At 35.1% G+C, this 57671-nt stretch carries 60 protein-coding genes and 2 pseudogenes (2 of these 62 running past the window's edge); 29 read left to right on the top strand and 33 right to left on the bottom strand.

Annotation, left to right across the window (positions count from 1 at the left end; genetic code table 11):
* Together RQM59_RS01305 and RQM59_RS01300 are read left to right on the top strand one after the other, a co-directional pair.
* Positions 1 to 82 carry the 3' portion of a flavin reductase family protein gene (locus tag RQM59_RS01305; protein ID WP_349240249.1) on the top strand. Its footprint begins 779 nt before the window's first position, so only the last 82 of its 861 coding nucleotides appear in the window; its start codon lies beyond the left edge, outside the window; the stop codon is at positions 80 to 82.
* A 6-nt stretch (positions 83 to 88) separates the two neighbouring features.
* Positions 89 to 457: a DUF3127 domain-containing protein gene (locus RQM59_RS01300; RefSeq protein ID WP_349240248.1), complete on the top strand. Its 369-nt coding sequence runs from the start codon at positions 89 to 91 to the stop codon at positions 455 to 457.
* Between the two features lie 53 nt (positions 458 to 510).
* On the opposite strand, the gene RQM59_RS01295 is transcribed toward RQM59_RS01300, so the two are convergent.
* The 7 genes and pseudogenes from RQM59_RS01295 to pruA form a co-directional block, all read right to left on the bottom strand.
* Positions 511 to 747: a DUF1456 family protein gene (locus RQM59_RS01295; RefSeq protein ID WP_349240247.1), complete on the bottom strand. Its 237-nt coding sequence runs from the start codon at positions 745 to 747 to the stop codon at positions 511 to 513.
* Positions 748 to 751: 4 nt separating this feature from the next.
* A complete protein-coding gene (locus RQM59_RS01290; protein ID WP_349240246.1) occupies positions 752 to 1366 on the bottom strand; it encodes a YqaA family protein in 615 nt (204 codons plus the stop codon).
* A gap of 139 nt (positions 1367 to 1505) precedes the next feature.
* Entirely contained in the window at positions 1506 to 2189 is a 684-nt protein-coding gene (locus tag RQM59_RS14450; protein WP_489752640.1) for a T9SS type A sorting domain-containing protein, read from the bottom strand.
* 74 nt (positions 2190 to 2263) lie between these two features.
* Positions 2264 to 2375: pseudogene (locus RQM59_RS01285) on the bottom strand (thrombospondin type 3 repeat-containing protein); the annotation flags it as partial.
* A gap of 638 nt (positions 2376 to 3013) precedes the next feature.
* On the bottom strand, positions 3014 to 5524 hold the full coding sequence (locus RQM59_RS01280; protein ID WP_349240245.1) for a zinc-dependent metalloprotease: 2511 nt from the start codon (positions 5522 to 5524) through the stop codon (positions 3014 to 3016).
* Between the two features lie 124 nt (positions 5525 to 5648).
* Positions 5649 to 7841: a DUF5916 domain-containing protein gene (locus tag RQM59_RS01275; protein WP_349240244.1), complete on the bottom strand. Its 2193-nt coding sequence runs from the start codon at positions 7839 to 7841 to the stop codon at positions 5649 to 5651.
* A 116-nt stretch (positions 7842 to 7957) separates the two neighbouring features.
* A complete protein-coding gene (gene pruA, locus RQM59_RS01270; protein ID WP_349240243.1) occupies positions 7958 to 9583 on the bottom strand; it encodes an L-glutamate gamma-semialdehyde dehydrogenase in 1626 nt (541 codons plus the stop codon).
* A gap of 115 nt (positions 9584 to 9698) precedes the next feature.
* Between pruA and RQM59_RS01265 the strand changes: the two genes are divergently transcribed.
* A complete protein-coding gene (locus tag RQM59_RS01265) occupies positions 9699 to 10400 on the top strand; it encodes an NRDE family protein (protein ID WP_349240242.1) in 702 nt (233 codons plus the stop codon).
* Here RQM59_RS01265 and RQM59_RS01260 read toward each other — a convergent pair.
* From RQM59_RS01260 to RQM59_RS01250, 4 genes and pseudogenes are all read right to left on the bottom strand, one after another.
* Positions 10397 to 11233 (bottom strand): hypothetical protein, encoded by an 837-nt coding sequence (locus RQM59_RS01260; RefSeq protein ID WP_349240241.1) that lies wholly within the window; start codon positions 11231 to 11233, stop codon positions 10397 to 10399. The genes RQM59_RS01265 and RQM59_RS01260 overlap by 4 nt on opposite strands.
* Positions 11234 to 11257: 24 nt before the next feature.
* Positions 11258 to 11431, bottom strand: a pseudogene (locus RQM59_RS14420) (DUF3667 domain-containing protein); the annotation flags it as partial.
* 119 nt (positions 11432 to 11550) lie between these two features.
* The gene (apaG, locus tag RQM59_RS01255; protein WP_349240240.1) at positions 11551 to 11937 is read right to left on the bottom strand and encodes a Co2+/Mg2+ efflux protein ApaG; all 387 of its coding nucleotides are present in this window, start codon (positions 11935 to 11937) and stop codon (positions 11551 to 11553) included.
* Positions 11938 to 11986: 49 nt separating this feature from the next.
* Positions 11987 to 13219: a type IX secretion system plug protein gene (locus RQM59_RS01250; RefSeq protein ID WP_349240239.1), complete on the bottom strand. Its 1233-nt coding sequence runs from the start codon at positions 13217 to 13219 to the stop codon at positions 11987 to 11989.
* 194 nt (positions 13220 to 13413) lie between these two features.
* Between RQM59_RS01250 and RQM59_RS01245 the strand changes: the two genes are divergently transcribed.
* The 8 genes from RQM59_RS01245 (at position 13414) to RQM59_RS01210 (ending at position 20834) form a co-directional block, all read left to right on the top strand.
* Positions 13414 to 14763 carry a Na(+)-translocating NADH-quinone reductase subunit A gene (locus RQM59_RS01245; protein WP_349240238.1) on the top strand — a complete coding sequence of 450 codons (1350 nt, stop codon included), beginning with the start codon at positions 13414 to 13416 and terminating at the stop codon, positions 14761 to 14763.
* 11 nt (positions 14764 to 14774) lie between these two features.
* A complete protein-coding gene (locus RQM59_RS01240) occupies positions 14775 to 15986 on the top strand; it encodes an NADH:ubiquinone reductase (Na(+)-transporting) subunit B (RefSeq protein WP_349240237.1) in 1212 nt (403 codons plus the stop codon).
* 2 nt (positions 15987 to 15988) lie between these two features.
* Entirely contained in the window at positions 15989 to 16738 is a 750-nt protein-coding gene (locus tag RQM59_RS01235; RefSeq protein WP_349240236.1) for a Na(+)-translocating NADH-quinone reductase subunit C, read from the top strand.
* Position 16739: 1 nt separating this feature from the next.
* Entirely contained in the window at positions 16740 to 17402 is a 663-nt protein-coding gene (locus tag RQM59_RS01230; RefSeq protein ID WP_349240235.1) for an NADH:ubiquinone reductase (Na(+)-transporting) subunit D, read from the top strand.
* A gap of 6 nt (positions 17403 to 17408) precedes the next feature.
* Positions 17409 to 18170, top strand: a complete 762-nt coding sequence (gene nqrE / locus RQM59_RS01225) for an NADH:ubiquinone reductase (Na(+)-transporting) subunit E (RefSeq protein ID WP_349240234.1) — start codon at positions 17409 to 17411, stop codon at positions 18168 to 18170.
* Positions 18171 to 18174: 4 nt separating this feature from the next.
* On the top strand, positions 18175 to 19482 hold the full coding sequence (gene nqrF, locus RQM59_RS01220; RefSeq protein ID WP_349240782.1) for an NADH:ubiquinone reductase (Na(+)-transporting) subunit F: 1308 nt from the start codon (positions 18175 to 18177) through the stop codon (positions 19480 to 19482).
* An 86-nt stretch (positions 19483 to 19568) separates the two neighbouring features.
* Positions 19569 to 19841, top strand: a complete 273-nt coding sequence (locus RQM59_RS01215) for a hypothetical protein (protein ID WP_349240233.1) — start codon at positions 19569 to 19571, stop codon at positions 19839 to 19841.
* A gap of 438 nt (positions 19842 to 20279) precedes the next feature.
* Positions 20280 to 20834, top strand: a complete 555-nt coding sequence (locus RQM59_RS01210) for a helix-turn-helix transcriptional regulator (protein ID WP_349240232.1) — start codon at positions 20280 to 20282, stop codon at positions 20832 to 20834.
* 637 nt (positions 20835 to 21471) lie between these two features.
* On the opposite strand, the gene RQM59_RS01205 is transcribed toward RQM59_RS01210, so the two are convergent.
* Positions 21472 to 22650 (bottom strand): ankyrin repeat domain-containing protein, encoded by a 1179-nt coding sequence (locus tag RQM59_RS01205; RefSeq protein ID WP_349240231.1) that lies wholly within the window; start codon positions 22648 to 22650, stop codon positions 21472 to 21474.
* A 150-nt stretch (positions 22651 to 22800) separates the two neighbouring features.
* Between RQM59_RS01205 and RQM59_RS01200 the strand changes: the two genes are divergently transcribed.
* From RQM59_RS01200 to RQM59_RS01180, 5 genes are all read left to right on the top strand, one after another.
* Positions 22801 to 23667 carry an alpha/beta hydrolase gene (locus RQM59_RS01200; protein WP_349240230.1) on the top strand — a complete coding sequence of 289 codons (867 nt, stop codon included), beginning with the start codon at positions 22801 to 22803 and terminating at the stop codon, positions 23665 to 23667.
* Positions 23664 to 24473, top strand: coding sequence for an alpha/beta hydrolase (locus RQM59_RS01195; RefSeq protein ID WP_349240229.1), 810 nt, complete (start codon positions 23664 to 23666; stop codon positions 24471 to 24473). The genes RQM59_RS01200 and RQM59_RS01195 overlap by 4 nt, the downstream gene beginning before the upstream one ends.
* Before the next feature lie 119 nt (positions 24474 to 24592).
* A complete protein-coding gene (locus RQM59_RS01190) occupies positions 24593 to 25471 on the top strand; it encodes a DUF4846 domain-containing protein (protein WP_349240228.1) in 879 nt (292 codons plus the stop codon).
* Between the two features lie 28 nt (positions 25472 to 25499).
* Complete coding sequence (locus RQM59_RS01185) at positions 25500 to 26855, top strand: DEAD/DEAH box helicase (RefSeq protein ID WP_349240227.1); 1356 nt, start codon at positions 25500 to 25502, stop codon at positions 26853 to 26855.
* A gap of 1 nt (position 26856) precedes the next feature.
* Complete coding sequence (locus RQM59_RS01180) at positions 26857 to 27222, top strand: DUF8840 domain-containing protein (protein ID WP_349240226.1); 366 nt, start codon at positions 26857 to 26859, stop codon at positions 27220 to 27222.
* Between the two features lie 50 nt (positions 27223 to 27272).
* Here the strand turns inward: RQM59_RS01180 and RQM59_RS01175 are convergent, their stop codons facing one another.
* The gene (locus tag RQM59_RS01175; protein ID WP_349240225.1) at positions 27273 to 28118 is read right to left on the bottom strand and encodes an OmpA family protein; all 846 of its coding nucleotides are present in this window, start codon (positions 28116 to 28118) and stop codon (positions 27273 to 27275) included.
* A 129-nt stretch (positions 28119 to 28247) separates the two neighbouring features.
* Here RQM59_RS01175 and RQM59_RS01170 point away from each other — a divergent pair, with 129 nt between their 5' ends.
* On the top strand, positions 28248 to 29222 hold the full coding sequence (locus tag RQM59_RS01170; protein WP_349240224.1) for an FAD:protein FMN transferase: 975 nt from the start codon (positions 28248 to 28250) through the stop codon (positions 29220 to 29222).
* A gap of 5 nt (positions 29223 to 29227) precedes the next feature.
* Here the strand turns inward: RQM59_RS01170 and RQM59_RS01165 are convergent, their stop codons facing one another.
* The 7 genes from RQM59_RS01165 to gpmI all read right to left on the bottom strand — a co-directional run bounded on the left by RQM59_RS01165 (position 29228) and on the right by gpmI (position 34282).
* Positions 29228 to 29989, bottom strand: coding sequence for a class I SAM-dependent methyltransferase (locus tag RQM59_RS01165; protein ID WP_349240223.1), 762 nt, complete (start codon positions 29987 to 29989; stop codon positions 29228 to 29230).
* A 3-nt stretch (positions 29990 to 29992) separates the two neighbouring features.
* A complete protein-coding gene (locus tag RQM59_RS01160) occupies positions 29993 to 30313 on the bottom strand; it encodes a cupin domain-containing protein (RefSeq protein ID WP_349240222.1) in 321 nt (106 codons plus the stop codon).
* Complete coding sequence (map, locus tag RQM59_RS01155) at positions 30314 to 31132, bottom strand: type I methionyl aminopeptidase (protein ID WP_349240221.1); 819 nt, start codon at positions 31130 to 31132, stop codon at positions 30314 to 30316.
* Between the two features lie 57 nt (positions 31133 to 31189).
* Positions 31190 to 31594 carry a BT0820 family HAD-type phosphatase gene (locus tag RQM59_RS01150; protein WP_349240220.1) on the bottom strand — a complete coding sequence of 135 codons (405 nt, stop codon included), beginning with the start codon at positions 31592 to 31594 and terminating at the stop codon, positions 31190 to 31192.
* A 2-nt stretch (positions 31595 to 31596) separates the two neighbouring features.
* A complete protein-coding gene (locus RQM59_RS01145) occupies positions 31597 to 32121 on the bottom strand; it encodes a thioredoxin family protein (protein ID WP_349240219.1) in 525 nt (174 codons plus the stop codon).
* Positions 32122 to 32244: 123 nt separating this feature from the next.
* Positions 32245 to 32763, bottom strand: coding sequence for a thioredoxin family protein (locus RQM59_RS01140; RefSeq protein ID WP_349240218.1), 519 nt, complete (start codon positions 32761 to 32763; stop codon positions 32245 to 32247).
* A 1-nt stretch (position 32764) separates the two neighbouring features.
* Complete coding sequence (gene gpmI, locus RQM59_RS01135; protein ID WP_349240217.1) at positions 32765 to 34282, bottom strand: 2,3-bisphosphoglycerate-independent phosphoglycerate mutase; 1518 nt, start codon at positions 34280 to 34282, stop codon at positions 32765 to 32767.
* A gap of 222 nt (positions 34283 to 34504) precedes the next feature.
* Here gpmI and RQM59_RS01130 point away from each other — a divergent pair, with 222 nt between their 5' ends.
* The gene (locus tag RQM59_RS01130) at positions 34505 to 34891 is read left to right on the top strand and encodes an ankyrin repeat domain-containing protein (protein WP_349240216.1); all 387 of its coding nucleotides are present in this window, start codon (positions 34505 to 34507) and stop codon (positions 34889 to 34891) included.
* 57 nt (positions 34892 to 34948) lie between these two features.
* On the opposite strand, the gene RQM59_RS01125 is transcribed toward RQM59_RS01130, so the two are convergent.
* Positions 34949 to 35221, bottom strand: coding sequence for a hypothetical protein (locus tag RQM59_RS01125; protein ID WP_349240215.1), 273 nt, complete (start codon positions 35219 to 35221; stop codon positions 34949 to 34951).
* A 143-nt stretch (positions 35222 to 35364) separates the two neighbouring features.
* Here RQM59_RS01125 and RQM59_RS01120 point away from each other — a divergent pair, with 143 nt between their 5' ends.
* Positions 35365 to 35655, top strand: coding sequence for a rhodanese-like domain-containing protein (locus RQM59_RS01120; RefSeq protein ID WP_349240214.1), 291 nt, complete (start codon positions 35365 to 35367; stop codon positions 35653 to 35655).
* On the opposite strand, the gene RQM59_RS01115 is transcribed toward RQM59_RS01120, so the two are convergent.
* From RQM59_RS01115 to alaS, 9 genes are all read right to left on the bottom strand, one after another.
* Positions 35652 to 36044, bottom strand: a complete 393-nt coding sequence (locus RQM59_RS01115) for a hypothetical protein (protein ID WP_349240213.1) — start codon at positions 36042 to 36044, stop codon at positions 35652 to 35654. The genes RQM59_RS01120 and RQM59_RS01115 overlap by 4 nt on opposite strands.
* A gap of 39 nt (positions 36045 to 36083) precedes the next feature.
* A complete protein-coding gene (locus RQM59_RS01110; protein ID WP_349240212.1) occupies positions 36084 to 36737 on the bottom strand; it encodes a response regulator in 654 nt (217 codons plus the stop codon).
* 48 nt (positions 36738 to 36785) lie between these two features.
* The gene (locus RQM59_RS01105; RefSeq protein ID WP_349240211.1) at positions 36786 to 38624 is read right to left on the bottom strand and encodes a tetratricopeptide repeat-containing sensor histidine kinase; all 1839 of its coding nucleotides are present in this window, start codon (positions 38622 to 38624) and stop codon (positions 36786 to 36788) included.
* A gap of 19 nt (positions 38625 to 38643) precedes the next feature.
* Entirely contained in the window at positions 38644 to 40590 is a 1947-nt protein-coding gene (locus RQM59_RS01100) for an ATP-binding protein (protein WP_349240210.1), read from the bottom strand.
* A 326-nt stretch (positions 40591 to 40916) separates the two neighbouring features.
* Positions 40917 to 42230, bottom strand: coding sequence for a hypothetical protein (locus tag RQM59_RS01095; protein WP_349240209.1), 1314 nt, complete (start codon positions 42228 to 42230; stop codon positions 40917 to 40919).
* 103 nt (positions 42231 to 42333) lie between these two features.
* Positions 42334 to 42774, bottom strand: a complete 441-nt coding sequence (locus RQM59_RS01090; protein WP_349240208.1) for a hypothetical protein — start codon at positions 42772 to 42774, stop codon at positions 42334 to 42336.
* A 96-nt stretch (positions 42775 to 42870) separates the two neighbouring features.
* Positions 42871 to 43371, bottom strand: a complete 501-nt coding sequence (locus RQM59_RS01085; RefSeq protein ID WP_349240207.1) for a hypothetical protein — start codon at positions 43369 to 43371, stop codon at positions 42871 to 42873.
* 73 nt (positions 43372 to 43444) lie between these two features.
* Complete coding sequence (locus RQM59_RS01080) at positions 43445 to 44395, bottom strand: GSCFA domain-containing protein (RefSeq protein WP_349240206.1); 951 nt, start codon at positions 44393 to 44395, stop codon at positions 43445 to 43447.
* 4 nt (positions 44396 to 44399) lie between these two features.
* Positions 44400 to 47018 carry an alanine--tRNA ligase gene (alaS, locus tag RQM59_RS01075; protein ID WP_349240205.1) on the bottom strand — a complete coding sequence of 873 codons (2619 nt, stop codon included), beginning with the start codon at positions 47016 to 47018 and terminating at the stop codon, positions 44400 to 44402.
* 163 nt (positions 47019 to 47181) lie between these two features.
* Between alaS and RQM59_RS01070 the strand changes: the two genes are divergently transcribed.
* The 10 genes from RQM59_RS01070 to RQM59_RS01025 all read left to right on the top strand — a co-directional run bounded on the left by RQM59_RS01070 (position 47182) and on the right by RQM59_RS01025 (position 55773).
* Complete coding sequence (locus RQM59_RS01070; RefSeq protein ID WP_349240204.1) at positions 47182 to 48150, top strand: M23 family metallopeptidase; 969 nt, start codon at positions 47182 to 47184, stop codon at positions 48148 to 48150.
* 10 nt (positions 48151 to 48160) lie between these two features.
* Positions 48161 to 48490, top strand: a complete 330-nt coding sequence (locus RQM59_RS01065) for a MerR family transcriptional regulator (RefSeq protein WP_349240203.1) — start codon at positions 48161 to 48163, stop codon at positions 48488 to 48490.
* Positions 48491 to 48502: 12 nt separating this feature from the next.
* A complete protein-coding gene (locus tag RQM59_RS01060; protein WP_349240202.1) occupies positions 48503 to 50317 on the top strand; it encodes an acyl-CoA dehydrogenase family protein in 1815 nt (604 codons plus the stop codon).
* Positions 50317 to 51114 carry an SDR family NAD(P)-dependent oxidoreductase gene (locus RQM59_RS01055; RefSeq protein WP_349240201.1) on the top strand — a complete coding sequence of 266 codons (798 nt, stop codon included), beginning with the start codon at positions 50317 to 50319 and terminating at the stop codon, positions 51112 to 51114. The genes RQM59_RS01060 and RQM59_RS01055 overlap by 1 nt, the downstream gene beginning before the upstream one ends.
* 117 nt (positions 51115 to 51231) lie before the next feature.
* Positions 51232 to 52449, top strand: a complete 1218-nt coding sequence (locus tag RQM59_RS01050) for an acyl-CoA dehydrogenase family protein (RefSeq protein ID WP_349240200.1) — start codon at positions 51232 to 51234, stop codon at positions 52447 to 52449.
* 2 nt (positions 52450 to 52451) lie between these two features.
* Complete coding sequence (locus tag RQM59_RS01045) at positions 52452 to 53510, top strand: phosphotransferase family protein (RefSeq protein WP_349240199.1); 1059 nt, start codon at positions 52452 to 52454, stop codon at positions 53508 to 53510.
* Positions 53511 to 53512: 2 nt separating this feature from the next.
* On the top strand, positions 53513 to 53893 hold the full coding sequence (locus RQM59_RS01040) for a hypothetical protein (RefSeq protein WP_349240198.1): 381 nt from the start codon (positions 53513 to 53515) through the stop codon (positions 53891 to 53893).
* Positions 53894 to 53896: 3 nt separating this feature from the next.
* On the top strand, positions 53897 to 54652 hold the full coding sequence (locus RQM59_RS01035; protein ID WP_349240197.1) for an SDR family NAD(P)-dependent oxidoreductase: 756 nt from the start codon (positions 53897 to 53899) through the stop codon (positions 54650 to 54652).
* A 17-nt stretch (positions 54653 to 54669) separates the two neighbouring features.
* The gene (locus RQM59_RS01030; protein ID WP_349240196.1) at positions 54670 to 54912 is read left to right on the top strand and encodes a hypothetical protein; all 243 of its coding nucleotides are present in this window, start codon (positions 54670 to 54672) and stop codon (positions 54910 to 54912) included.
* Between the two features lie 9 nt (positions 54913 to 54921).
* Complete coding sequence (locus RQM59_RS01025) at positions 54922 to 55773, top strand: hypothetical protein (RefSeq protein ID WP_349240195.1); 852 nt, start codon at positions 54922 to 54924, stop codon at positions 55771 to 55773.
* A gap of 49 nt (positions 55774 to 55822) precedes the next feature.
* Here the strand turns inward: RQM59_RS01025 and RQM59_RS01020 are convergent, their stop codons facing one another.
* From RQM59_RS01020 to RQM59_RS01010, 3 genes are all read right to left on the bottom strand, one after another.
* Positions 55823 to 56164, bottom strand: coding sequence for a cupin domain-containing protein (locus RQM59_RS01020; protein ID WP_349240194.1), 342 nt, complete (start codon positions 56162 to 56164; stop codon positions 55823 to 55825).
* Between the two features lie 76 nt (positions 56165 to 56240).
* Positions 56241 to 56912 (bottom strand): ion channel, encoded by a 672-nt coding sequence (locus tag RQM59_RS01015; RefSeq protein ID WP_349240193.1) that lies wholly within the window; start codon positions 56910 to 56912, stop codon positions 56241 to 56243.
* A 9-nt stretch (positions 56913 to 56921) separates the two neighbouring features.
* A protein-coding gene (locus RQM59_RS01010) for a metallophosphoesterase (protein ID WP_349240192.1) crosses the window boundary here: on the bottom strand, positions 56922 to 57671 show its final stretch. Its footprint extends 2922 nt past the window's final position; only the last 750 of its 3672 coding nucleotides appear in the window; its start codon lies beyond the right edge, outside the window; the stop codon is at positions 56922 to 56924.

The following is a 57671-nucleotide window of genomic DNA, read 5'->3' as shown; positions in this document are numbered from 1 at the left end:
AGTAAAAAAACATACATTTGCACAAGAATATTTAAATAAAAACGATGTAGAAAGTGCTTGGAAAGTACTTTTGATTAAATAGATTTATATGGAAGTTATAGGTAAAGTTAAATTGATAGGAGAAACACAAACTTTTGGAAGTAATGGTTTCAGAAAAAGAGAATTAGTGGTAACTACAGATGAACAATACCCTCAAATGATTATGGTTGAGTTTGTTCAGGATAAAGTAGATCTTTTAAACAGTTATGCTGTTGGTCAAGATGTAAAAGTATCTATCAACTTAAGAGGTAGAGAATGGATTAACCCACAAGGAGAAGCAAAGTATTTTAATTCTATTCAAGGATGGAGAATTGAGAGTTTATCTCAAGCTGCTCCTGCTCAAGAATTACCTCCTTTAGATCAATTCGCTCCCGCTCCAGATCTATCAACAGACGAGCCAGACGATTTACCATTCTAGAATATAGAATACACATAAAATAAAAAAAGCCTCACAATTTTGTGAGGCTTTTTTTATTTCTTTTTTGGCATCGGTCCCCGGAGGTGGATGACTAGTCCATTTAAAAAATTTCGTAGCATTTGATCACCGCATTCCATATACTTTGGATGATTTTCATTTCTGAAAAAAGCACCTAACTCTGCTTTGGAAACTTTAAAATCTACCAATGCGCAGATTTTTACAATATCGTCATCACGCAATTTGTGAGCGACTCTTAATTTTTTAAAAATATCATTATTGGTTAATCCCATACTACTAACTTACAACTTTAAAAATTGCCCATGCATAGATTGCGAATCTCAAAAATCTAAATAAACCAAAAAGGACAACACCTTTAAACGGATATTTAATCATTCCTGCGGTCATACATGTAATAGAAAAAGGGATTGGAAGCATGGCTCCAACAATAATTAAAAAACCACCCCATTTTCGAGTGTTTTTAATCTGCTTCGCCATTTTTACCTCGAGATAATTTCTAAACCTATCGATCTTTAGCGAAGCTTTTCCAATATAATAAGAAAGCATCCCTCCTGTATAAGACAAAGTTGCCAGAATAGATAAGCTAACAACAGGGTCCGCTGTTTTTTTAGACCATCCAATGAATATTTCAGGTGGGATAAGCCCTAATATGGTTTCAGAAATAAAGAAAGTGATAAAAACACCAGTTCTCGAAAAAGACTCACTTAAAAGCTTTAGACCATCATCTATAGTGAAAACATATTTATTAAACAAAAACAATGCAACCACAATTAGGATAACTGGTATTGCGGCTTTTCTTAAGCTTTTTAAAATAAACTTATAGAATCCAGTATAGCTATAATACTGGTGTAGCAACTTTGCTCTAGATTTCTTTTGACTTTTTGTTTTCATTTCTTTTTAAAGCGAATGCAAAAATAAGAACAAAAACGCCTTTTTCATATATCTTATTGCAAGAATTAACGTTTTTTTATACAATAAGGAGCTGTTTATCAGACAGCTCCTTAAGTAGATTGCGATTGAAAGTATGTATTTAGTTGTCTATCAACACTTTTTTTACCTTTCCGTTCATTCTGATGATATATAAGCCGCTTGACATGCCATTTAGTACCTGCTTTTCTTCATTTTTATTAGTGACCATTATGTTTTTTATCTTTTTACCGTAAAAACTATATACTTCCAGAAGATAAGGTTTGTTAATGGATGTATTATTTCTGTCAAAACCTGGAAGATCTCCAGAAGGACCATCTCCCTTACCGATGGGGCCAATGCCACCACCACCTGGAGCGACTCCTGGAAGACTTGAGGTATTGGTAATGAATGTAAATGTTTCATTAACATTGTTATTTGTTTCTCCGCTGGTCGTCTCATTTACAATATTGTTCGGGTCAATCTCAACAAGGAAATAGTTGCCAGCAGTGTTGCCACTCAATGGTGTTCCTGATATTGAATTTCCGTTTTGATAATAGGTGAAGATTGTTTCACTGTTTGCATTAGGATCAATTGAAATTGTCTGTGTATTGCTAGATAATATGTGAGCATTGAAGATACTGGTTGTTGGAGAAAAGTACAACTTATAGCGAGAAGAACTAGCACACCCAGTCCCGACGTTTTTAAGAGTGATTTTAATATCATGCCAGGTGTCTTTTACAATAGTTAAAGGCTTGCTAGGGTTATTACTGGCTGTGAATTTAACATTGTTGGTGCCTGGCTCCAATAAGTCATTTCCAAACTGATCTTTGTATGTAATAACAATTTTGTCTAGAACTAGGTCTGGTAAGTTTGTAGTATTGTCACATGCGTCTCCAATACCGTCACAATCAGAATCGGCTTGACTTGGATTTGAGATGTTTGGACAGTTATCATTTAAATTAGATATCCCATCACCATCATCGTCCCCATCAACCATAATGTAATCGTACTGTTCTGAAAGTCCAGCATATTCAACAACCAAAATAAATTTTTTACCTATGTTGGTATTAAAAGTTGAGCCATTCCAGTTAAATGCAGTATTGACCCACATTGATTTAGTAGTATAAGTGCTAAAGTTTAGATTTTCGTCATCTTCTCTATTCCATTGGATTAAACCAACTAAGTTTTGATTGGACACGACTTCATAATAAACTTTTAGATCGATCTGATGATGGCCATGAGTAGCATAGGTATAATTTCCTTGAATTTCAAATTCGTAGTCAAAACGATCACCGAAAGTGAATTGACTATTAAGGGCAGAAGTCACCTTAAAATTTCTCACATCAATAGATTGAGCGAAGCTAATTGATGCGACTAAAAACAGTAGTAGTGTAACTTTTTTCATAAAAAAAGATTTTAATTAGTAAAATATTCAATTGAAGAAAAAGTGCAAAGTAGCGTGAGGAGCCATAGCGAAATTAGGGGTCAAACACGTAACAATTTTTTTAACTTTTCTTTTCGAAAATAAAGATAGATTTTTTTTAGACTGCTTAAGGTTAAGTTATGGTTAATAAAAAAGAGTTGTCCATTGGACAACTCTTTAACTAATATATAATGAAAATTATGGCCTTACTTAGGATCTAAAATATCATCAATTCTATCCACAGCATCTTGTAAATGATAACGTGTAATAGTGTTAGGTGACTTTGAAATAGCCGCTCTAATATCTCGCTTCAATCTTTTTAATTCACCTCTTACTACAGGCTTAATATCAGATTGACTAACATTTACACGAGTTTGCTTCACATAAGCTCCAAAATTTGGCGCTCTTCTTTGTGATTTTACATTCATTAAATAGCCCAAACGGTCTATATGTGCACGTTGTAAGTTTCTTCTATATGCATCAATTCTTCTTCCATTGTATAGTTCAGACCAAACTCCTCTTCGTAAATCTCCCATTAATGAAAGAATAGTATATGCTTTAGTACCATTCAATGTTTGATTTTCGATTAAACGAGCCAATCTTCCTAATTTTAAAATTCTGTTTAACGTGTTTACTTGTAAACCTCTAATGCGTTCTCCAGAACCAGAATATTGAACTTTATCAAAGATGTTCTTGTCAATTAACCATTTTGGCGTTGCAAATAATTCTTTATTAATGAATTTCATTGCATTTCTTTGATGCGTTTTGTCTACATGCGTATATACAGCACCATCTTGACCAACTGCTTTATAGTGTTCATAAACTCCGCCGATGTTAGACGAAACATGCCCCATATAACGATTGTACTGACCTAATAGTTGACCATACATTGTTCTTAATTCGTTGTATGTTTTTCCGTCTTCGGTAGTCCACTCTTCGAGGTTAGGCAAGATTCTTTTTAAATTCTTTATACCATAGGTACTTGCAGTAATAGCATTATCTCCTAAATCTTCTGTTTGAGAACTTGGATCAACAATGTTAATTACTTGTTGATGACCAAAACGATACATTGGATTATTTGCTTTCGAAGTAATCCAAGAATTTAAAGTTTCTTTCTCATCCTTAGCAGATTTATCTAAAATTGGACGATATCCCCATTCAATTGCGTACTTATCATACGGTCCAATATCTGGCATTAACGCTACACCTTTGTCCTCTGGTTGTGCTACGTAATTAAAACGAGCATAATCCATAATAGAAGGTGCCGTCCCATACTTTTTAGTAAAAGTAGCAGAACGTAAAGAGTCTACAGGATAAGCAACACTAGATCCCATATTGTGTGGTAGTCCTATTGTATGACCTACCTCATGAGCAGATACAAAACGAATCAATCTACCCATTACTTCATCTTTAAATGAATTTGAACGAGCATCTGGGTTAATAGCTGCAGTTTGAATAAAGAACCAATTATGTAATAAAGTCATTACATTGTGATACCAGTTGATATCTGATTCTAAAATCTCTCCAGACCTAGGATCACTTACGTGAGGCCCATTTGCATTAGGAATAGGAGAAGCTAAATAACGAACTACAGAATAACGAACATCTTCAGGAGACCAATCTGGGTCTTCTTCTTTTGTTGGTGGGTCTTTCGCTATAATAGCATTTTTGAAACCTGCTGCTTCAAACGCTTTTTGCCAATCTTCAATACCTTGTTTTAGATATTTACGCCATTTCATTGGAGTAGCTCTATCTATATAATATACAATAGGTTTTTTAGGTTCTACTAACTCTCCACGTCTAAATTTAGCCATGTCTTCGTCCTTTACCTCTAATCTCCAACGATCTAAATAGGTAACAGTTTTACTTTTTTGAGCATCCAAACCATAATCAGTTTGACCTCTCGCAAACCATCCAACACGCTCGTCAAAATAACGACGCTTCATAGGAACTTTAGGCAATAAGATCATAGAGTTGCTCATCTCAAGAGAAATAGATCCAACACTTCCGTTAGAAGGTGGTCTGTTTGCGAAATAAGTTTTTACATGACGTACTTCAATGTTTCGAGGATAACTGCTTACTCGTTCTATGTAAGAACGTGTTTTATCCATTCTAGAAATCTGAAAAGCTCTTCTTCTAGCTTGAGGGAAACCTAAAGGTTTTACATCTGTAGAAAATAAAGAAGTAGCATCAATAACAGTTGCTGTAGAATCCTTGCTGAATGCTTTTATAGGAAAAGCAAATAAGATTGGTTCAAAGTTTGAATTTACAACAGCTTTATGAACTGGTAATACAGTATCCGCTACCACAGTATGCGAAACAACTCTCAGTAGAATCTTTTTTCCTTTCTTTTGCCAACGTAAGACCTGAGTGTTGGTTTTTCCACCACCAAATCCTAGTCCGCTTGCAGTTTTGGCAATTCTAGTTACCATTAGCATTTCTCTTCCTAACAGAGAATCTGGAACTTCGAATAAATATTTACCATCTTTTGAATGTACTTTAAACAGACCATCATCTGTTTTCATATCTTTTGTTACCACCTTGCCGTAAGGTTGGATAGCACCTTTCTTTGGCTTTGGTTTTGGCTTTGGTTTAGCCACCTGAGTGGTCTTAGCGTTTTTCTTGTTTTTCTTTTTTCTACGCTGAGCATCAGCATCTAACGTAAGTCCAAAAACAAACAAAACTACTAACAATCGCGAAAATACTTTTTGTATCATAATTAAGTTATTTGTGTGATTTTGATTAAGTTTTCGAAGTTAGGTATTCTAATAATGAGCTTTTCTTAAAGAAATGTTAAAGAGATGCTCTTCTGTTGCATATTAAACCGATATGTGAATCGTGTTAGATATTAAACCAGTACGTGAATTTTAGGTTTATGGATCGGAATCTTGGGCTGAAAACATCAGTAGCATAATTATCATTATATACCAAGAAAAGGTCTGATAATGGAGCTACCCTCCATTGTAACCTTGTATTGATACTAAAGTTTTCTCTTTGCGTACTGTATTGTAAAAAAGTAGCCCAGAATATGTTCTTACTAAAGGTGAAATCCAACCTAGGCCCTACGAGCCAAATGGAAGCGTCAGGATAGGGCCCAGGAAGATCGATCTTATCATAGGTCAATTCAAAAGACCCTGTAAAATATGGCTGTAAACGTAAATTCACACTTGTAAAGAAAGAGTATTTATTTCCGTTAAAAAATGCTCCAACCGAAGATTCTAATCTATAAGATATCTTTTTTCGCTGATCTGATCTGAAAATAGCACTGAAGCTGGTATAATGGTAATTTTGATTTCCAGGAAGTGGGATGGCTCCATCAGTTCCTGTAGGGTCAAAATCCTCGTACAATCGCGTAAATTCGTTGAACATTTCTAGTGTTAGTTCAGAATTGTCTTTAAAGTTTGCATTCCAACCACTGATAATAATTTGGTCTGAGTTCTCATAGTTCAATTGAGGGCGCCAAATATAAATTGGGATCACGTAGAAACTGTGTCTTTGAATTTTACTACCCTTAGGCCAAAATTTTAGCTCAAACTCCGGATCTATTTTAAAGATATCTGTTCTTTGTATAAACCCGAGATCTGATCTAAATTTATCAGCAATAAAAATTCCATTTAAACTGATATTGAACCTTCTATTATTAAACCTTGTTCTAAACCCTGCAGAAAAATCATTCGATGTTACTCCAGGAGAGAATGATTTATGATAAAAATATTTTCCGCTCCAGGTGTTATCCTTTGAAGCCAAGGTGTAGTCAATTCCTAAAACTCTATTGTATTTGTCTTCAGAAGCCAGAAAGTCATAGTCTTTAGTAGCTTGTTTATTTATAAAAAGTAGACTTAGGTTAGACCTGCTGAACATCTTTTGTTGAAGCGAAATAACAGAATTGTTTACTGTAGGTATTTCATTAGCTATATCTTCATCGGTTTGCATACTTAAAATGCCTAATCTTAAATTGTTATTTACTTTTCCGCTTAGACGAACTCCCCCAATAATCCTATTTTCAATGGTGTTTCCATTAATATCTTCGGCAATTCCAATACGTCTTGAAAAGAAAGGATTTGCATCTCTACTGTTCCCAAAATCTCCGAAAAGATCGCTATTTTCAATAAAGAACTGTCTTCTTTCTGGCAGCCCGACTTCAAAACGCGTAAGATTTGTTACTTGTTGGTCTACTTCAACTTGAGAGAAGTCAGGGTTTACTGTTAGATCGAGGTTTAGGCTATTGGCAATGGTAAGTTTTGCATCACCTCCAAATTTGAAATCGCTCAATGTGCTTCCCGTTTCATAATCTTTTCCCAGAATAGTATTTACATAAGGGATAAGTGAGACTGGAGATTTTGATTTGCCTAAAGGCCTCTCAAAGACCATATCTCCCATATAGGCCAGATTAAATATAAATTGATTTTGAGGAATATTTACCCAAGTATTACGCTCATTGTCTTGCGTATCGAAATGATAACTGTTAAATCGCCATCGGGTTTCACCCTCACGGTACTTGAAGGCATACAACGGAATTTTCCATTCAAGAATATAGTGGTCATCATGTATTTTAGAATCACCGAACCATTTGGTATCCCAGGCACCATTAAAACCTCTTAATTCATTTCCTCCACCTGATAACAGGATTTCTCGTCTAACACCATAAGGATTCGACCCAAAAATAAAAGCGTTCGTGCCATCATTGAAGGTGTCAAACATCAATGTAATATTGTCGCTACCACCTGCTCTGAAATCTCTTCTAAGAGAAGGAATCACATAATCCTTTCCTTTGGCATGGACTTTAATCCCTACATAAAGGTTCTTGTCATCAAAAAGAAATCGTATTTCAGCTTGGCGTTTGGCCTGTGCTGTATCGGTTGGAAAATATTGGAAGAAATTAGTGGCTGGTTTTGCCAAACTCCATGCAGATTCATTTAGTACACCATCAATAGTAATTTCTTCATTAATATATTTTACAAATACTTCCTTTTTAGTCACTTGAGCAAAAGAAAAAGAAGTAATAAAAAATGCTAGAAAAAGAAGTTTTTTCATATACGAGGGCTAGAGTTTTGTCAAAAATACAACAAATAAAAAAAGGAGCTAAAAATAGATAGCTCCTTTAACAAAATTGATAAATGCGTTAAAATTTCAAATAGAAATTATGTGTATTATCCTAAGAACGGATATCTGTAATCCGTTGGTGTTACAAATGTTTCTTTAATTAATCTTGGAGAAACCCAACGCAACAAGTTTTGTGAAGAACCAGCCTTATCGTTAGTTCCTGACGCTCGAGCTCCACCAAATGGTTGTTGCCCAACTACTGCTCCTGTTGGTTTGTCATTAACATAGAAATTTCCAGCACAATTTTCTAAAGCTTTAGTAGCTTCGGCAACTGCATATCTGTCTGTTGAGAACACGGCACCAGTTAATGCATATTCAGATGTTTGATCGACTAACTGAAGAGTTTCTGACCAATCTTCATCATTATAAATGTATATGGTTACTACAGGTCCAAATAATTCAGTACACATTGTCGTGTATTTAGGATCTTTAGCTAAAATAACCGTAGGCTCAACAAAGTATCCTTTTGACTTATCATAGTTTCCTCCAGCAAATATCTCAGCATCATTGTCGTTTTTAGCTCCATCAATAAAAGAAGCTAATTTGTCAAAAGAACCTTCATGGATAACCGCTGTAATGAAGTTACTCATGTCTTCAGGAGATCCCATTTTGAAAGAAGCTATATCCTCTTTTAGGAAATTCAGCGTTTCTTCGGCCATAGATTTTGGAAGGTATACTCTAGAAGCAGCAGAACATTTTTGTCCTTGGAACTCAAAAGCACCTCTTGCAATACCCGTAGCTACCTGTTTAGGATTTGCTGATGGATGTGCAATAATGAAATCTTTACCACCTGTTTCTCCTACGATCTTTGGATAGGTCTTATAGTTGTGGATATTCTCTCCAATCTTTTTCCAGATCTCTTTAAATACATATGTAGAACCAGTGAAATGAATTCCTGCAAAATCAGGACTAGCCAATACAGTATCAGTAATCATTACTGGATCACCATATACTACATTGATAACGCCATCCGGCACTCCTGCTTCTTTAAATACATCCATGATCACTTTCGCAGAGAAAATTTGATGATCTGAAGGCTTCCAAACAACGGTGTTTCCCATCATGGCAGCACTAGCAGGCAAGTTCGCTGCAATGGCTGTAAAGTTAAAAGGAGTAATAGCATATACAAAACCTTCTAGAGGTCTGTACTCAACTCTGTTCCAAATACCTTCTGCAGAATCCGGTTGCTCTTCGTAAATTTGAGACATGAACTCTACATTGAAATTTAAGAAGTCGATTAACTCACAGGCTGCATCGATCTCTGCTTGATGAACCGTTTTTGATTGTGCAATCATCGTTGCCGCATTGATCTTAGCTCTGTAAGGTCCAGCAATTAGACTAGCGGCTTTTAAGAAAATGGCAGCTCTTTCTGTCCAAGGAATTTGAGACCAGTTTTTTCTTGCTTCTAAAGCTGCATCAATAGCATTTTCGGCATGACTTTTATCTCCTAAATGATATTGACCCACCACATGCTGGTGATCGTGAGGAGGAGTCATATTTCTGGTGTTTCCAGTTCTGATCTCTTGATCTCCAATGTACATTGGCACATCTACAGAACCATTAAAATATGCTTGGTATTGAGCTGAAACCGATGCTCTTTCTGGACTTCCAGGAGCATATGATTTTACAGGCTCGTTAACGGCAGTTGGTACGTGAAAAAAACCTTTTCCCATTTTTATCTAATTTTAAGTTGTAATCGTTTAATTTTGGTTGCGCAAAGTTACAACTTATTTGTCAGTTTTTTAGATAAGAACAGACTTGTGTTTTTAGACGTGATTTCAATTTACTATGTGTACAGTAACCTATATTCCAATAGATAACGAACGATTTATATTTACATCTAATAGAGACGAAAGCCCTATGCGTAAAACAATTCCTCCAATGAGTTATGTAGAAGGCGGGGTGAAGATGATATACCCAAAAGACCAGCTTGCAGGCGGCACATGGATTGGTGTCAGTGAAAAGGATAGATTGGTTTGTTTATTAAATGGTGGGTTTGAAAAGCATACACGCAATAGTTACTATCGAATGAGTAGGGGTGTTGTTGTTAAGAATATTTTGAGTGTTGATGATCCTGTAACCTATATTAAAGAATTTGATTTTGAGAATATAGAACCATTTACCATTGTTTTGGTAGACTGGAGTCAGAAATTAAAAGCATTTGAATTGGTTTGGGATGGAACGAATAAGCATTTCAACAAACTAGAGAATGCACCTAAAATATGGTCGTCTTCTACATTGTACGATGCGGCTATGAAAAAGGAGAGAATAGAATGGTTTGATGCGTGGTTAAAAGAACATTCTTTAGAACAGCAAGAGATCTTAAACTTTCATCAGGATACCCATAGGGGAACCGAAGGAACTTCGTTAAAAATGAAGAGACCTTTTGTAGAGACTGTAAGCATCACATCTATAAAAAAACAACAGAAAAGTATCGATCTAACGTACCTTGATTTTATAAATAAAAAAGAAACGTTTCTCGAAGTTTAGTAGATCATAAAAGTAACCATTGATAGAATGGCGAAACCTATCGATCCAAAGATTACAAATGCAAAATTCAAAATCAAGAATTTAAAGAAGGTTTTGAAGTATCCTTGCTTGTAAAATTTCTTCATCGCAATGAGCAAATAGATCAGGAAAAGTATAGAAAAGATCCAGGTAATACTATCTGTTTTTGCAAATAGGTTGAGTAAGAAGAAAATGGTGAGCAGAATAAAGAAAACGGTTTGTGTATGGAACACAAAAATAAGATGTTCAACATATGTAAATTTTCTGCGTATATATATAAATCTAAGAAAAAGTGTAAAGATTGGTAGAAATATAAAGATGGAGACAGAAGCATATGAAATGATCTCTTTTTGCAACTTCTTGTTTTCCTGGCTGGTATTAGTTAAAAAAGAATTGACCTTGTTCGCACGACTATATAAGAATCTGTTGGATAAAGTAACCGGAAGGTTTAAAGATGTCAAAGCAGAATCTACGCTTACTTTTGGATGCTCTTTTTGGTAATTTACCATTTTCGTCATCTTGTGATCAGGGCTTATAAAGTTAAAACTGCTATTTCTTTTAGGCTTTTTTGTTTTAGTTGTGTCTTTAACTGCTTGCGTCGTTGTATCCTTTTCTTTTAACCCTGGTATTACAGAAAGAATTTCTGCTCTATCTGTAGAATCAAGGTTTTTAAGCTGCTTGTCTAGTTGTGTCTTTGTTTTGTTGATGACCGAGTCTATCTTCTCTTTATTGTCGTTCTGAAGATTTACTATCGCAAAATCATTTTGCTTCTTTCCATTATTAAAATCACTGAATTCCTGATATCTGTCTACCAATCCAAGAATTAGAAAAAAGATGATCGATACCGTTAGATAAAACTGGAAAGGATTTGAATAACGAGCTCTTTTACCTTCTATAAAATCTCTTGAAACCTTCCCGGGCTTAGTGAGTAAAGGAAAAATGGTTTTCCAAAATTTAGCATCAAAAGAAACAAAACCGTTGAATACTTCGCCGACAAAACTTTTAAAAGTGATCTTTTTATTTTTGTTTTTCTGACCGCAATCTGGACAAAATTTTTCATGACCTGAAAAAGGGTGCCCACAATTGTAGCATTCAGGTTCTTTGTATTTGACGAGTTGTTTTTTTCTTCTAGTTAGTTTGATGATATAGGTGTTGTTAGTTGAAAGCTTGGAATAGTAACACGGAAAGTTTTTAAGGAATCAATATCCAGCATCGTAAAATGCCCTTTCATGGTGCCAATGCTAGATTGTAAAATACATCCAGATTTATAGGTATATACATCTCTAGGTTTTAAAATAGGTGTTTGCCCAACAACGCCTTCTCCCTGCACAACTTCTGTGGCATTTAAAGAATCAAAGATTTCCCAATACCTATCTGTTAATTGAACTGTGTCTTCAGATTTGTTCTCTATGGTAATATAATAACTAAAATTATGGAAGGTGTTTAAGTTTCTGGACAAGGCACCTTCGTACTTTGTTTTTACAGAAATTTTAATGCCCTTTGTTATTTGTTGAACCATATCAGCTAATGTAGCATATTTGTTTAAAAATCGCAAACCTAAAATCACACTATCGTTCACCGGTGAAATAAGAATTACCTACACCAATAACACGATCGTATAATCCTCCTATTTGTCTAAAATAAACAATGACAGTGTATTCATTTTCAGTAATGGAAAAATCACCTAGTACATCGCCATAAGAAACAGTGCCATTGTTGTCTTTTGTGGCATATGTGTAGTTGTAAAAGCCTTGCTTTAAAAGGAAATTGGCATTGTACGTGTTGCTTTGTACATCAAAAGACATTTTATTCTCAGGAGTAAGCTCAAAATTGTTAAATGCCCCTACAACATAGACATCTTTTTGATGAATTTTTTCAGACATGAGGTTGAAATGCATCATTGCGTAGTCTGCTTCGGTGTTATTGTCGGCACCTTCTATGGTTCGTATAACGAACTGTCCATTTATGTCAGGATTATAAGAATAAGAAGGGTTATCCTTTTTCTCAAAGGGAGCTAAGTAGTTGTGATATACTTCTTTTCGTTCCACCTTAACAATATTCATACTTTTATTCCTGATAATTTTATTGTCGAAATTCAAGAACTGATTTCCTCCCTTAAAATTACTTTTGTTGATGTATCTATAGATCAGTTGATTTTTTCTGAAAAATTGAGGTTTAAGGCCGTTAATAGCAGTATTCCAATTTTGGTTCTGAATCACAGAAACATGGACTTCTTGATCTGGGTTATTGATTCGAAGTGTTGGGTAGTTTACAGAAAATTGTACTGTTTGTTCTGTATTATATGCTTTGGTATTCCTGCTTCTTGATGTGGCAACGCCAACAACAGCTGTGTTTTCATATAGTACAAATCGTCTGGTAAGAACGACTTCATCGATATCGTTAAGAACAGACAGCACGTAGTTACCACTTTTGGTAATGATTGTATTTATATTCGGAACTTTTATGCTGTAATGCGTGTAATTTTGATAGGTGTTAAAAGCATTGTTTACATCCAAAATGATGTTTGATTGAAAACCATCAATATATTGATTTGAGAGAATCTTACTAGGTTTCCAATCGTGGGTCATATGCTCCACTTTATAGTAATATTCTTTTTGATCAGCATCCAGATCGTCGAAAGATAGCTCTAAAACGGTACCCAAAGGAACGATAGCAGAGAATTGATTTTCGGCAAGCGGTCGTAGTTGAATAGATTTAATATTTCCGTTGGGAACTTCCTGACTGAAAGAGCAAGGTGCACATAGCAACACAAATAAAAGTAAGATCAGCAGTTTTCTCATAAACATGGATACATCAAGGTTTTCATATCTTAAAACAAACCTACTAAAATAAAATTGTGTAAAAACAAACTTTCTATTTAGAATGATTATAAATAATTTTAAAAGGCTAATATAAAGTTCCTTTTGTTCTGGAAACACTGACAAAATAATTAAATTTGCATGATTTTTTTAGATAACTAAATTTCAGATTGACCATGTCAAAAGACATTCGTATCAAAAAAGGCTTAGATATTAAGCTGATTGGCGAAGCAGAACATACTACCACTGACATTTCTACAAGCGGAGTTTTTGCAATTAAGCCAGAAGATTTTCACGGAATTATTCCCAAAGTTATTGCTAAAGAAGGTACAGAAGTAAAAGCAGGTGAGGCACTATTTTTTTCTAAAAGTGATGAACGTATTTTATTTCCTAGCCCTGTTAGCGGTACAGTAACGGAGATTGTTCGCGGAGAAAGAAGAAGAGTTTTAGCAATGAAAATTGCAGCAGATGGAAAACAAGAGTACAAAGATTTTGGAAAACAAGATCCGTCAAAAATGTCTTCAGAAGAAATAAAAAAACATTTATTCGAATCGGGTTGTTGGCCTTTTATCAAACAGCGCCCATTCGATGTTGTAGCAAATCCAAACCAAACACCAAAGGCAATTTTTGTATCGGCATATGCTAGCGCTCCATTAGCAGCAGATTACGATTACGCTTTACAAGGAAAAGAGAATGAGATTCAAACAGCATTAACGGCAATTTCTAAGTTAACAGATGGAAAGTTGCATGTTTCTGTAGGAAAAAACTCGAATTCTATATTTTCTGGAATGAATGGTATTGAGCTACACAAAGTCTCGGGACCGCATCCTGTTGGAAATGTAAGTACACAGATTGCTCAGATCGACCCTATCAATAAGGGAGAAGTTGTTTGGGTTGTAACGCCACAAGATTTAGTAGTTATTGGAGAGCTGTTGTTAACTGGGAAGTTTAATATTACCAGAACAATTGCCTTGACAGGATCTAAATTTGAAAAACCTTCATATATCACAGCGGTTGCTGGAGCAACTATTAGCAACTTGGTAAAGGGTAACTTACAAAACGACAATACAAGAACCATTAGTGGCAACGTATTATCTGGAACACAAGTAGCTCAAGATGGTTTTTTAGGATACTATGACAATCAAATAATGGCAATCCCAGAAGGAGATGACTATGAATTCTTCGGTTGGAATAAGCCCATTTTTAATAAGATTTCAACATCTAGAGCTTTAACATTTTCTTGGTTAACTCCTAAGAAAAAGTATGATTTAAATACCAATACAAATGGAGAGCATAGAGCATTTGTAGTAACAGGTTCTTACGAACAAGTATTTCCATTAGATATTTACCCAATGCAATTGTTGAAGGCATGCATGTATCAAGATCTTGATGAAATGGAAGCATTAGGAGGTTACGAAGTAGCGCCTGAAGATTTTGCTCTAACCGAATTTATTTGTGTGTCAAAGCAGCCACATCAAAAAATTATTAGAGAAGGATTGGATTTAATGAAACAAGAATTAGGCTAAAATTTAAAAGGATGAGCTTAAAAAGTAAATTACATAATTTAAAAGAGAAGTACAAAGGTACTAAGATGGCTCCTGCATTTAATGCGATCCATACCTTTTTGTACTTACCAAATGAGGTTACTCATGGAGGAACTCATATTAAAGCAGCAGACGACTTAAAGCGTACGATGAACATCGTAATCATGTCTTTGATTCCTTGTTTGTTATTTGGAATGTTCAATGCAGGATATCAACATTATGCAGCCATAGATGCTGCTAAAGGAATTGCCACAGAGTTTTCTGTTATGGGTAGTTTCCTAACCTGGGATAACTTATGGATTGGTATTATTAAAGTATTACCACTCGTGGTTGTTTCCTATGGAGTAGGATTGTTAGTAGAGTTTATCTTTGCAGTAATTAAAGGCCATGAAGTAGAAGAAGGATACTTAGTAACCGGAATGTTGGTGCCTTTGATCGTGCCAGTAGATACGCCATTATGGATGTTAGCCGTAGCGGTTGTTTTTGGTGTAGTGATCGGGAAAGAAGTGTTTGGAGGAACAGGAATGAATATCTTAAATCCGGCTTTAACTATTAGAGCCTTTTTATTCTTTGCCTATCCAACTTGGATGAGTGGAGATAAAGTTTGGGTCTATGATGCCGTAAATAGAGTGGGAACACCTGATGCTATTTCTGGAGAAACCATTTTAGGCAGCTATGCTCAGAATCAAGAAATTGTATATTCAAATTGGGATAAATTCTTTGGATTCATTCCAGGATCTATAGGAGAGACGTCTACCTTTTTAATTTTGTTAGGAGCGGCCTTTTTAATTTTTACCAAGATTGGAAGTTGGAGAATTATCGTATCAACATTTGTTGGAGCAGCAGTAATGGGATTCATTTTCAATCAAGTTGTTGCAGCAGATATTATTACGGAGTCTAGTAAATTTTATGGGTTAATGAGTACAGTATGGTGGGAACACTTACTTATCGGAGGTTTAGCCTTTGGTGCGGTGTTTATGGCAACGGATCCAGTTACAGCATCACAAACCAATAGAGGAAAATGGATCTATGGTTTCTTAATCGGGTTTATATCGATTATGATCCGTGTGTTCAATCCAGCATATCCAGAAGGAGTATTCTTAGCCATTCTATTAATGAATGTCTTTGCTCCAACCATTGACCATTATGTGGTACAAGGAAATGTAAAGAGAAGAAAGAAACGTTTAAAAGCTAAAACTGCCTAATTATGTCTAAAAGAACAGATAGTAATATATATACAATATTTTTCGCGATAGTGATGGTATTGGTGGTAGGCTCTTTATTGGCATTTATGGCATCATCCTTAAAGCCAAATATTGACGAAAACAAAAGGATAGAAAAACAACAGAATATTCTGTATGCAATGGGTGTCAATGAAAATGAAGGAAACAGTGCTACTTTTATTTCTACAGATAAAGTAGGAGATGAGTTTGCGAAATACATCAAAAAGCAATTGGTGATCGAAGGTGATAAAGTTACCGAAGATGATCAGGCATATTTAATTGATGTAAAGAAAGAAAAAGCAAAAGCAAAGGATGGCGGAGTAAGAAGATTGCCATTATTTGTTGGAGAGAAAGATGGTAAAACATTTTATGTAGCACCGATTAGAGGAAAAGGTCTTTGGGATGCCATTTGGGGCTATGTAGCCATGGATGCTAATATGGTAGTTCAGGGAGCATATTTTGATCATAAAGGAGAAACTCCTGGTTTAGGGGCAAATATCAAGCAACGTTTCTTTATGGATGACTTTACAGGTGAACATTTATTAGATACTTCAGGGAACTTTCAAGGAATTAGAGTTGCCAAAGGAAACAATGACGCAATTAACACAGATAAGAAGGATCATGAAGTAGATGCAATAGCTGGAGCTACTATTACAGGTGATGGCGTTTCTGCGATGATCAAATCTGATTTAAGATTGTATGTACCTTATTTCAAAACTTTAAAAACGAATTAATATGGGACTTTTATCAAAAAAAGATACGAAATTAATCACCGACCCATTAGCAGATAATAACCCAATTACGATACAGGTATTAGGTATTTGTTCTGCTTTGGCAATTACAGCTGAGCTACAGGCGTCTATCGTAATGTCTATTTCGGTATTATTCGTTTTAGGTTTAGGAAACGTAGTGATCTCACTAATGAGAAACATCATTCCATCAAAAATTAGAATTATCGTACAGCTAATTGTAGTGGCAACCTTGGTAATTATTGTAGACCTAGTACTAAAAGCTTTTGCTTATGAACTAAGTAAAACATTATCTGTATTTGTCGGATTGATTATTACCAACTGTATCATCATGGGACGTTTTGAAGCATTTGCTTTAGGAAACGGACCATGGAGATCGTTCTTAGACGGAATTGGAAATGCACTAGGATATGCTGTGATATTGATCATTGTAGGATTCTTTAGAGAATTATTAGGATCAGGAACTTTACTGGGTATTCAAGTATTGGGAGACCCTATCGGAACTCCTGAGAGTGGACCAACGGGATTATACGCATTAGGTTATGAAAACAACGGATTTATGTTACTATCTCCAATGGCTTTAATTGTAGTTGGAATTATTATCTGGGTACAACGTAGTAAGAACAAAGCATTAATAGAAGAACACTAGAATATCATGGAACATATTGAATTATTTTTTAAATCGATTTTTATAGATAATATGGTATTTGCTACATTCTTAGGAATGTGTTCTTATCTGGCAGTATCTAAAAAAGTATCTACAGCAGTAGGTCTAGGAGCCGCAGTCATCTTTGTACTAGCGGTAACAGTACCTTTAAACTGGCTGTTAGATCAATATATATTAAAAGAAGGAGCATTGGTTTGGTTAGGGCCAGAATATGCAGAATATGACTTAAGTTTTTTATCATTTATCATGTTTATTGCAACCATTGCAACCATGGTACAATTGGTAGAAATCATCGTAGAGAAATTTTCTCCTTCGCTGTATAACTCGTTGGGTATTTTCTTACCACTAATTGCGGTAAACTGTGCTATCTTAGGAGGGTCTTTATTTATGCAATCTCGTGAGATCGCGACTCTAGGCTTGGCGCTAAATTATGGAGTTGGTTCAGGTATTGGATGGTTTTTGGCAATTTTAGCGATTGCGGCTATTCGCGAAAAGATTAGGTACTCAAGCGTGCCTCCTGCTTTAAGAGGGTTAGGGATCACATTTATCATTACTGGTTTAATGGCTATCGGATTTATGAGTTTTGGAGGAATGTTAACCGGTGGTGATGACGAGAAAAAAGAAGATAAAACAATTGTCACTTCGAGCGTAGTGGAGAAGTCAGAACCTGTAAAAGAAGATGCAAAAGATGTGGACGTAGCAGAAAAGAAAGAAGAAGTAGCAGAAATCACTAAAGAAATAGAAGAGTAAGATGATAGCATTAGCAGCAAGCACAACAGGAACTATTTTAGCAACCGTAGCAGCTTTTTTACTGATTACATTGTTATTGGTCGCATTACTATTATTTGTAAAACAAAAGCTTTCCCCTTCAGGACCCGTAACCATTACAATTAATGGGGAGAAAAAGGTGGAAGTAGCTTCAGGAAGTACGTTATTGACAACACTTGGAAACGAAAAGATCTTTTTACCATCGGCTTGTGGTGGTGGTGGATCTTGTGTTCAGTGTGAATGTCACGTAAATTCTGGAGGAGGAGAAGCATTACCTACGGAAACACCGCATTTTACACGTAAAGAACTAAAAGACGGAATTCGATTGGCATGTCAGGTAAAAGTAAAGCAAGACATGGATATTTCTATTCCAGAAGAAGTATTCGGAATTAAGAAATGGGAAGCTACCGTAGTGCGTAATTACAACGTGGCATCATTCATTAAAGAATTTGTAGTAGAGATTCCAGAAGATATGGGATATAAAGCTGGAGGATATATTCAGATTGAAATCCCAAACTGTGAAATCAAATATTCAGATATAGATATTACAGCACACCCTGAAGAGCATGATACACCAGATAAATTCCAGGCAGAATGGGATAAGTTCGGGTTATGGCCTTTAGTGATGAAAAATAATGATATAGTAGAGCGTGCGTATTCTATGGCTTCTTACCCTGCAGAAGGAAGAGAAATCATGTTAAATGTACGTATTGCAACACCGCCATGGGATCGTGCTAAAAACGGTTGGATGGATGTAAATCCAGGAGTAGCATCATCTTATATTTTTGCGCAAAAACCGGGAGATAAAGTAACCATCTCAGGACCTTATGGAGAGTTCTTTATTAATGAGTCGGATGCTGAGATGTTATATGTGGGTGGAGGAGCAGGTATGGCTCCAATGCGTTCGCACTTATATCACTTATTCAGAACCTTAAAAACAGGTAGAAAAGTAACCTACTGGTACGGAGGGCGTTCTAAAAGAGAACTATTCTATTTAGAGCATTTCTATCAATTAGAAAAAGACTTTCCAAACTTTAAATTTTACCTGGCATTATCTGAACCTTTAGAAGAAGATAATTGGAAAATTAAAGACGGAATCGACGGAGAAGGTGATGGATTCGTAGGATTTATTCACAACTGTGTAATCGATAACTATTTAAATCATCATGAGTCACCAGAAGATATTGAATTGTATTTCTGTGGACCTCCATTAATGAACAATGCTGTTCAGAAAATGGGTGAAGACTTTGGAATCCCAGATGAGAATATCAGATTTGATGACTTTGGAGGATAAAAAGTGAAGTGTCATTAAGTGGCAATATTTATAAGACATAAAAGCCGATACTAATAGTATCGGCTTTTATGTTTAGTTTTGTTTCAATGAAGCTTCTTTTTTGCTATATCTGTATTCTTTTTATGGGGATCATGCCAATAGCAGATGAAGGGGTATCCATAACGTCTAATATGAATGGGTTTAATCTTATAGGAAACCCATATCCATTATGTATTCCGGCAAGCCCGAAGATACAGCAACAGGGTTTTAGTAAAATTAAAGATAAGAGCTCTTATTCATTAATCTTTTTATGCACACTTGAAAACCCTTACCGTACTGTTTTTCCTTATTCAATATTTGTAAGCCCTTCTAATGATTAATTATATGGGCTTGTTTTATGGAAATTTGCTAAGCGATAAAATTTTAAAGCCAAGAATATGTGTCTTTATGACATAAACTAATGTGTTTAGGACTTTTTTTTCTCCAAATTAAACAATATACTTTCATTTGTATAAGTAAGAGCATAAGTGTATGTGTTAAGTGAACCATAATATAGAGTAAGCCCTCAATTACCAGACCTTGACACTACACTTTTTAAAACAAAAATGCACCGTAAAATCTTTTTACGGTTTGTGGTTAATAATTTTTCCGGGGGGTTAGTATTTTAACCACATACCGATACAGCAATGTATCGGTTTTTTTATGACTACGTGTCAGCACGTATATATCCATCTAAACAATCGTATAGATTTGTCTATATGAGGGCGCTATTTTATTTTATACTATTTACTGAAACTTCAATATTCATTATATGTGTCTTGATGCTTATTGTGGGAATTGGGTTACGCCATTTATCACTACATAATAGAAAATATGCCGAACGCATTGCTATAATACTGGAGAAGGAAAGACATAAAAGAGCAACTTTGCAAAAGGAACTCAATGAGTCGAGACGTCAAATGAAAGCACTAGTAGCAGACAATAATATGCGTTTACTTTTTAAGAAGCAATTACTAGAACAACTAAAAGAAGATCATAGCCTTAGTATATCGCCAGAAGTAAATAGTTATACCCGCGGTTTGATCTTGAAAATGAAGTTGCAAATTGCCACCGAGAATAAACTGTCATCAGTGCAAAAAAAAGTACATAGACTGAATACCGAATTTCAAAGTAAAATTGTTGAATTGTATCCTAGTATTACAAAAAATGAGCGAGAAGTATGCTCGTTGTTACGGTTGAATTTATCTATAAAGGAAGTTGCATCTATTAGAAATACAACTATAGGGTCTGTAAAGATAATTCGTCACAGAATACGTAAGAAAATGGATGTTCCAGAAGGTGAAATACTGGAAGATTTTGTACAAAGTTTATGATTTTTTGCCGATTTACGTAGTACTACGTACGCCATGGGTTGTGTTATGATCTACTTTTGAACCAGTAAAAGAGTATAAATGAAAACGAGAGAATAATGAAAAGGTGTCCGTCTTGTAGATCTAAATCCAGATTGAGAGTCAAAAGACAATTTCTGTTGAAGTTTTTTCCAAAGAACCGTAGTTATATATGTTATAATTGTGGTGCTAAGTATATTTGGATGGCCATGCTGAATAGATCTTTTGTAATTAAAAAAGGGCATTATAGAGTAAAAGAAAGTGTAGACAGTAAATTGTGGTATTTGAATACAGAAAAAAAAATAGTTTGATTGTTAATTAGATATCGATTTAGATATTAAAAACCTCATGAAAAAGAATTTCCCCCAGTATTTTAACTATTTCCTCAATTGTATTCATTGTTAAGAGTTCTTTGAATTCATTTGTAAGTTAAAATCTAAGTGCCAAGGTGATTATCACATGCTGCGCCCTTTAACTATCAGCACTTGGCACTTTTCAAGAAATTTATAGTAAACTATTCCCATATAGTTTAGATTGGTTAATAAGTACTATCCGGGGGGTTAGATGTTTAACCGTGAAAGCCAGCAAATTTGCTGGCTTTTTTTATTGTAATACGTATGATTTAGTTCTTTTTATATGTTTTTAGAAAGGCTTGAATTTTTGGATGCCCATATCTTATTGCATAGTCCAGGGCAGTTTTTCCCTCAACCGATACAGTATTCATATCTGCACCTTTTTCTAACAAATATTCAGCCATATTTAAATGCCCATATTTCACCGCGTACATTAGTGGTGTTTTATCGAAGCATGCTAATTCTAAATTGACTCCTTTTTGTACAAAATACTTTAAGGAAGTAAATGAATTGTTTTCAATGCTGAGAGATACTAAACTAATAGGGTAAGATTCTCTCATCTTAAAACAAGTATTTAAGTCGGAAGTAACAATGTTATCTAAAGCGACAGTATCACCATTTATAATAGCCGTTAAAACTCCTTCAGGAAGTTCTGTAGTAAAATCAATTTGTGTACCTTTTATATAATCCGAAATAAGGACTATTAGCCTTTTTGATCGTTCCATTAGGTAATCATTCCCAGTATGATTTACTTTTAATAGCCCTTTCATTAAAGAAACCCTGTTAGCGAACTTTTGTACGGCGGGATCATTTTTACTTTTTGAAAAGAAAGAAAGGTCTAAAGGATCTAATTGAGCACTCCAGTTTCCTTTAAAAATGAAACCTTCAATAAGGGAATTCAAATCTATATTATCTGTAAATGCTTCATCTTTGAGTTGATTGATAATGGTATTGTTGTTTTTATGAGTATCTGAAAAACTCTCACTGTCGTTATAATATTCCAGTAGTGCAAAGCGCAAAGCATCTGATTTGATAAAATTAATCTTTCCAGATGATTTCATGTCCTCAAAGACAATACTGTTGCCGTCAAATTGATGGGTATATTGGGAACGTGCAATCGTTTTTCCAATAAATGTAGGAGTGTAAACATTTATAGTAGGATCTTTAAAGGGCATTAGAATATTTGTGTAAGCATCAAATGTTATAGAATCTCTTTTTAGTAAACCTTTTAACTCGATAATATCTCGTTCCAAATTAGCAACAATCCCATTAAGATACTGTAGTTCTATTTTTTTATTCTGCTTGTCATCTTTCCAAGTATTTAATTGTAACGCAATCAAAATACCAATCACTACCAAGATAATCTCACCAACAGCATAAAGTAAATACTTAGAAAATTTATTTTCGGATAGTGTTTTTTGGCGAATCCGCCTAAAGAATTTAATCATAAGAATGGTTAGGTTAGTTAAACTATTAGTATAATAATTGTTACAAGTGTTACAAAAGTCTGACTTCGTTAAAGTTACAATTTTTTCCTTAGGCTCGTAATTTGCGTCCGCAACTTAAAATTCTTAGATTCGTTTTACTAAACTAACTACATGGGCTGGGTTTCCTATTTGATCATTTTACTTATTGTGGTCGCTGTTGTAAGTATTTTGTTATACTTTTTTCAGGAACGCTTTCTATTTCATCCAGAAAAATTACCTAAGGATTTTCAGTTTCAATATGAAAACCAGCAGGTAGATGAGTATAATCTGGAGCTAGAAGATGGTGTTATTATTAATGGACTACATTTTAAAACAGAACGCCCCAAGGGCTTGGTTTATTACTTAAAAGGGAACTCAAAAAGTATTAAAGGTTGGGGAAAGTTTGCTGTGGATTTCACACTTCATGGCTACGACGTAATAATGATCGATTATCGAGGGTTTGGTAAAAGCACAGGAAAGCTGAGTCAAGATAGTATGAAAAAAGATGCTTTGTATGTGTATGATCGATTGAAAGAAAAGGTGAGAGAGGAACATATTATTGTATATGGTCGTTCTTTAGGGACTGGGTTAGCCACTAAAGTAGCTTCCATGAATGAGCCAAAGGCTTTGGTACTAGCTTGCCCGTATTTTAGTATGTCTAAAAATGTGAAGCGGTATTTGCCTTTAATACCACTTGGCTTAGTAATGCGCTATCGAATGCCTACGTATAAATGGATGAAATATGTAGATTGCCCGATTAATATTATTCACGGCACTAATGATAAGGTGATCCGATTTAGTTCAAGTTTACGATTGTCAAAATTAAAACCTGATTCGACAAAATTGTATCCAATTATTGGAGGAGGGCATAAGGATCTTCACAATTTTGAAAGTTATCATCGCGCTTTAGGCGAAATCCTTACTTCAAAAAGGAGGGCAGAAGTTGATAGAGAGAATACAAGTATCGATTTTATTCGAACAAAAAAGAAGAAGAAATGATCAAAAAAATAATGGCTACGCTAGCTGTTATTGTGGCCGTAGTACTTATATTGCTCTATATGTTTCAAGATAAGATCATTTTTCAATCAGAACCACTTGCAAAAAACTATGTGTATTCTTTTGCACAAGAATTTGAAGAGGTAAATTTGAAAACAAATGATGGTGAAACCATTAATGCCTTACACTTCAAAGTAAAAGAGCCAAAAGGGATCATACTGTTCTTTCATGGAAATAAAGGAAACTTAAGTAGATGGGGAAATCTGGTTGCATATCTGGAAGCATACCAATACGATGTCTTTGTAATGGACTATCGCAATTATGGAAAGAGTACAGGGTCTTATAATGAAAAGGCAATGTACAATGATGCATTAATGGCCTACGAATATGTAAAAAAACAATTTCCCGATGAGCAAATAGTCGTCTATGGACGCTCCTTGGGTTGTACTTTTGCCACTAAAGTAGCAACTAAAAAGAGCCCTAAACATGTGATCCTCGAAGCACCTTTTTACAATATGAAAAAAGGAGTACGGTTTTATTCGAAACTGGCGCCAACATTTATTATCAAATACAAGTTTGAAACCAATAAAGATATACCCAAAGTAACCAGCCCTATCACTTTTTTTCATGGTGATGCAGATATTGTTACTTCGTTTGAAGATTCAAAAGATCTATTTAACCTGGCTATTTCCCAAAAAGATTTTGTTGTGATTCCTGAGGGGACACACCACAACCTTAAAGACTTTGCCATTTATAAGAAAAGATTGTCTGAAATCCTTTCTGTCATTCCGACAGAACTATCGTTTTGAAATACATAAAGCGATAGTGACGAGGAATCTCAAAACTAGATTTCTCAATCGAAGTTGACCTTCTCATTTCGAAATGACAACTTACATACTTTTCTTATCTCTTTTACCGTTATCTAAACATGAGAAAGAAACTACTCATTGTTTTATTGTTGTTTTCTGCTGGGTTATTTGCCTTCGTTCAACTAAATAAAAAGGCAAAAGTATATGCCCATACAATCACCAGTGTTTTTAGTGAACCTAAGTATATACATAAAAAAGGAAATACTATTAAGGATAGGGTACTTGTTCCTGAAGGGTATACGAGAACTGAATATCCAGAAGGTAGTTTTCAATCATTTATTCAGAACTATCCTTTAAAAGCTTCTGGAGCTAAGGTGATCAATTACGATACATCTCCTTACTTTTATCAATCTGGTCATATCGGTGTTCTAGAACTATCTGTTCCTAAAAATGGATTACAGCAATGCGCAGATGCACTGATTCGTTTACGATCTGAATATCTTTGGAAAACCAATCAAAAAAATAAAATTGGATTTGAATTTACGAGCGGTCATTATTGCTCGTGGTCAAAATATGCACAAGGGTATCGACCGAAAATACGAGGTAATAAAGTGTCGTTTCACAAAATAGCACAACCAGATCATTCGAAACGTAACTTCTATCGATTTTTAAATCTGATCTATGCCTATTCTGGTACGTTGTCTCTATATAATGAACTACCTAAAGTAACTTCTTCCAAAGATTTAAAAATAGGAGATATGCTAGTGCGACCAGGAACACCTGGACATATTGTAATGATTGTAGATGAGATAAAAGATATACGCGGTAATAAACTATTTGTCTTGGCACAAGGAAACACTCCCGCTCAGAGTGTACATATGTTGAAAAACCTTTCAAATACCAGGATGAGTCCATGGTACGAACTTCCAAGAAGATCCTTTATTGAAATTCCTGGATACTACTTTGAAAACTCGAAGTTTATTCGGTTTAAAGATTAGAAAGCCTACCTTTGTCAAAATTTTTGGAATGACCACTTTTGACGATCTAGACCTATCCAATCAACTCCGAAATAGCATTGAAGAGATGGGATTTACACACCCAACACCAATTCAGGAAGAAGCATTTTCTGTAGTACGATCTGGAAAGGATGTTGTAGGTATAGCACAAACGGGTACTGGGAAAACTTTTGCTTATATGATTCCGATACTTCGTGATTTAAAGTTTTCTAAGCAAAGTACGCCAAGAGTTTTAGTCTTAGTGCCTACACGCGAATTGGTATTACAAGTAGTAAGTGAAATTGAAAAATTAGCAACTTATATTAATGTACGTGTGTTAGGTGTTTATGGAGGAACCAATATTAATACGCAAAAACAAGCCGTGGCTCAAGGTCAAGATATTATTGTAGCTACTCCAGGACGCTTGTATGATTTAGCATTGAGTAATGTGCTAAAACTAAAGTCTATTCAAAAATTGGTAATCGACGAAGTAGATGTTATGCTAGATCTAGGGTTCCGTTTTCAACTCTTGAATATTTTTGATTTATTACCAAAAGCACGACAAAATGTGATGTTTTCGGCAACCATGACTCAAGATGTTGATGAGCTCATATTTGATTTTTTTAGATCGCCACAAAAAGTATCAATTGCGGTGAGTGGAACACCGTTGGATAACATAGCGCAAACTTCATATAACGTTCAGAACTTCTATACAAAGGTGAATTTATTGAATCATCTTTTAAAAGATAAAGAAACCTTTAGTAAAGTATTGGTCTTTGTATCTAATAAAAGAAGAGCCGATCTATTATTTAACGCTGTAGAGGAAGTATATGGTTCTGAAACCTGCGTGATTCATTCTAATAAAACTCAGAATTATCGTATTCGTTCTATTCGTCAGTTTGATGAGGGAAGTAATCGGATTTTGGTTGCTACAGATGTAATGGCACGTGGATTGGATTTAGATGAGATTTCACACGTGATCAATTTTGATACACCTCATTTTCCGGAAAATTATATGCATCGAATTGGTAGAACGGGTAGAGCAGAACATGAGGGGAAAACTATCTTGTTTTCAACAGAAAAAGAACAAGAGGCGAAAGAAAGAATTGAAAACCTCATGGATTATGTGATCCCGATGATAGCGTTTCCAGAAACGGTTGAAGTTTCTAAGCAGTTAACTGAAGAAGAACGCCCTAAGGAGGATAGAGAGATTTCAAAGAACAGGACTTCACAAGAGTATATTCCAGGGCCAGCATTTCATGAGAAAAAGGAAAAGAACAAAAAGACCAATCAAGGTGGCTCATATCGTAGAGAAATAGCGAAGAAATATAAAAAGCCAAAGACAAGGGGGGATAAGAATTATAACAGACGAAACAAGAAGAAATAAGATGCGTGTATTGACGGAGCAGGAGTTGCACAATCTTGCCATGAACATTGTTGGAAAGAAGCTGGAACAAATGGGTTATGAATTTCAAGCGATCAATAGTCAGTTAAAACGACACCCTCAATTTGTACTTTTTAAAAAAGGAGAGCCTACCATTTTTGTATTGGTGAAAGCGACAAAAAACATTCAGAATCCAGAAGAATACGATGTCCTATGGATGGAAACATTTAAAGAACATGCCAAAAAACAAAACGCTAAAGTCTGGTTCGCTGGAGTAGGAATCGCAAATGCAGAAAGTACAGATCTGCCCGTTTTTAAAGACCAACCGTATTACGTGGCTTTTGACGATTTTGTAAAAATTATTCCATAAAAAAAGCGCCACTTTTAAGTGGCGCTTTTTTTAATATATATATCTAATACTTAATCAACTTTCGTTTCTAAAAGATCAAAGAATTGTCCAATCTTTGGCATAATAATAATCTTTGTTCTTCTATTCTTTGCTTTATTTTCTGGTGTGTCATTTTCAGCAATAGGAACATAACTACTTCTACCAGCAGCAATTAATCTACCTGGTTTTACACCATACTTATATTGTAATATTCTTGTAATTGCAGTAGCTCTTTTAGCAGAGAGGTCCCAGTTATCTTGAATGATATCATTTTTGATTGGTGTAGAATCTGTATGTCCTTCGATCATTACTTCCATTTCTGGTTGTCCTTTTACCACAGTAGCTACTTTTTCTAATACCTTGTATGCTTTGTCTGTTACATTATAACTTCCACTCTTGAATAATAATTTATCAGAAATGGATATAAATACTACCGTTTTTTCAACATTGATTTCAATATCTTCATCATCGATACCTTCTTTTAATTCTTTCTTTAAATGAAAGGCAACTACCAAGTTCAATGAATCTTTTTTAGAGGCAGCAGATCGAATTCTATTGATATACCTGTCTTTTTTACTCAATTGAGCTAAGGTTTCTTTAATGTTGTCATTTGCACCTTTGGTAAGTACCGTTAAGTTGTCAACATATTCTAGTGTCTTTTCCTTGTCTTTCTTCAATTCAGAAATGGTATTATCTAAACCAGAGATCTGATTTTGATATTTTTCTTTTTCAATTAAACATTTTGTCAAGCTATTTTTTACAGCAACTAACTCGTTCTGCGCTTTTTTATGTCTTGCTTCTAAATTGGCATAATCTTTTTTAGAAACACAAGAAGCCGTAAGTATAACGGTTACAGCTAATAGTACTAGTTTCCTCATTTTATAAGTAATTAAATTAAGAGAGTTACAAAGTTAAAAAAATGTGCGTATAAAAATAGGGATTAACAATAATTTGTGAGCATTTTGTGAGAACTTTAAATACTATCTTTGCTTTGTAAAATGAATATCATGAATCCACGCCGTTTTATTGTTGTTAGTCTAACTTTTTTACTTTTTATATCCTGTGAAAAGAAAGAACCGTTTAGATTAGGAGGAAATGTTTTTGGAACTACCTATAGTATCATTTATTACGGGAACGCGAATTATGAAAGTGCTATTGACGGACTCTTTACAGATGTTAATAAATCGCTATCTACATATATTCCCACTTCAGATATCTCTAAGATCAATAATGGCGAAAAGGATGTAAAGGTGGATGCACTTTTCAAAGAAGTATTTCAAAAATCGGAACGAATCTTTCAGGAGACAGATGGGTATTTTGACCCTACTGTTGGTGATCTAGTAAATGCATGGGGTTTTGGACCTGAAAAACCACTGAATGATTTGGATAGTACCAAAGTATCCGAGTTAATGTCGTTTGTAGGATTTGATAAAGTTAAGATTAAAGACGGATTGGTTGTTAAAAGGTATGACGAAACCTATTTTGATTTTAATTCTATCGCGAAAGGATATGGAATTGATGTTATAGGGAGATTCTTAGAAAGTAAAGGGGTTAAGAATTATTTGGTAGAAATAGGAGGAGAAATACGAGCAAGAGGAACGAAGCCAGAGGGTAAACTTTGGACGGTGCAATTGGATAACCCAAATACAGATGGAAGTCGTTCAGCATATACCTTGTTGCAGTTAACCGATAAATCTATGGCAAGCTCTGGGAATTACCGAAAATTTAGGATCACAGAAGATGGGCAGAAATATGTACATACGATCAACCCTAAGACGGGATACGCTACGGAGAGTAATTTACTGGCGGCAACGGTAATCGCAGACTTGGATTGTGCAGATGTCGATGCATATGCTACTGCTTTTATGGCAATGGGTTTAGAACGCTCAAAAGTCTTCTTAAGTTCGAAACCTAATCTTGAGGCTATTCTTATCTATGTTGATGAAAATGGCGAGTTAAAGGAGTTTACGAATCGTAAATAATTCTTTTAAGGCTTAAAAACAACCGGTAATATCTCTCCTTTCATTAAGCGATACTTCTCTGTAAGTTGGGGTGAGATCTTTTTTGTATAGTCTACTTCATCAACGTTAAAGCCAATAGATCTGAGTTTGTCGAAATAATCTCTTCCGTACACTCTCACATGATCATACTGACCGAATATCTTTGCTCGTTCTTTAGGGTCTGTAATAGAATCGTCTTCAAACGTGGTTGCTATGCTCAGATCTTGCGGAATTTGAAAAATGCCAAATCCTCCTGGTCTAAGCACTCGATATAATTCTTGCATGGCTTTGGTATCGTCTGGAATATGTTCCAATACATGGTTACAGAAAACAACATCGAAAGAATTGTCTTCAAAAGGAAGCGCCGTGATGTCAGCTTTCACATCGGCAATAGGAGAGTAGAGGTCTGCTGTAATGTAATCGTGTTCCAGTTTTTTAAAACGCTTTAGAAAACATTGTTCTGGAGCCATATGTAATACCTTCTTTTGACTCGAAAAAAAGTCTGTCTCTTGCTGAAGGTATAGCCACATGAGTCGATGACGTTCTAAAGACAAAGTTCCAGGTGCTAATACATTGGGTCTTTGTATACCATATCCGTACGGTAAGAATTTCCGAAAGCTTTTCCCATCAATCGGATCTGTATACGTTTTCCCTTTTAAGTAAAACGCAATTATAGGACGAACCACATAACTCAGTTTAATCAAAAGAGGTCTTGGAATGGTATTTAATATGATCTTGAAAAGCTTCACAGGCTATTTATAATCTTCTCTGGCAGGAGAGAATACATCTGTAATTTCGCAGTACGATAATGCTTTTCCTGAATGTTCAACATTCGTAGGAATCACAGCAATTTCTCCAGGCTTGTATACTTTTGTTTCACCTCCAATAGTCATTTCGAATGCTCCTTGCGTTACCATGGCTATTTGTTCATGGACATGAGCGTGTAATGGGAGTTCAGCTCCTTCTTCAACTTCCCAATAAGCTACGGTCATGTTTTCAGAATGTACAAAGCGCGCCTTGAATCCTGTTATAATTTCCTTTGGAGTTATTTGTTGAATCTCTTTACTAAACAATTATAAAACGAGTTGATTTTGTCTAAATTCATTTTCTTCATCACTTTCAATACCTAAGGCTTCATAGATATATTGAAAGGTAGAAAGCAGTTCAGGTTTTCCATCTACAATGGCAACATCATGCTCAAAATGTGCACTTGGTTTTCCGTCTTTTGTTAAGATGGTCCATCCATCACTTAAGTGATTAATGCGATGTGTTCCCAGATTGATCATTGGCTCGATAGCTACAACCATTCCTTCTACAAATTTCTTGCCACGACCTCGCTTACCATAGTTAGGCATTTCGGGATCTTCATGCATTACTCTCCCAAGTCCATGACCTACTAACTCTCGTACTACACCATATCCATGTTTCTCGCAATATTGCTGAATAGCAAACCCTACATCGCCAACACGGTTTCCTACTTTTAATTCGCGAATACCCGCATATAAACTCTCTTTCGTTACTTGTAGCAGTTTTTGAGTTTCTTCAGCTATTTCACCTACCGAAAATGTATAGGCATGATCACCATAAAATCCATTTTTTACAGCGCCACAGTCGATAGAAATGATATCTCCTTCTTGCAAGGGCTTGTCGTTAGGTATTCCGTGTACTACCTGAGCATTCGGGCTCATGCATAATGTATTTGGAAAATCATACAATCCCAAAAAGCCAGGAACAGCATCCTGCGATCTGATGTATTCTTCGGCAAGTTTGTCTAGATATAAAGTGGTTACACCAGGCTTTACTTCTTTAGCAAGCATTCCCAATGTTCTAGATACCACCAATGCACTCTCACGCATTAATTCTATTTCTTCTCTGGATTTTACTACAATCATAGGTCTTATAAAAGCGCAAAGATACTGTAAATTCTAAAAATAACGTAGTAGTAGTTCTTACCTGAATAAACCCAAGAATCCTTTTTTTCTTTTAGGGACTTCGGGCTCACGATTATAGATTATTTTATAAATCTCTGTCCAACCGATAAAGCCACCAATATTTCGATCATCTATAAACAGGTCTGCATGAATCTTTCGACTAATCTTATGGTCAAACTCCTCTTCAGGATAGTTTTTGTTCACGGCGTAAAAATCAATGCCATTCTTGGAGCAAAAATCTACAGCCTCTTGAAGTTTTCTCCCGCTACGGTATGTCCATAAAATCAAACGATGCCCATCTCCCTGTAATCGTTTAATTGTTTCCAACGCGAAGATCATAGGTTTGCCAACATCAGGATAAGCATCCTCTACAATAGTGCCATCAAAATCAATGGCAATGATCAAATGATTATTAGGAATCATGTTTATTTTTGATACGAGTGTTTATAGGTTTTGGTTGTCAGTATTTTTAAAATATCTCTTTCTAACGTTTCTCTTGAGTACTCTACAAACCGACCTATTTCCTTACCGTCTTTATAAAAAACAAAAGTTGGAATTCTGATAATATTATAACCTTTTTGAAGATTGTCTGGCGTTCTTTTACTTCTGTTAAGAGCAATCATTTCCAGATTATCCATATTGAAATTTGCTTCTTCTAGGATCTTATATAACTTAGGTACTTCTCTTCTACTATCACCACACCAAACACCCATAAAACCAGCAATTTTACATTTGTTGATCTTTTTTCTGATCTTGCTAATAACGGCTTCTTCAGTCTTATACGAATCATAATTTTTGGTAAACCATCTGCTATAGCTTTTGTCAAGAAAAGCTGATTTTTTAACATAGCCGATCAGATGCCCATTTTTGTCTTTTTTTACAGCTGTCTTTTTTTGAGCTGAAGCATAGCAAGTGATGCTTAATGCAAGTATAAACAGAATTTTTTTCATAATACAAATTTACATTGATGAATGAGGTTTCTTTGTTAAAGGTAGAAACTAGCACGCCTAAGATAGTATTTTTTATTGACTCTTGAATTAGGCTTGAAGTTTATAAAAAAGGTATATGTCGCACTACTTTTGGTAAGAATGCTTATACTTTTTACCTTTTAAGATCTTTAAAATATCTTTTTCCAATGTTTGCCTGGCGTGTTCTACAAAACGTCCAATCTCTTTCCCGTTTTTATAAAAAATAATGGTAGGTGTATGTTTAATATGATAGCCTTCTTGTAAGTTATCGGGTGTTTTCTTGCCCCTTGAGATTCCAACCATTTTAGCATTATTATTAAAGTCGAACCCAGCTGTTTCTAAGATTTTATAAAGTCGAGGTATAACTCTCTTGCTATCGTGACACCAGGTGCCTACAAAAGACTTGATAGTAATACCTTTTATGCTTTTCTTTATTTTTTTAACGACCTTTTCGTTTGGTTCGTAACTATGATAATTAGGTTCAAACCATTTTTTAAAATTCGAAGTCATCAAATCTGATTTTTGCATATATCCAATCAAATTTCCGTTTCTGTCGGGTTTGCTCTGACTGTTAATAGTTTGTATGCAAAGTGCAAAGATTGCTAAAAGAAGTGCTTTTTTCATATTACAATAATGTTTGTTGTGTCATTTCAACCGGTTGCTTAACTTTCATTAGATCTAAAATTGTAGGAGCAATATCTCCTAAGATACCATTTTTTATATGCTGTAACTCGGGGTCTATTAAAATAATAGGTACTGGATTCGCAGTATGAGCAGTATGTGGTGTACCATCAGGATTGATCATTGTTTCACAATTTCCATGATCTGCAATTAATAAGGTCGTATAACCATTCTTAAGGGCGGCGCTAATTACATCTTTGGTACAGATATCTACAGTTTCACAAGCTTTTACAGCTGCATCAAAAACACCAGTATGCCCTACCATATCACCATTAGCAAAGTTTAGACATACAAAATCTACATCCCCTTTTTGCAATTCAGGTATAATAGCATCTCTTATTTCATAGGCACTCATTTCGGGCTTCAAGTCATATGTCGCCACTTTGGGTGAAGGACATAACAACCGCTTTTCTCCGTCAAATTCTTTTTCTCTACCACCTGAGAAAAAGAAGGTCACATGCGGGTACTTTTCTGTTTCCGCAATTCTAATTTGTGATTTTCCTGCTTGCTCTAAAACTTCTCCTAAGGTATTCTCAATATTATCATTGTTATAGATCACTTTTATATGCTTAAAAGTTTCGTCGTAGTTAGTCATCGTCACAAAGTACAATGGTAATTTATGCATATTGTATTCATGGTTGTCTTCTTGACTTAAAACTTTGGTCAATTGTCGACCTCTATCAGTTCTGAAGTTAAAGAAAATAACCACGTCATCATCTTGTATGGTTGCCGTTGGATTATTGTTTTCATCAACCATTATAATAGGTTTGATAAATTCATCTGTAACTCCTTCTTCATAACTATCCAATATGCTTTTTTCGGCATTATTAGACTTTGTGCCTATTCCATTAACAATGGCATCATACGCGAGTTTAATACGTTCCCACCGTTGATCTCTGTCCATGGCATAGTATCTTCCTGTTATAGTGGCTAATTTTCCAGCAGTTTTTTTGAGGTGATTCTGTAACTCGTTAATAAAGTACTTTCCCGATTTAGGATCACAGTCTCTACCATCTGTAAACGCATGTACAAACGCATTTGGAACGCCAGCATTAGCAGCAGCTTCCAAAAGTCCTTTCAAGTGATCTATATGAGAATGAATACCTCCATTGGAAACCAAGCCAAGAAAATGAACTTTTTTGTTTTCTCTTTTAGCATATTCGAATGCTTTAATCAATTCTTTTTCTTGAGCTATTTTGTTTTCTCTGACAGCAATATTGATTTTCGCTAAATTTTGATATACAATTCTTCCAGCTCCCAAGTTTATATGGCCGACTTCTGAATTTCCCATTTGACCTTCGGGAAGTCCTACATGTTCACCATCTGTTCTTAATTCTGCAGAAGGATAGTTATTGTATAATGAATTAATGTATGGTGTTTTGGCATTGTAAATGGCCGATACTTTTGGGTCTTGTGTAATACCCCAGCCATCTAAGATCATTAAAATTACTTTCTTGGACATTCTAAAAAATTAAGAGATAAAGATACAAAGCTTTGGAGTTGGAAATAGGAATGTTAAAATAATTTTACGAAATCGTTTTTATTAACACTTTTTAAGAGTCAATTGCTAAATAGTATTAAGAAACTGTTAAACGCTTGTTAATTCAGGCTTTTAGGTGAAACATTATCTTTTTTCCTTAGTCTACTATGTATAAAATAACAAATAACTTAAAATCCTACAATCATGAAAAAATTAATTCTACCAATCATCGTATGTCTTTTTGCATTTGGTACAGCCAATGCAACAACTACTAACGTACCAAGTAAAGAAGTTACTAGCTATTCATATAAGGTGAATAACTTCTGTAAATTAATCCAAATGGGTAAATATGACGCTGTAAAAGCTTTAATTGAAGCTGGAGAAGATGTGAATCAAAAATCGAATGGAATGACTCCTTTAATGTTTGCAGCTCGTCATAATAAAGCAGAAATTGCAAAGCTTTTAATTAAGCATGGAGCAAAACTTAAAGCAAAATCTGATAAAAGCAGATTAACTGCATTAGATTTGGCTAAAAGATCAAAAGCAATGGACGCTATGAAAGTAATCGAAGATGCCCTTGATAAAAAATAAGAGTACCTACCCAGTTAAATTAAAAGCTCTGATACTTTACGTATCAGAGCTTTTTTTTTAAAACTTAATAAAGCCAACTGCAAGTAGTACTATTACAAGCAGTATTCCTATAACAATTGCTTTCTTAATGAAGGCAATGTTATTTTCTCTTTTGATTTGTTTTCGAAGTGCTCTCAATTGAGCAGGTGTCGACTTTTTGTCAAAGTGAAGTTCCGTTTTTGTGGTGTATTCTACACTATTTTCTTTTAATTTATTGAAGGCACTAGGCCTAGCCCTTTTATTATTTTTTAGACTAGCTAACATAGCACCCACGCTTCCGCCAAAACCCATAGCAATTTGATTTAAAGGTTACTATATATATGTAGCAAAAAAGTAGAAAATGTTACATAACGATATTTTAAGACCTCATCGATAAAATGTAACTTCGCAATCTGTAAATAAGAGAACAATACAGTCAATAAATATCAGATAATATGTTTAGACAAGACAATTCACAAGAAATTAAAGAGTACTTAAGTAAAGAAGCTATCATTTTAGATGTACGAACCCTTATGGAGTGGAACGAAGGACATATTGAAGGAGCTGAACATATTGTGTTAAATACGATTCCTGAAAATTTAGATAAGATCAAATCTTTTCAAAAGCCAATTATCGCAGTTTGTAAAAGTGGAGGTCGAAGTGGAGCCGCTCAAGAATTTTTATCAAATAATGGTTTGGATGTTATTAATGGTGGACCCTGGCAGAATGTTGCTCAGTATCTTTAAGAATAATTGTTAAATCCAGATTTTCTCAACCTTTCTAATCTCTTATATACTTTAATGGAGTAGGTTACCTTTCTAACAACAGCAAATACTCCGCCAATTAGTGCACCTGTAAAAGCACCCATGGTAAGAGGATCAAAATTGTGTCCGGTAATCAAATATTTTAGAAAAAATACTGCCATCCCAATCATGATGGAGATTAAAAAAACTTGCAATTTAGATTTAGAATAGAAAGCATATATTCCGCAAAAGAACCCAGTTACAATAGAAGTCGCAGTAATCTTGGTTAAAAAAACTTCAATTAACGGTGTACTTACAGGCAAGAAAAAAGAGGTCATAAAAAGACCAATAACAGCGCCCGTTAAAATTCCAATTCCTACTTTTAGTAACATATACATCTAAATTAAGGGATTTAAATGTACAAAATATTTTTAGATTAAATTGTTTTTTTGAGCCTTTAAAACAGCTTCCAATTTATTGTGAACATGTAATTTTTTATAAATGTTCTCGATATGTTTTCTAACTGTTGATGGTGATATAATGAGGTTTTCGGCAATTTCTTGATAGTTTAGACCTTTGCTTAATTGAATGAGGATCTCAGTTTCTCTTTTAGAGAGCTTAACCTCTTCCATATCTTCTTTCTTTTGGGTCTCTATAATCGGATTCCTCAAGAGTTTTAAGGTTTTTAGAGCTATGCTAGGCGTCATAGGTGCTCCTCCATTCATTACTTCCTGGATACTGTTATATAAGTTTTCTGCATTTACTTCTTTGAGCAGATAACCATTGGCTCCAGCTTTTATGGCTTCAAAAACATAGTTGTCGTCATCAAGAACCGTTAGCATAATCACCTTTATGTGCGGATATTTTCTTTTGACAATTTCGGTTGCTTTGATGCCATCCATTTCCGGCATCTGTATATCCATCAGAATAACATCAACGTTACTGTTGTTTTCTAATTTCCCTAATAATTCAGCGCCATTATTTGCATAGAATTTTACAGAAATAGTATCAAAAAAAGATAGCTTTTCTTTAATCGCTTTTACTAGAAAATAATTGTCTTCTGCTATACAGATCTTAAGTTTCATACAAGAAGAGTTAGTCTCGTTAAATATACGCCATTGCGCTGATTCATTTTATACGTCATTTGACGTATTTTGTAGAGGGATGGTTAAGATGATACTCGTCCCATTACCCAATTTTGAATTTACGGATATTTTGCCACTGGCCTCTAAGGCTCTTTTTTTCATATTGAGTAACCCATTGCCAAAAGTGACATTTTCTAGGTCAAAACCGATACCGTTATCCTCAATATAAATAGTAAAGGAGTTGTTGTCATTTTCTAAAAGAATATTAACTGTTGAGGCATTAGAGTACTTTAAGGCGTTGTTAATCCCTTCTTGAAAAATTCTGAATATATGCATTCCAGAAACCGAAGAGAAAGTCATTGGGTTAGGAATGGTGTTCTTAAGATTAAACTGAATTTCGGAAGTAACATTTTTTGCTTTACTAATAAAATTAAGCATCCGATTATGCAAATCTTCAGAGGTAATCTCATTCCTGTTCATTGCCCAAATCGTATCTCTTAATTGATCAATGGTATCTGTAGTGAAGTTGCCAATCCCCGTGAGTTTTTCCTGCATTGTGGGACTCATCTCTTTGGAAACAAATTTTAAGTTGTCTAAAGAGGATGTAATAAAGGTAAGTTGAGAACCAATATTATCATGCAGATCTTGAGAGATACGCAATCGTTGCTCTTGTAATTTGTTTTGCGTTTTAATAGTTGCCAAGGCATCTTTCAATGCCAACTCTTTCAATAATTGTTTTCTTCTAAATTGATTTCTTTTGTACACTCCAAATGAGATAATACCCAGTGTGATAAGTGCGAAACCGAGGACTATCGCATATAAATTTCGAGTTTTGATAGTTAGTTCGTTTTCTAAGATCTGTTCTTTTTGTGTAACGATCTCTTTCTCTTTTTCTGCAGTTTGAAATTGGATTTCTAGTTCGGCGATTCGTGTATTCGTGTCCTTGTTTAAAATACTGTCTTTTAAATAGGTGTATGTTTTATAATAGAGAAATGCATTTTGAGTATCTGAAATTTTATCATAGCTTTTATAAAGGTATTCCAATGCATATTTTCTCAGAGGGAAATAATGATTTTTAGAAGCCATTTTCTCGGCCTCTTTAAAATGAATGATAGCCTTCCGATACTCTTTTTTTGCATAGTGAAGATCTCCTAAATATAGTTGACTATCCGTAATGCCATAGACGTCATTTCTGTTTTTTCGTATTTGGAGCGCATCGTTCAAATACTGTTCAGCTAGGTCAAATTGCTTTTTCTTTATATATACCTCAGCTATATGTGTTTGCGCAAAAGGAATTCCAATACTATCCTTATTTACAACGCATAGGTCTAAAGATTTTTTGTGATAATAATACGCACTATCAAATTGAGATAAGCGCTGCTTTAGAACACCATAATTGTTATATGCACCTATTAACTTTATGGACTTCGTATCCGATTTTTCGAGAATTAGAATTCCTTTCATCATGTAAAAAAGGGCTTTTTCCAAATCCCTGTTTTTAATTTTCCATCCTAATGAGATGTAAGAATCTGCGTAGTTTTCTATATCATCTAATTGTTGATAAAGCTTTGCGGATTTCAAAGTGTACTCAATGGCCATATCAAATTTTGAAGAAAAGTGATATGCGAGCGATAGTGCTGCATATGACTTTGCAAGAAGTTCTTGATCTCCTAATTCTAACGCAATTTTTTCAGCATCCTGAGTTAAGGCTAAATACTTTTTTGAGTTTGTTAGCGCTTTGTCATACTCAATGCTCACAATGGTTTGTACAAATTGCCTCTTAGACATACGATCTTGTAAACTAAAAATACTGTCTAAATAACTACTAGTTTGAGATTGACAAACATGACAAAGTAAAAAAAGAACAATGAGAACGATTCTCTTCATGAACTAAGGTTAACATCCGCTACAATTTACAAATTATTTGAATAGAGGTTCCTTTTCCTGGAGTTGTAACAATTTTTGTAGTACCATCAACTTCACTCATGCGCTTTTCTATGTTGCTTAGACCATTACCTAAAGAAACTGTTTCTTTGTCAAACCCTTTTCCATTATCTGTGACGAAAATAACCAGATCGTCACTTTTTTTCGAAATATTAACCTCTAGCATCGACGCATCTGCATACTTAATAGTATTATTTATAGCTTCTTGAATGACTCTAAAAATATTAATTCCTTTCAGGGAGCTAAATTCAAGATGTTCTTCAATTTCTTGATTGAATTTAAAATCAATGGTGTCTATAGCGCCCTTTGCTTTTTCTATAAATGATAGAATTCTAGTATGAAGATCTTCGATCGTGATCACGTTCTTATTCATAGCCCATATGGTATCACGTAATTGGAAAATAGTTTCCGACGTAAAAGTACTTATGCTAGAAAGTTTTTCTTTTAATTTTGGAGTGGCATCTTTAGTAACAAATTTTAGATTGTCTATAGATGAAATGATAAACGTCAATTGAGAACCAATATTATCATGCAAATCTCTAGAAATACGTAAACGTTGTTCTTGTAATCTGTTTTGGGTTTTAATAGTGGCTAATGCATCTTTTAGGTCTAGCTCTTTTTGTAATTGTTTTCTTTTAAATTGATTTTTTCTATAAATGCCGTATGAGATGAGTGCAACAAGAAGCAAGGCAAAACTTGTAAGCACGATGTAAAGATTTCGATTTTTAATAGCTAACTCATTTGCTAGTATCTGTTCTTTTTGTTGTAAGATCTCCTTTTCCTTTTTTGCAGTTTCATATTTTGTCTCCAGTTCTACTACTTGTTCTTTAACTTCCTTTGAGTAGAAGCTAATAGCAAGACCTTCTCCTTTGGCTGTGTAGTAATTCATTTTGTTAAAATTCTTTTCGTAAGCGCTTATTAAGGAGAGCCCTTGATAAATGTAAGAAAGCTTGTCAGGGATATCATTTTTCTCATAGTACCCTATAGATTTAGAAAAGTAGTTTTTAGATAGGGCAATTTTTCCTGTTCTCAGATATAACAGCCCTAAAGAAGTATTTAAACTGGCGATTTCAGATTCAGAATTTAAAGCCTTTCTATATTTTAAAGATTCTTTGAATAATCGAATAGCTTCTTTATTTTTATTCTTTAGAAAATAAATGTTTCCAAGATTGGAATAGGCAACACCTAAAGTTCTGTTGTTTTTAACTATTTCTGCAAGTTTAATGGCTTCTTCAAAACTAGTAATAGATGCAGTCGTGTCTTTCACAAAGAGATATGCTTTCCCTAAATTAACTAGCTCATTTGCTTGTCTAAAAGTATTTTTTTGCTGTCTGTAAGCGGTTAAAATTTCTAAATGGTACTGAATGGCTTTGTCATAGTTTTTTATAGAGCTGTACATGTTGGCGATATTACTTTTCATAATTAACGCATTGCCAATCATCCCTCTCTCCTCAAAAAATTTCATAGCATCTATGCTCATAACCATTGCAGAATCGATTTGTTGAAGTTGCTGATAGATCGTGGCTAGGTTTGCGTTTATCTTGGCAATGCCCAAAGTATCTTTGTTTTTTCTTCTCAGTTTTAGTGCATGTAGATAACTTGATTTACTGGCGTCGATGTCGCCTCTAAATAGGTATACGGCTCCCATGTCACTTAATTGCTGCGCCAGTGCTTTTTCGTCATTCATAGTGTTCAAAAGCCTCAAAGCCTGATGTCCATATTTTAAAGAAGAATCTGTAGAAATAGCTCTATAATACCAGGTAAGATCTCCCAAGATCTTTGCTTTTTTAGCATCTGTATCTACGTTTAAAAGTGTAGCCTTAAGACTGTCAATAAGTTTTGTTTGTGCACAAAGTGTAGTTGATGCAAAGAGCATCACAAATAAGAATATATATAACGGGTTTTTCATGTTTTTGTTTTTTAGGATTAGCAAGGGAAGATCAAGTGAAAATTTCCCAGAGTGCGTGATGTATGTTTAAAATAGTAGTACGTATACTTAGGAATTTTTGATGCGTTTCTAGCTCGATTTTATCAATATCAACAGGAGTTGTTTCTAATTTTTGGGATCTATTTTTTTCTTGCTCTAGCTGAGACGAAATGACTGAAATTCGTTCACTGCCTTTTCGTCTTAGCTTTAGAATAGAGATATAGAACAAGAGTATAAGTCCACATAAAAAAATGCCGAATATAAAGGATAGATATAGGGGATGGTGTATAATATATTTGGCCATTGTATTACATCAGGTAAAATGTGATTTGTTTTTCTCCACTTCCCATAAGCAATAACCCAAGAATGTCCATGCCTTTTACAGTTTTCTTTTCTTTAAAGATGTAAAGGGTAGAGTTTACATTCTTTGTAACTGATCTAATGGTCCATTTATGCTGGTCAGTTTGAGCTTTATAATCTACCACCTCATATTTACCTGAAGTCTCTTGATTACCTTCTATTTTAACTCGTAGTTTGATATAAGAACCAACAGACATTCTATCATTATCTGTAACATCTAATTTTACAGTCCCTGAAATACTAGATACTTTCTTATTCATATTTATAAAAGAATAGGTCCAGCTTTTGTATGTAAAAGACGGCATGTAATTAGTTGTTCGTTTTTTTGTCGTCGTAGTTGTAGTACTGGATTTCTTTTTTAATGGAACCACGGCTACATTGTCGTAATTCGCATGTCTATTAATAAAGTTTCTGTCAAAATCGGCAGAACCTGTTATTTTCCCATTTTTAAAGATGATTTCTCGAAAATAAAAGGAGTCATAGCTAGACGACTTATAGTGTTTTTTAACCCAATTATCTTTATTGTCATATGCATAATTGTAATCGTACACATAGGTTTTTTTACCTTTACTAGTGCTTTTAATTAGATTTCCTTTTTTGTCATATACATATGAAGAAGTACTGTTGCTCCACTTGCTTTCCGATGTATAACCAACGCTTTTATCATTCTTGTAAACTGTAGTATACGTACCATTTATGCTTCCATCTTTTGTGCTATAGCTAGTGCGTATTTCTGTTCTTTTAGATCCGTTATATCGGATTTCAGTTTCTGATGAAAGTTGATTTTTTGATGTATAGCTTTCTTTTTTTATAATTCTTCCCTTATTATCTGTTGTATAAGTATCCACAGCTTTACTACCGTCGGGATAAATCATCTCTTTTTTAGTTACGTGACCTTTACTGTTATAGCTAAATTTTACATCTGTTGAATATTTAGTTTTTTTCGAACTTACATTGTCTATGCTCGTGATTTGATTTTCAGAGTTATAGTTGTATCTTTTTTTGGTAGGAGAACCATCAGAATAGGTACTGTGGTATAAATAGTAAGATTCTGTTAAATAACCATTGTCATTATAAGAATTAATGGAAACGGATTTCTTTACAAATCCACCACTATTTTTATCATAAGTATAATAGTGCTGAATAGTCTTTCTGACCTTCTTGTTTAAATTTCTGGAAGATAGATTATACTCATTAGATTGGCTGAACCCAAGAGTAGTTGTCAAAATCATAGCAATGAAGATGTAAAGTACTTTTTTCATGAGAGTTGTTTTTTAAGGTTAGTTTTGTTGCTTTAAAGGAGATGGCTGGATTATGCGTTGACAACACCAACCATCTGAACCCTAAAAAACAACCGTCGTTCTTTTATTCGTGGAATTGCCCAAGCCATCCCTGACCTAGAGGTTCTACATTAATTTCGTTAAAAGTGCCATTATTGTTCGGTGATACATTAAAAGCGATATTGTCTCTACAATCGTCTTTGAATTTGTAGTTGTTGGTGCCTATTAGAACAGGGTTTTTTAATGTGATACAATCATGTCCTTCTATTTCTACAGTCAATTCATTATTTATTAAAGTAAAAGTTGCGGTAGTCCCATCGGTATAAGGAGAACCTGTCTGAGCAAAACTGTATGTTAAATTGTATGTTCCTTCAATCGAAGTAGGCACTGTTCCTGCTGTTTCTCCTGATGCTAGGGTGTATGAGCATTCTGTTTCGCAATCTGAGGTATTTTGATTATTTGTTGTACAGGCTGCAGCTAGTAAAAGAATCGCAACTAAGGAACTTATTTTTCGTACTATTTTCATTTTTATCTGTTTAAGATTATGTTACAAATCTCATTAATAGAGGGATAAAAAAAAATACGCCATATGACGTATTTTTTCTAGGGAGACATCTTGGGATTAATAAACTTTTTGTATAAGTTCGTCTATGGTTGTTAATTCACTTTCTGGGATCAAAATTCTGAATTCGTCATTGGTAGATCCTTTGGCTGTGGTCCATTGTATATCAAATTCCAATAATTTTAATCCTGATTTAGTATCTCTAACTTTTAGAGATTTAATCCTTTTTCGATTACCGGTTAGTGCTATTTTCTTATTGTTTATTAGCAAGAAATCACGAAATATTTTTACTTCGGGATTCTTAATTCCTTTTTTCAAATGGGTATAACTAAAAGTCATGCGAAGCCATGGAATTAAAATAGCTAATGGAATAGAGAACAAAAGTCCCATCCAAAAACCAGTATCTCTCAAGAACATGAGTCCAATAGTTCCGAGGATAGCAATACCGATACCAAAATAAATATTATCCTCTCTTTTATTTCCCTTTTCAATGGTCACGAATTCGTCCCACATTCTGGTATCGTATTGCCAATATGCTAATAGCTTGTTTTGTGTTTCCATAATTGAAGATTCAAAGTATGTTTCAAATCTCTTGAAATCGGAAAATCAAATCAATACGCCAAATGACGTATTTTTAAAATGTAATGTGAGGATGTATTTTTTGAAGCTTTTTTATGTCATCATGAAGCCTTGTTAAGAACTGCAGATGTGCTTCAGACTTTGGGTTAAAAGGTTTGTGGGATAATCCATTTTGAACCTTTTCAACCTCTTGCATAGTGGTTTTAGCACCTTCAGAAATCCAAACTTCGGTAAATCTATTCCAAATATATTGGATAGCCGTTTCGTTAGGATGAATCATATCTTCCGCATAAAAACGATAGTCTCTTAATTCATCCATCATGATCTCGTAGGATGGAAAATATGAAGAGGTACGACCTCCATCTACCACTTGATGAATCGCACTTATAAGATGCGATTTGCTAAGTTGATTTTGCTCAAAGCCATCTTTTAAATGACGCACAGGAGATACTGTAAATACTATAGAGGCATTTCTATTCACACTTTTAATCAAGGTAATAACAGCCTCTAAACTGGCTACAATTTCAGAAACAGAGAGTAACTCTTTTAAGAATTTCTTTTGTGGAACCTTATGGCAGTTCGCGACTATGTGATCGCTTTCAATATGTCTATACACCCATGCTGTTCCCAGGGTAATGCAAATATGAGAGGCATTATAAAGTTGCTCATTTGTAGCCTGAAGCCCAGTATTCAAATTATTTAAAAGTGTTTCCTTGTTGGAGTCACTCATACTGGAATGTGCATCAAAGCAATGCCAGCGCTCATTGAGTAGGAAAATATCTTCGTTAGTATATTTCTTTTCATTGATCGCATTGATAACTAGTTGTTCAATCGCTTTAGGATGAAATAAAATACCGAAAGGATTTTGAAGAGATCTAAACTTGTAGAAGGATAATTTATTCGCCATGTTCTCGGCAAAGCAAGACCCTAATAAGAACATCTTTGAATCATAAGAAATAGAGTTTCTAGATTCTTTCGATATTGGTATTTGAGTCTGGAAGTTCATTACATTAAACAATATATTCTTTAACTCTCTCTAAAACTTTTGGGATTCCTCCTGGGTTTTTACCACCTGCAGTCGCAAAGAAATTCTGTCCACCACCACCACCGTGAATTAGTTTCCCTAACTCTCTAACCACTTTTCCAGCATCATATCCGCGTGCATCTGCCAAAGCAGGCGAAATATAGCACGTTAACATTGCTTTGTCTTTTTTAACAGAAGTAGCAAAAAACAAGAACAAATTATCAAATTCTTTCCCTAGGGCAAAAGCGATGTTCTTAATACCGTTCTGATCCAAGTCGATCTTGGTAGCTAAGAATTGCACGCCATTTACTTCTTGCAATTGATTCTTTAATTCTCCGGAGAGATTCTGTGCTTTCTGTTTTAATAATTGCTCTACTTGCTTTCTTAAAGATGTGTTTTCATCTTGTAGCTGTTGCAAAGCTTTTACAGGTTCTTGTGCATTGTTTAACAGGTCTTTCATCTCAAAGAAAGAACGATTGTTTTCAAAATAAAAATCTTTTACCGCGTCTAAGGTAATCGCTTCAATACGACGAATTCCAGCTGCCACAGCTCCTTCAGAAACAATCTTGAAATGCCATAGATCTCCTGTATTCTCAGCATGAGTCCCTCCACATAATTCAATCGATTGTCCAAATCGGATAGATCGAACAGTATCACCGTATTTTTCGCCAAATAAGCTCATCGCTCCTTCAGCAATCGCCTCGTTAATGGGTATGTTTCTCTTTTCTACCAATGGTAATTTCCCATCAATACGAGCATTGACAAAACTCTCAACATCTCTTAATTCTTCCACAGTTAACTTAGAAAAGTGGGAGAAATCAAAACGGAGATGTTTGGAGTGCACAGCAGAACCTTTTTGTTCTACATGTGTTCCTAAAACTTCTCTTAATGCTTGATGTAATAAATGCGTAGCAGTATGATTTGCAGCAGTTCTGGTACGCTGTTTTTCATCGACCACTGCTTTAAAAGTTTGCTCTAAATGTTTCGGTAAATTTTTAGTAAAGTGAATGATTACGTTATTCTCTTTCTTCGTGTCTAAAACATAAAGAACATCACCATTCTGAGCTTCAATATATCCTTTATCTCCAACCTGACCACCACCTTCTGGATAGAATGGTGTAATGTTAAAAACTAACTGATACATGTTTCCGTCTTTTTTAGAAGAAACCTTTCTATATCTTGTAATTTTTACATTTGTTTCAAGTAGATCATATCCTACAAACTCTTCTTCAGTATCATCGGCCAAAATAGTCCAATCATCCGTAGATGATTCACTAGCAGCACGAGAACGCGCTTTTTGTTTTTCCAATTCCGTTTGAAATCCTTTTTCGTCTAATGATAGCCCTTTTTCTCCTAAAATTAACGCAGTAAGATCAATTGGGAAACCATAAGTGTCGTATAGTTCAAAAGCCTTTTCGCCAGAAATAGTGTCGGAACTATTGGTTTCAACAATTCTATTTAATAATACTAAACCTTGCTCCAGTGTATTTAAGAAAGAGTGTTCTTCCTCACGAATTACATTCTCGATGAGTTGCTTTTGTGCTTTTAACTCAGGGAAAGCTTTTCCCATTTTTTTGGTAAGTACATCTACCAATCTGTAGATAAAAGGTTCTTTCTTATTCAGAAACGTAAATCCATAACGAATAGCTCTTCGTAGAATTCTACGAATTACATATCCCGCACCGTTGTTACTCGGTAGTTGTCCATCTGCAATAGAAAAAGCAACGGCTCTTACATGATCTGCTATAACGCGGATGGCAATATCTTTTTTCTCATCTTTTCCATAGTGATTGGAAGTGATGGTCTCAATTTCTCTAATAATAGGTGTAAATACATCGGTATCGTAGTTAGATTGAACACCTTGCAATACCATACACAAACGCTCAAACCCCATACCGGTGTCAATATGTTTTGCAGGAAGGTCTTCCAGTGTTCCATTAGCTCTACGATTGTATTGCATAAATACCAGATTCCAGATCTCAACGACCTGAGGATGATCCATATTTACTAAAGATTTTCCATCCACCTTCGCTCTCTCTTCTTCCGATCTAATATCAACATGAATTTCTGAACATGGTCCACAAGGTCCTTGTTCTCCCATTTCCCAGAAATTATCTTTTTTATTACCCATCAAAATACGATCTTCTGGAATGATTTGCTTCCAAAAATCATAAGCCTCCTGATCCATAGGTAAGTTGTCTTGATCAGAACTTCCTTCAAAAACAGTGACGTATAATGAAGATTTGTCTATATTGAAAACCTCTGTAAGCAATTCCCATGCCCAAGCAATAGCCTCTTTCTTAAAGTAATCTCCAAAACTCCAATTACCTAACATTTCAAACATGGTGTGGTGATAGGTGTCATAACCTACTTCTTCCAAATCGTTGTGTTTTCCAGAAACACGTAAACACTTTTGGCTATCTGAAATACGATTATTTTTAGGAACGGCATTTCCCAAGAAAAACTCTTTAAAAGGTGCCATACCCGAGTTCGTGAACATTAGGGTTGGATCATTTTTTAAAACCATCGGCGATGATGGTACAATATCATGCGCTTTTTCTTCAAAAAAAGATAAAAAGCGTGAACGAATTTCTTGAGATTTCATGTATTCTATATCGTTTTATACTAAAACTGTACTATTAAATGCTGTTTAAAAAAAATCACGAACTACATGAGTTATAAAACATTTTGTAGATTTGTGAGTTATTAGTTGAAACTATATATAGTTTTAACCAGTTTAAAAGCACAAAAGTAGCATATTTAGCGGTATGGCAAAAGTAAAATATTATTACGATTCGGATACGTTATCTTATAGAAAGATAGAAACGAAGAAAGGTAGTATCTATAAAAATACGATTCTGTTGTTATTGGCAGGAGTGCTTCTGATGTTTATTGGGTTTATTGTCTTTAGTCAATTTCTAAAAACTCCCAATGAGTTGGTAAAAGATAGAGAGCTAGAGAATTTGAAGATCAATTATGAATTGATAACGAAAAGAGTTGAAGAGAGTTCTAAGATCTTAACGCAATTACAAGAAAGAGATAACAATATTTATAGGGCATATTTTGAAGCGAATCCAATTCCAGACGAACAAAGGAAAGCAGGATTTGGAGGAGTAAATAGATACGAATATTTAGACGGATTTGAGAATTCTTCTATGATTAAAAAGTTGACGAAAGATATTGATGTGTTGTCCAAACAGATGGTCGTTCAATCTAAGTCTTTAGACGAAATCGTTGCGTTGGCTAAAGAAAAAGAGACCATGTTGGCTTCGATACCTGCTATTATGCCTGTTAAAAAAAGTGATAAGATGTGGATGTCATCAGGATTTAAATATAGAATGCATCCTATTTTAAAGATCAGAAAGTTTCACAAGGGAATGGATTTTACCGCACCAAAAGGAACGCCAATATATGCGTCCGGTAATGGAACTGTGGCTCTAGCCAGAAGAAGTCCTACATTTGGTAAAGTGGTGTATATAGATCATGGATATGGGTATAGAACGATCTATGCGCACATGAGTAAAATTGCCACACGAAGAGGAAGAAAAGTAAAAAGAGGGGATCTGATCGGATATGTAGGAAATACAGGACGTTCCGTAGCACCACATTTGCATTACGAAGTACACAAGAACGGGAGAGCCGTGAACCCTATCTATTACTATTACGGAGATTTGACTCCTCAAGAATTTCTGGCGATGCAGATTGCTGCGGAAGAAGAAGGACAATCCTACGACTAAGGAATTCACTATGCATGTAGACCTACCTGAAAAGAGATACTATAAAATTGGAGAAGTGGCGAAAGCTTTTTCTGTTAATACTTCATTAATTCGTTTTTGGGAAAAAGAGTTTGATATTATCAAACCAAAAAAGAATAAAAAAGGAAATAGACTCTTTACTCCAGACGACATTTCCAACTTCAAATTAATTTATAATCTCGTTAAAGAAAGAGGTTTTACCTTAGAAGGAGCCAAACAAAAGTTGAAGAAAAACCCAGAAGGCGTTGTTAATAATCACGAAATAATTAGTAGATTAGAAGCAGTAAAAGCCGAATTAATTAAAATAAAGAATCAACTTTAAAAAATTCCCATAATGTCAGCAAAGTATGTAGATGTAAATACATTAAAATACATGCTTTATGATGTGCACAAACTAGAGGATTTATTACCAAGAGAGCGTTTCCAAGACCACGATAAAGAGTCATTGGATATGTTCTTAGACTCTGTAAAGGAGTTCGCAGATAGAGAATTATTCCCCTATTTTAAAGAAATGGATGAACATCCAGCATATCATAAGGATGGAAAAGTATATGTGCACGATCAAGTAAAGAAAATGATGTATCAAGGAGGAGAGTTAGGATTGATTTCCGCTCCTTTTGATTATAAAGATGGAGGGATGCAAATTCCTTTGATGACACAGACAGCGGCTTTTTATATGCTCGATGCTGCCAATAATCACTTGCCAGGATATGCAGCGCTCACATCTGGCTCTGCTGAATTAATTATACATTTTGGAAGCAAAAAACTAAATGAAACCTATGTGCCAAATATGCTTTCAGGTGTTTGGAGTGGAACCATGTGTTTAACGGAACCACAAGCAGGAAGTTCTTTATCAGATATTTTGACCAAAGCAATTCCCACTGAGGAAGATCATTATAAGATCAGTGGCCAAAAAATATTTATTTCGGGAGGCGATAATGATTTTACCGAAAACATTATGCATTTAGTTTTGGCTAGAATAGAAGGTGCGCCTAAAGGAACCAAGGGAATATCTTTATTCGTGGTTCCAAAAAATAGACCTACTACAAACGGAGATTTAGAGTTTAATGATGTTACGACTGTTGCAGATTTTCAAAAGCTTGGGCAAAGAGGCTATTGCACAACGCATTTAGGATTTGGAGACGCAGATGACTGCCAAGGTTGGCTTGTTGGAGAGCCTAATAAGGGGTTGCACTATATGTTTCTAATGATGAATGGGGCAAGAATTGCCGTTGGACGTGGAGCATCTGCGATTGCATGCGCTGCCTATTATGCATCATTGAATTATGCGAACGAGCGTGCACAAGGAAGAAAATTATCGAGTGATGGCACAAAAAACTTAGAAGAAGATCAAACGTTGATCATTAATCATCCAGATGTCCGCAGAATGCTACTGCATCAGAAATCAGTAGTCGAAGGCTCAATGAGCTTGGTGATGTTGGCTTCAAAATATTATGACCTTGTCGAAACAGCTACTTCTAAAGAAGAAAAAGAAAAGTATCACACCCTCTTGGAAATGGTTATTCCTATTGTAAAAACCTATCCTTCTGAGGCAGGGTTGCAAGCCGTAAATAATGGAGTGCAAGTGTTAGGGGGCTATGGGTTTTGTACAGACTTTATATTGCAGCAATACTATAGAGATATTCGTATTTTCTCTTTGTATGAAGGAACGACAGGAATTCAGTCTCAAGATTTGTTGGGAAGGAAAGTTCCAATGGATAATGGAAAAGGTCTAGAACTATTGTCCCAAGAAGTGATGAAAACGATCGAAGCAGCAAGTGCTTTTTCTGAGTTGCAGTCACATGCTCAAGTATTGGGAACAAAATTGCAATTGACTCAAAAAGTACTTGGAACTTTGATGCCATTTGCCATGAAAGGTGATTATGAAAGATACTTGGCAGATGCAACTGTTTTTATGGAGTTCCTAAGTTTGGTATTAATGAGTTGGACCTGGCTAGATATCGCAATGAATGCCCACCAATCTATGCAAGATAAAGCATCTAATTTCTCGAATGATTTTTATGAAAGTAAGATTGAGACCATGAAATATTTTTATGCCTATGAGCTGCCAAAAACAACAGGACTTGCGGAGATATTGATGAATCCCGAAACTGTGACAATCAAAAAAGACAAAGAATTTATAGACTAATGAGTACAGTAAATAAACATCTCGATATGTTCAGCGAAAGCTTCAATTTAGAAGATAAGGTAGCCATTATAACCGGTTCAAGTAAAGGGATTGGAAAGGCTATGGCTAAAGGGCTGGCAGAAAAAGGAGCTCAGGTAGTTATTAGTAGTAGAAATCAGGAAGCATGTGATGAAGTGGCTAAGGAATTTACAAGTGAGGGTTTAAAAGCTGTTGGTATTGCTTGTCATATAGGAAAAGAAGAGCAGCGAAAAAGCCTAATTGACAAGACTATTGAAATGTTCGGGCGAATTGATGTATTAGTTAATAATGCGGCAATAAATCCGGTATTTGGACCCATTGAAGAAGTGGACCCAGCCATTTTTGATAAGATCATGGATGTAAACGTAAAGGCACCATGGGCATTGTCTAATTTAGTGCTGCCCCATATGCAAGAAAACAAGAAAGGAAGTATTATCAATATTGCCTCTGTAGAGGCCTTGACTCCAGGTTTTGGATTAGGGTTATACAGTACAAGTAAAGCTGCTTTATTAATGTTGACAAAGAATCAAGCGAAAGAGTGGGGGCAACATGGGATACGAGCGAATGCAGTATGCCCAGGATTGATACAGACTAAGTTTAGTTCGGCATTATGGCAAAATGAAAAGTTATTAAATAAAATAGAAAAAACGATTCCAAGCGGACGCATGGGACAACCAGAAGAAATGGTAGGACTAGCGTGTTTATTAGCTTCCGACGCAGGATCGTATATGACGGGCGGCGTATATACTGCCGATGGTGGTTATATGATAGCGGGATAAGTAAGATACTATGGAAGAAAAATACTGTAAAATGTCATTCCGACAGAACGAAGCGACGAGGAATCTTAAGAAGAGATTTCTCACATTTGTTCGAAATGACAGTCAAAAGAATGAAGCATGAATTTTGAATACTCACAAAAATCAAAAGACGTACAAACAAAACTAAAAGATTTTATAGAAGAACATATTGTTCCTGTTGAAGCTGAGTTTCATGCATTTCAGCAAAACCCAGAGAATCTTTGGAAACGTTGGCCAAAAACCGAAGGGCTCAAACAAAAAGCAAAAGAAACTGGACTATGGAACTTATTTCTACCTGAAGATTATGGAAGTTTAAGTCCAGGGTTAACAAACTTAGAATATGCTCCCTTAGCAGAGATCATGGGAAAACGTATTTGGATCTGCGAGCTATTTAATTGCTCAGCGCCAGATACAGGAAACATGGAAGTTTTGGCAAAATATGGAAGTGATGCACAAAAAGGACGATGGTTAACACCGTTAATGGATGGAGAAATTCGCTCGGCGTTTTTGATGACAGAACCACAAGTTGCCTCTTCGGACGCTACCAATATTGAAACATCTATTGTTTTAGAGGGTGATGAATATGTGATTAACGGAAGAAAATGGTGGTCTTCTGGAGCTATGGATCCGCATTGCAAAGTCGCTATTGTGATGGGAAAAACCGATCCAAAAGCTCCTCGACATCAACAGCAAAGTATGATCTTGGTACCTATGGATACACCTGGATTAAAAATCATCCGGCCTTTATCTGTTTTAGGCTTTTACGATTCGCCGGAAGGGCATGCTGAAATCGAATTAAAAAATGTTAGAGTACCGAAAGAGAACCTTATCCTGGGTGAGGGAAGAGGCTTTGAAATTGCACAAGGGCGTTTAGGCCCTGGTCGAATACATCATTGTATGAGGCTAGTAGGGATGGCACAATATGCATTAGAATTAATGTGTCAAAGAACACTAGAAAGAGAGGCCTTTGGAAAGAAGTTTTATGATTTCAGCAGTATGCGACAGGAAATTGCAAAAGCGCAGTGTGATATTGAACAAGCACGATTACTCACCTTATCTGCTGCAGATAAGATGGATAAAAAAGGAAATAAAGAGGCTAAAGATTTAATTGCTATGATCAAGATCGTGGCACCGAATATGGCCATGGGTGTAATCGACAGCGCCATTCAAATTTTAGGAGGAAAAGGAGTAGGTCCTGATACCCAATTGGCGCATTATTATGCCATTGCCAGAATGCTACGTTTGGCAGATGGGCCCGATGAGGTTCATATGTATCAGCTAGGAAAAAGTTGTATCAAAAAATACGGAAATTCATAACCATGGCTAACCAAAAAGTACGAAAAGGAGAAGAATTACCCGCTAATAAGCTGAAGCTTTATTTACAAAAACATGGCTTAATCTCTTCGGTTGAAAGTGAATTACATGTCACACAATTTACACATGGATATTCTAACCTTACTTATTTGTTGCTGACAGAAGGTAGAGAGTTTGTACTAAGAAGACCACCGTTTGGAGCCATTAAAAGAGGGCATGATATGGGACGTGAGTTTAAGGTGCAATCGGGAGTTCAAAAAGGATTTGATAAAGTGCCAAAAATGGTTGCTTTTGGAGATGACCTCAGCGTAATGGACTGTGAATTTTATGTCATGGAAAAAGTAGATGGAATCATCTTAAATTTTAAAGAAGCACAAAAAAGAAATATTCCATCGGATCAATATAAAGTGATTGCTAATTCGTGGTTGGATACGTTTGTTGAGTTACATCAATTAGATTATAAAGTTATAGGATTGTCTGATTTAGGAAGACCTGAAGGTTATGTAGAACGTCAAGTAACTAATTGGGGAAAGCAATACTTGAAAGCAGCTACGGAAGCTATTCCAGCTGCAGAGAAAGTAATGACCTGGATGAATGCCAATCAGCCCAGAAAATATGAACACTGCTTGATCCATAATGATTATAAGTACGACAATATTGTTTTTAAAGATGATTCGTGGAAAGAAGTTTCTGCTGTTCTGGACTGGGAAATGGCAACGATAGGAGATCCGTTAATGGATCTTGGAACCTCTTTGGGTTATTGGACAGTAGCAACAGATATGGATTTTGTAAAACAAGGTATTCCATCTCCTACGATTTTTGAAGGGAACCCTATTAGAAGTGAGATTGCTGAATTATATGCTCAAAAATCAGGAAGAGATTTGACGGATATTGTTTTTTATTATGCTTTCGGATTGTTTAAAATAGCTGTGATTGCGCAACAAATTTATTATCGATATCATAAAGGATTGACAACAGATCCTCGTTTTGCTAACCTGAACAAAGCGGCTGAATTATGCTGTAATTTGGCGTTAAAATCAATAAAAACGAGCAAAATTGATTAAAAATGAGTGAAAATGACCAAAATGTGAATCATATGGTTTTGGAAAAATTGAAAAGTTTTCCAAAAGATCAACCTGTTTTTATGTTGAATTATTTGAACTATAAGGAACTAGTGGAGACAACAGGAAAAACGGGACAAGAGACCTATTCAGATTATATGAAGGCAGCTATGCCATTTTTTGAACATATTGATGCCGAAATTGTTTTCAAAGGAAAACCGATGGGAACAATTTTAGGTCTACCTGAAGAAAAATTATGGGATGAGGTACTGATTGTAAAGTACGCGTCAAAGTATGAGTTTTTTAAATTACTGCAATTGAAGGAGTATCCTAGAGAACTAAGAGCGTCCGCTTTAGCAGATTCACGTCTAATTTTTTGTAAATAAATTATGAAAGTAAAGGATAAAGTAGTTATCGTAACTGGGGCAGGTTCTGGTATTGGAAACGCCATAGCTAAGCATTTTGCATACCATGGAGCTAAAGTGATAGTTTCCGATATCAATTTAGAAAAAGCAAAGAAAGTTTCAGAAGAGATTGTAACAAATTTCGGAGAGTCACTACCTATAAAGGCAGATGTTGCTAATTACGAGGAAGTAAAAAATTTAATTCAACATGCAGTAACCGCTTATGGTCAATTAGATGTTCTAGTGAATAACGCTGGGGTTGGACCAAAACAAATGGCAAAAACGGCTGAGTATACATTAGAAGATTGGGATGATGTGATTGCCGTGAACCAAACAGGTGTCTTTTATGGTATGCAATTGGCCTTGCAACAGATGACGCAACAAGGTTTTGGAAACATTGTCAATATTGCTTCGCTAGCAGGCTTGAAGGCGTCGCTAAATAACATATCCTATACGGCAAGTAAATTTGCAGTGGTTGGAATGACTAAGTCTGCCGCATTGGAATATGCAAAGACAGGTATTCGGATTAATGCCGTGTGTCCTGGATATACAGAATCTGCGTTATTAGATCAATTATTAGCAACAAGACCCGATATGGATGCGAGATTGAAGAGAATTATTCCCATGCAACGATACGGTGAAGCATCGGAAATTGCAGAAGCAGTAGTTTGGTTAGCTTCTGATAGCACAAAATTTATCACAGGTCAGACCATTACATTGGATGGAGGAACGTCGTTATGAGAAATTTTTTAATCAATATGGGCAAAAAGTGGAGGCATTTTACAACCGTAGCAGATGGCGAGTATTTTTTAATTGATGAAATAAATATTTGGGATCATAAATGGATAGATACAAAACAAAAAGTAAACATTAGGGACCCTCTTTATAATCAAAAATACACTTTCAGTATTTTTGAAATACAAGATGGAAATAAGATAATAAAGTTTATTGCAGGAGAATTTTCTAATTGCGTGTGGGGTATTTATACGCTTGATGGGTAAAAATATTAAATGAAAAAAATAGTATTATTTATCGGATTGTGTTGCTTGGTAAGTTGCACCAACTACGGTCAGCTGGAAGTGACAGCGCATTTACCTAAAAAACTGGAGGAAGTTTCCGGAATTCAGTATTCGGAAAAAGAACAGGCGTTTTGGATGTTGAATGATAGTGGAAACAAACCACATGTGTTTCTAGTATCTGAAAAAGGTAAAATACTTCGAAAGCTAAAGATAGCTGCAAAAAATATAGATTGGGAAGATATTACCAAGGATGACGAGGGAAATATCTATGTTGGTGATTTTGGCAATAATGGAAATCATCGAAAAGATTTAACTATCCTCAAAGTTAATTCGTCAGATTTGACTTCAGGTAAAAAGATTGAGGTAACAAAAATTCAATATTATTATCCTGAACAAAAGAAGTTTCCGCCAAAAAAGAAGAAGATGTATTACGATACAGAAGCCTTTTTTGCTTGGAATGGATACTTCTATATTTTTACTAAGAGTAGGGTAAAAGGAGAAATCGGAAGAACTTTTTTGTATAGAGTTCCGAATCAATCTGGAAACCATGAAGCAACCCGTATTTCAGAATTTACAACGTGCCCGAAACAAGGGTGTTGGATTACAGGAGCAGATATTACTAAAGATGGTAAAAAAGTGGTATTACTAAATCATACATCCGCATGGGTTTTTACGAATTTTAAAGGAGATGATTTCTTTTCAGGTAACTCCAAGAAATATTCTTTTGGACACGATTCTCAAAAAGAATCCATCACTTTTAAGAATACTTCGACGATCTATGTAACGGATGAAGAAAATAGACATGGAGGCAGGAACTTGTATAAGTTCAGTTTGTCTAAGTAGTCTCCAATCCTTAAAGATCCGAACTTTAGCGAATCCTAATACTACTCCTTTAATTGTCTACTACGTTTTTTACTCTATCCGTATTGTCATACTTGGTTAAGGTAAGACGCACAATACTATCTTCTATTGCTTTGAGGTCATGGTAGATGTCACTTTCCAAGGCAATTAGATCCCCTTTTTTCATTTCTGAAGATGTTTCTTGTACTCCAAAATCAATGGCTCCCTCAACAACATTTACTACTATAGGAAATGCTGTTTTATGCTTTTTCATTAACACGCCTTTTTGCATGGAAATCCGTATTTCTTTTGTAAAAGGAGTGTCCAATAGGACATTTATAAGTGGTTTTGTTTTGTGGTATTCAAGATCTTTATAGAGAGATGCAGTTTTCATTTTATGTGTTTTGTTTAACAAATACAAAGATCTTAGATAGCGACTATTTATTTTATGAGTTGAATCATAGGAAATATTATTTTTTCTTCGAATGTCGAATGTACTTTTCCAGCACTACAGCTGTAACAATAAGTGTATAAAATTGCCCGGTCAAACTAACAAGAACTACTGCTTTTTGAGCCATGGGAGTTGCTGGTACAATATCTCCATATCCAATAGTTAAGATTGTAATATAACTAAAGTATAAAAGCGCATCCAATCGATCTGCTATGGTAAATTCTGGAGTGAACAATTGTCCCACAAATGAATCAGGGTTATAGATCTCCAGTGTAGAAAATAGGAAGAATGCCATAAACCCAATGGAAATATAACCACTGATCAAACCTATCATTACCTTGGTATTTACCTTTTTAGATTTCCATACCAGATGGATAATACCATAGGTAACAGAAGCATAAAACAAAAAATAAACAAAAAAGCGTTTTGTTAGGTTGGGTCCGATTCCACTTTCGTTGATGAGATCTATACCGAAAAAGACGAGTGACAAAACAAATAAAGCAGTATAGAACCAAGTAAGAATCTTCCGATGCGAGATCATTAAAAGCCCACTAGCAATATTTATTAAAAATAAAACAGGAACGATCTTTTCCGTAAAAAGTGTGGTGTGGAAAATCAAAGAACCAAATAAAATTGCTAGCTGTGTACCAAAAAAAATGGTAAATCTATTTTTATGCAAAATTTTGTACATACTGTTTATTTAAAATCCGAACCCAACACCAAAAGCAATTCGTAAGCCATCATCTCCGCTGAAAGCAGAGATTCTTGCTGACATCATATTGGCAGCATCAAAGAAAACACCACCTCCAACAGACGTATTCCAATCTCCTGTAGGAAGGTTGTCGATCCAAACTTTTCCATAATCGAATCCTCCGAAAATACCGATGGATAATGGTAATAATCCAGTTTTTACTTTTTTAAGGTTTACCCTGATATCTGAACTTTGATAAAATGAACTTTTTCCTAAAAATCGATCGAATCGATAGGCACGTAAACCGTGTCTTGCACCCAATCTAGCTGCTTGATAGAACTCAAAGTCATCTCCGAAATTAATTTGCCCTGCAAACTTTGTAGCAAAAACAATGTGTCCGCTGCTCGAAAGTTTATAATCAAAGGAAAGCGATGGTTTAAAGTAACTATATCCGGTAGATGCATCTACATTAGAAGTATACCCAAATATCAAATGGGTTTCCATCCCCATAGTGGCAAAAGCAGCGTTGTCTGTGTTCTTAAAATGATAACTCAATTCTCCATTAATGAAATTTTGATTGGTAAACACGCGAGCTGGTAATTCAGGGCTAATATTTACAAACCTGCCAGTTGTATTTTCCACTTCAATAGCCTGATAATTTGCTGAAAGTTTTACTAGAGATCCTAGGTCTCCTTTCCAAAGTAAAGAGGTGCCAAAACGAAGTTGTCTCATTTTAACACGATTATAATCTCTCTCAAT

Source organism: Asprobacillus argus, from assembly GCF_032248395.1.
GTDB lineage: Bacteria > Bacteroidota > Bacteroidia > Flavobacteriales > Flavobacteriaceae > Polaribacter > Polaribacter argus.
The sequence above is the reverse complement of the archived record's forward strand: the minus strand, read 5'-3'. Positions and strand labels throughout refer to the sequence as shown.

Coding starts and splice junctions, on each gene's coding strand:
- RQM59_RS01070 (WP_349240204.1), top strand. CDS start 47,182: ATGGCAAAAGTAAAATATTATTACGATTCGGATACGTTATCTTATAGA.
- RQM59_RS01190 (WP_349240228.1), top strand. CDS start 24,593: ATGAGAAAGAAACTACTCATTGTTTTATTGTTGTTTTCTGCTGGGTTA.
- RQM59_RS01240 (WP_349240237.1), top strand. CDS start 14,775: ATGAGCTTAAAAAGTAAATTACATAATTTAAAAGAGAAGTACAAAGGT.
- RQM59_RS01040 (WP_349240198.1), top strand. CDS start 53,513: ATGAGTGAAAATGACCAAAATGTGAATCATATGGTTTTGGAAAAATTG.
- map (WP_349240221.1), bottom strand. CDS start 31,132: ATGATTGTAGTAAAATCCAGAGAAGAAATAGAATTAATGCGTGAGAGT.
- RQM59_RS01230 (WP_349240235.1), top strand. CDS start 16,740: ATGGGACTTTTATCAAAAAAAGATACGAAATTAATCACCGACCCATTA.
- RQM59_RS01105 (WP_349240211.1), bottom strand. CDS start 38,624: ATGAAGAGAATCGTTCTCATTGTTCTTTTTTTACTTTGTCATGTTTGT.
- RQM59_RS01195 (WP_349240229.1), top strand. CDS start 23,664: ATGATCAAAAAAATAATGGCTACGCTAGCTGTTATTGTGGCCGTAGTA.
- RQM59_RS01085 (WP_349240207.1), bottom strand. CDS start 43,371: ATGGAAACACAAAACAAGCTATTAGCATATTGGCAATACGATACCAGA.
- RQM59_RS01170 (WP_349240224.1), top strand. CDS start 28,248: ATGAATCCACGCCGTTTTATTGTTGTTAGTCTAACTTTTTTACTTTTT.
- RQM59_RS01185 (WP_349240227.1), top strand. CDS start 25,500: ATGACCACTTTTGACGATCTAGACCTATCCAATCAACTCCGAAATAGC.
- alaS (WP_349240205.1), bottom strand. CDS start 47,018: ATGAAATCTCAAGAAATTCGTTCACGCTTTTTATCTTTTTTTGAAGAA.
- RQM59_RS01245 (WP_349240238.1), top strand. CDS start 13,414: ATGTCAAAAGACATTCGTATCAAAAAAGGCTTAGATATTAAGCTGATT.
- RQM59_RS01030 (WP_349240196.1), top strand. CDS start 54,670: ATGGGCAAAAAGTGGAGGCATTTTACAACCGTAGCAGATGGCGAGTAT.
- RQM59_RS01015 (WP_349240193.1), bottom strand. CDS start 56,912: ATGTACAAAATTTTGCATAAAAATAGATTTACCATTTTTTTTGGTACA.
- RQM59_RS01050 (WP_349240200.1), top strand. CDS start 51,232: ATGAATTTTGAATACTCACAAAAATCAAAAGACGTACAAACAAAACTA.
- RQM59_RS01205 (WP_349240231.1), bottom strand. CDS start 22,650: ATGATTAAATTCTTTAGGCGGATTCGCCAAAAAACACTATCCGAAAAT.
- RQM59_RS01130 (WP_349240216.1), top strand. CDS start 34,505: ATGAAAAAATTAATTCTACCAATCATCGTATGTCTTTTTGCATTTGGT.
- RQM59_RS01080 (WP_349240206.1), bottom strand. CDS start 44,395: ATGAACTTCCAGACTCAAATACCAATATCGAAAGAATCTAGAAACTCT.
- RQM59_RS01095 (WP_349240209.1), bottom strand. CDS start 42,230: ATGAAAAAAGTACTTTACATCTTCATTGCTATGATTTTGACAACTACT.
- RQM59_RS01025 (WP_349240195.1), top strand. CDS start 54,922: ATGAAAAAAATAGTATTATTTATCGGATTGTGTTGCTTGGTAAGTTGC.
- RQM59_RS01290 (WP_349240246.1), bottom strand. CDS start 1,366: ATGAAAACAAAAAGTCAAAAGAAATCTAGAGCAAAGTTGCTACACCAG.
- RQM59_RS01275 (WP_349240244.1), bottom strand. CDS start 7,841: ATGAAAAAACTTCTTTTTCTAGCATTTTTTATTACTTCTTTTTCTTTT.
- RQM59_RS01300 (WP_349240248.1), top strand. CDS start 89: ATGGAAGTTATAGGTAAAGTTAAATTGATAGGAGAAACACAAACTTTT.
- RQM59_RS01145 (WP_349240219.1), bottom strand. CDS start 32,121: ATGAAAAAAATTCTGTTTATACTTGCATTAAGCATCACTTGCTATGCT.
- RQM59_RS01280 (WP_349240245.1), bottom strand. CDS start 5,524: ATGATACAAAAAGTATTTTCGCGATTGTTAGTAGTTTTGTTTGTTTTT.
- RQM59_RS01045 (WP_349240199.1), top strand. CDS start 52,452: ATGGCTAACCAAAAAGTACGAAAAGGAGAAGAATTACCCGCTAATAAG.
- nqrE (WP_349240234.1), top strand. CDS start 17,409: ATGGAACATATTGAATTATTTTTTAAATCGATTTTTATAGATAATATG.
- RQM59_RS01265 (WP_349240242.1), top strand. CDS start 9,699: ATGTGTACAGTAACCTATATTCCAATAGATAACGAACGATTTATATTT.
- RQM59_RS01100 (WP_349240210.1), bottom strand. CDS start 40,590: ATGAAAAACCCGTTATATATATTCTTATTTGTGATGCTCTTTGCATCA.
- RQM59_RS01140 (WP_349240218.1), bottom strand. CDS start 32,763: ATGAAAAAAGCACTTCTTTTAGCAATCTTTGCACTTTGCATACAAACT.
- RQM59_RS01250 (WP_349240239.1), bottom strand. CDS start 13,219: ATGAGAAAACTGCTGATCTTACTTTTATTTGTGTTGCTATGTGCACCT.
- RQM59_RS01055 (WP_349240201.1), top strand. CDS start 50,317: ATGAGTACAGTAAATAAACATCTCGATATGTTCAGCGAAAGCTTCAAT.
- RQM59_RS01065 (WP_349240203.1), top strand. CDS start 48,161: ATGCATGTAGACCTACCTGAAAAGAGATACTATAAAATTGGAGAAGTG.
- pruA (WP_349240243.1), bottom strand. CDS start 9,583: ATGGGAAAAGGTTTTTTTCACGTACCAACTGCCGTTAACGAGCCTGTA.
- RQM59_RS01115 (WP_349240213.1), bottom strand. CDS start 36,044: ATGTTACTAAAAGTAGGAATTGGAATTTTAACGGGCGCTGTTATTGGT.
- RQM59_RS01150 (WP_349240220.1), bottom strand. CDS start 31,594: ATGATTCCTAATAATCATTTGATCATTGCCATTGATTTTGATGGCACT.
- RQM59_RS01120 (WP_349240214.1), top strand. CDS start 35,365: ATGTTTAGACAAGACAATTCACAAGAAATTAAAGAGTACTTAAGTAAA.
- RQM59_RS01020 (WP_349240194.1), bottom strand. CDS start 56,164: ATGAAAACTGCATCTCTCTATAAAGATCTTGAATACCACAAAACAAAA.
- RQM59_RS01035 (WP_349240197.1), top strand. CDS start 53,897: ATGAAAGTAAAGGATAAAGTAGTTATCGTAACTGGGGCAGGTTCTGGT.
- RQM59_RS01200 (WP_349240230.1), top strand. CDS start 22,801: ATGGGCTGGGTTTCCTATTTGATCATTTTACTTATTGTGGTCGCTGTT.
- RQM59_RS01180 (WP_349240226.1), top strand. CDS start 26,857: ATGCGTGTATTGACGGAGCAGGAGTTGCACAATCTTGCCATGAACATT.
- RQM59_RS01125 (WP_349240215.1), bottom strand. CDS start 35,221: ATGGGTTTTGGCGGAAGCGTGGGTGCTATGTTAGCTAGTCTAAAAAAT.
- RQM59_RS01110 (WP_349240212.1), bottom strand. CDS start 36,737: ATGAAACTTAAGATCTGTATAGCAGAAGACAATTATTTTCTAGTAAAA.
- RQM59_RS01215 (WP_349240233.1), top strand. CDS start 19,569: ATGAAGCTTCTTTTTTGCTATATCTGTATTCTTTTTATGGGGATCATG.
- RQM59_RS01060 (WP_349240202.1), top strand. CDS start 48,503: ATGTCAGCAAAGTATGTAGATGTAAATACATTAAAATACATGCTTTAT.
- RQM59_RS01175 (WP_349240225.1), bottom strand. CDS start 28,118: ATGAGGAAACTAGTACTATTAGCTGTAACCGTTATACTTACGGCTTCT.
- apaG (WP_349240240.1), bottom strand. CDS start 11,937: ATGGTTCAACAAATAACAAAGGGCATTAAAATTTCTGTAAAAACAAAG.
- gpmI (WP_349240217.1), bottom strand. CDS start 34,282: ATGTCCAAGAAAGTAATTTTAATGATCTTAGATGGCTGGGGTATTACA.
- RQM59_RS01090 (WP_349240208.1), bottom strand. CDS start 42,774: ATGAAAATAGTACGAAAAATAAGTTCCTTAGTTGCGATTCTTTTACTA.
- RQM59_RS01295 (WP_349240247.1), bottom strand. CDS start 747: ATGGGATTAACCAATAATGATATTTTTAAAAAATTAAGAGTCGCTCAC.
- RQM59_RS01235 (WP_349240236.1), top strand. CDS start 15,989: ATGTCTAAAAGAACAGATAGTAATATATATACAATATTTTTCGCGATA.